The sequence below is a fragment of the Limnohabitans sp. JirII-31 genome, assembly GCF_002778315.1.
Lineage (GTDB): Bacteria > Pseudomonadota > Gammaproteobacteria > Burkholderiales > Burkholderiaceae_C > Limnohabitans.
Genome location: NZ_NESA01000014.1, coordinates 1 through 54,073, shown reverse-complemented (window position 1 = coordinate 54,073; position 54,073 = coordinate 1). Strand labels below are relative to the sequence as shown.

Sequence of the window (54,073 nt, the reverse complement as noted above, 5' to 3'; positions counted from 1 at the left end):
GCGACCAACAAGCCGTGGCCGATGCCTTTGCCCGGCTGGCGCTGATTCCCAAACCCGTCCAGGTGGCCGACCTGGTGTGGCGCTTTGCGCATTAGGGCCACAGCGACTTGGGGCTTGGTTGACAAGTTGATTTCCTGATTCACCGATTCACTGTTTTATTTTTTTGGAGTACGTCACATGGATATTTTTTGGTTCATTCCCCTGCACGGCGATGGCCGCTACCTGGGCACCTCAGAGGGCGCACGCGCGGTCGACCACCACTACATGAAGCAAATTGCCCAAGCCGCCGACAAGCTGGGCTACGGCGGTGTGTTGCTGCCCACCGGGCGTTCGTGCGAAGACCCGTGGATTGCGGCGGCCAGTTTGATTCCCGTCACCCAGCGCCTGAAGTTCTTGGTGGCTTTGCGCCCCAGCATCATGTCGCCCACCGTGGCGGCACGCCAAGCCGCCACCTTTGACCGCTTGAGCGAAGGCCGCTTGTTGGTGAACCTGGTGGCCGGTGGCGACAGCAGCGACTTGGAGGCCGATGGCACCTTCTTGAGCCACGACGAACGCTACGAGCATGCCCGTGAGTTCTTGGAGATTTGGACCCGCGTGCTCGCTGGCGAGACGGTCGACTTTGAAGGCAAGCACTTGAAGGTCAAAGGCGCACGCCAGTTGTTTCCGCCCGTGCAGCGCCCGCACCCGCCGATTTACTTTGGCGGCTCGTCCGACGCAGCGCACGACTTGGCGGCCGAAAAAACGCAGCTTTACCTCACCTGGGGTGAGCCACCGGCCGAGGTGGAGAAAAAGTTCAACGACATCCGTGCGCGCGCAGCCAAGCACGGGCGCACCGTCAAGCTCGGTGTGCGCCTGCATGTGATCCCGCGCGAAACCAACGAGGAGGCCTGGGCCGCCGCCGACGATTTGATCAAGCACCTCGACGACGCCACCATTGCCAAAGCGCAAGTGGGCCTAGCCAGCATGGACTCGGAAGGCCAGCGCCGCATGCGCGCGCTGCACGGCGGCAACCGCAGCCAACTCGAAATCAGCCCCAACCTGTGGGCGGGCGTGGGCTTGGTGCGCGGTGGTGCGGGCACCGCCTTGGTGGGCGATGGCGAGACGATTGCACGTCGCCTCAAAGAGTACGAGGCCTTGGGTGCCGACACCTTTGTGCTCTCAGGCTACCCGCATCTGGAAGAGACTTACCGTTTCGCCGAGTTGGTGTTCCCACACCTGGACCTGAACCCTCAAACCAGCCCACACAGTGCGAGCCAAGTCAACTTGGTCAGCCCGTTTGGTGAAGTCATGGCCAACCACCTCGTGCCCGCGCAGCAGCGCGTGGCGCAAAGTTGAAAGGGCGCGTGATGTCTGCCTCGCACGACCCCCAACTCGAAGCCCTGTGCCGCATGGAGTCGGGCCTGTTGCAAGCCAACTGGTACACAGGGTCTCAAGCACCCTGGCTCCCTTGGCAGCGTTTGCGCGACGTGGCCGCAGCGCTGGGGCAGCGCTTGCTGCCTTGGCTGGTGCCTGTGCTGTTGATCAGCCTGTGGCAACTCTCGTCGTTGCAGGGCTGGATCTCGGTGCGCGTGCTGCCCGCGCCGTGGGCGGTGTTGCAAGCCGCCTGGGGGCTGGCCGAGTCGGGCGAGTTGTGGACCCATGTGCAAATCAGCGCCGGGCGTGCCTTACTGGGGCTGGCGGTGGGCGGTGGTTTGGGGTTGGCCGTGGGCTTGTTCACTGGCTCGGTGCGCTGGGGCGAGACGCTGCTGGACTCGACCATCCAGATGGTGCGCAACATCCCGGCGCTGGCCCTGATCCCGCTGGTCATCTTGTGGTTTGGCATCGACGAGACCGCCAAGCTGTTCTTGATTGCGGTAGCGGTGTTTTTTCCGATCTACATCAACACCTTCCACGGCATCCGCAATGTGGACCCGGGTTTGATTGAGATGGGCCGCACCTACGGCCTGACGCGCTGGGGCCTGTACCGCCAGATCATCTTGCCCGGTGCCTTGTCGTCCATCTTGGTAGGCCTGCGTTTCTCGCTCGGGCTGATGTGGGTGATCTTGATCGTGGCCGAGACCATCTCGGCGCAAGCGGGCATTGGCTACCTGACCATGAACGCGCGCGAATTTTTACAAACCGATGTGGTGCTGGTGGGCATCTTGCTCTACGCCATCCTGGGCAAATTGGCAGACCTGTTTGCCAAAGGTCTGGAGCGCTATTGGCTGCGCTGGCACCCCGGTTACCAATGAACCCCGAGCTCAGCATGACACACACCACCTCCCTTCACACCCGCACGCACGCCAGCGGCGGCGTGCGCTTGAGCCTGCACAACGTGGGCAAGCGCTATGGCACACGCCAAGTGCTGCAACACACCGAACTCCACATTGAGCCCGGCGAGTTTGTCGCCGTGGTGGGCCGCAGCGGTTGCGGCAAGAGCACCTTGCTGCGTTTGATCGCCGGGCTCGAAGCACCCAGCCAGGGCGCGTTGCACATCGACGGCCATGCGGTGCAAGGCCTGCGTCAAGACACCCGCATCATGTTTCAAGAAGCTCGCTTGTTGCCCTGGCAGCGCGTGCAAGACAACGTGGCCTTGGGCCTGCCCGAGGCGCAGCGCGAGGCGGCCAGGCGCGTGCTGGCCCAGGTGGGCCTGGGCGAGCGCTTGCACGAGTGGCCAGCCAAGCTCTCAGGCGGGCAACGCCAGCGCGTGGCCTTGGCACGCGCCTTGGTGCACCAGCCGCACTTGCTGCTGCTGGACGAACCCCTGGGCGCGCTGGATGCGCTCACGCGCATTGAAATGCATGCCCTGATCGAGTCGCTGTGGCGCCAACACCGCTTCACCGCCTTGTTGGTGACGCACGACGTGCAAGAGGCGGTGGCCTTGGCCGACCGCGTGATCTTGATCGAAGACGGTGCCATTGCGCTGGACGAACGCATCGACTTGCCGCGTCCGCGCTCACGCGGCGACGCGCGCTTTGCGGCGTTGGAAAAACGCATCCTCGACCGTGTGCTGCAACACCCCGACACCGAAGCGGCCAACGAAGCCCACGCACCCACCCCAGCCAACGACTGGCCGGGCCTGCCTGCGCAGCATGTGCGTTGGGCGATTTAAAAATTTTTCAAAACGGACTTTCAAGGAGAAACCCATGTCCATTCAAGCCATCAACGTACGCAACCAATTCAAAGGCAAGGTGCGTGAAATCATCCGTGGGGATGTGGTCTCAGAGATCGATGTGGAGACCCCTTGGGGCATCGTCACCTCGGTCATCACCACGCGTTCGGTCGACGACCTGGCCTTGGTGGTCGGCTCAGAGGTGGTGGCCTTGGTCAAGTCGACCGAGGTGTCGATTGCCAAGCTGTAGGGCGAAGCTGCAAGGCCAAGCGGTTAGGCCAAGCGGTTAGGCCAAAGGGTCAGGCTCAGTGCCCAATCACCTTGGCCAAAAACGCCTGGGTGCGCGGGTGCTGTGGTTGGTCAAAGAACACCGCAGGCGGGGCTTGCTCGACGATCTGGCCCTGGTCCATGAAGATCACGCGGTCGGCCACGGCCCGCGCAAAACCCATCTCGTGGGTGACGCACAGCATGGTGATGCCTTGCTCGGCCAGGTTCACCATCACGTCCAGCACCTCTTGCACCATCTCGGGGTCGAGGGCCGAGGTCGGTTCGTCAAACAACATGATCTGTGGCGTCAGGCACAGCGCGCGCGCAATCGCCACGCGTTGCTGTTGGCCGCCTGAGAGTTGCAGCGGAAACTTGTGCGCTTGCTCGGCAATGCGCACACGCTCAAGTTGCTGCATGGCACGCTCACGTGCTTGGGCGGGTGAGAGTTGGCCCACCCAGATGGGCGAGAGGGTCAGGTTGTCGAGCACGCTCAGGTGCGGAAACAGGTTGAACTGCTGAAACACCATGCCCACTTGGCGGCGCACTTGCTCGATGGCTTTGACGTCATCGCGCAGTTCAATGCCTGCCACTTCCAGTCGGCCTTCTTGGTGTTCTTCCAAACGGTTGATGCAACGGATCAGGGTCGACTTGCCCGAGCCGGATGGGCCGCAGATGACCACGCGTTCGCCGCGTGCAATCTCTAGGTTGATGTCGCGCAGCACATGAAAGTCGCCAAACCATTTGTTGACCTGGTCGAAACGGATGATGGGGTCGGCCACAGGGCACTCCTTGGGGGTCAACGGTGTGACACCTGGCGTTCAACCCACAGGCTGTAGCGCGACAGGCTCAAGCAAAACACAAAGTAAATCAGCGTGATGAACAGGTAGCCTTCGATCTTGAAAGGCCGCCAGTTCGGGTCGCCTTGCACCGCCAGCCCGAGTGAACCCGACAGCTCGTACAAGCTCACGATGGTCACCAGCGATGTGTCTTTGAAGATGGCGATGAAGTTGTTCATCAGGCCCGGCACCACATGCGCCAGGGCTTGCGGCAACACCACCAAGCGTTGCGTTTGCCAATAGCCCAGGCCCAGTGTGGCAGCGGCTTCCAGCTGCCCCCGTGGAATGGCTTGCAAGCCGCCGCGCACAATTTCGGCGGTGTACGCCCCCGAGAACAAGGTGATGCCCACCAACACCCGCAGCAGCACATCGGGTGAGGTGCCTGTGGGCATGAGCAATGGAAACATGAAGCTGGCCATGAACAGCACCGAGATCAGCGGTACACCGCGTACCAACTCGATGTAGGTGATGCACACACTGCGAATGGCGGGCATCTGGCTTTGCCGCCCCAGCGCCACCAGCACCCCCAGCGGAAACGCCAGGCCGATGGACAAGCTGGCCAGCATCAAAGTCAGCGGCAGGCCGCCCCACTGGTCGGTCGACACGGCGCTCAAGCCCGTGGGCACGCCCCACCAATTGCCGCCACCCATCAAGCCAAAAAACAGCAGCCACACGCCGGCCCATGCCAGAGCCAAACCACGCTTCCAGCACGCCGGCACACAGCTGAGCACCAGCAACAACACCAAAGCCAGCGTGGCCAACACCGGGCGCCACTGTTCCTCAAACGGGTAGCGGCCCAACAGGATCAAGCGGTATTTTTCAGCCACCACGCCCCAGCAGGCGCCGCTGCCGCGCACGGCTTGGCAGCTGTCGGCATCGGGGCGAAACACCGCGTGCCACAGGCCCCACTCCATAGCGGGTGGCACGCACCACGCCAGCCAGGCGATCAGCACCACAGACACCACCGCGTTGCCGGGCGTGCCCCACAGGTGGCGCTGGCACCAGGCCCACAGGCCGCCGTGTCGGGCGGGCGGGGTGCGTGCGGCGATCAGTTCAGCAGGCTGCGCCATCACCGTTCTTTCAGCGCCACGCGGCGGTTGTAGGCGTTCATCAGCGCGGCGGTCAGCAGCGACAAGCTCAGGTACACCGCCATCACCAAGGCAATGCACTCCACCGCACGACCAGTCTGGTTGAGCGCGGTGTTGGAGATGTTCACCAAGTCGGGGTAGCCAATGGCCACGGCGAGCGACGAGTTTTTGATGAGGTTGAGGTACTGGTTGGTCATGGGCGGCACGATCAGGCGCATGGCCTGTGGCAGCACCACCAACCGCAAGGTCAGCCACGGCGACAGGCCCACACTGCGCGCGGCCTCGGTTTGCCCTTGGGGCACCGACAGCAGGCCTGCGCGCACCACCTCGGCCACGAAGGCTGAGGTGTACAAGGTCAGGCCCCAAGTCAGCGCTAAAAACTCGGGGCTCAGGCTGGCACCGCCCAGCACGTTGCCGTCTTGCCAGATGGGCAAGTCCCACAGCCAGCGGCCATCCAGGTGCACCAGCCAGGGCAGGGTCAGGCCGCTCTTGCTCAAAAACAGCAGGTCGGCCACATGCAGCGGTGTGTCACTGTCAGGCATCCATTCCACCAACAGCACGTACCACATGAAGAGTTGCAGCAACAAGGGGATGTTGCGAAACAGCTCGGTGTAGGCATAGCACAGGCCTCGCGCCAGGGCGTTGCCGGACAAGCGCCCGATACCCAACAGCGTGCCCCACAGCGTGCAAGCGACGATGCCGATCAGCGACACGCGCAAGGTGTTGAGCAAGCCCACCACAAACGCCTGCCAGTAGGGCTGGGTGGCGTCAAAGGGAATCACCGACTCGCCAATGTCAAAGCCTGCGGTGTCCCACAAAAAATCAAACCCGCTTTGAATGCCACGCGCACGCATGTTGGTGAGCGTGTTGCTGAGCAACCAGCCCACCACGCCCAGCAACACGGCGATGAGCGCGGCTTGGTAAATCAGGGCGCGGGTGCGGCGGCTGTTCCAGTGCATGGGGCGGGGTGAGAGGGGAGGTGGTTGCATGCGATGACGCTGCATGATAGTGGCGTTGCACGCCACCCTTGGCTGCCTCCCTTAGTCATGACACCCATGCCACCTTTATCCAACTTAGGCGCGGCCCAAATGTCAGGGGTTAGAGACCTCAATCAAGATCGCATTGCTTCTCACCATGGGAAGCGTCCAGGGCAGATCACGGTTGGATGTTTGAGGTGTTGCGATGACTTTGAGTGATCGTTGCGTGGCCCATTGAATGGCCTCATTCGTTTTCTTTTCAAGTTCGGCTGAGTTTTTCAAGCCAGAGTGCTTGAGGACCACAAAGTACTTGCTTGGAACTTCTCTCAGGCTGACCGCCATGTCCTTGGGCTCAGGAATCGGGGGCGATGTGTATGGGCTGGAGATCACAAATTTGATGCGCCATTTGTTCGCACTCAGCACATGGGTTGTCGTTGTGAGGGGCTCCACGATCACCGGCACGGTCAAGGCAATTTTTGCTGCACGCTCCGATTCAGGCAGCGGGTTATTTTCAAAGATGAAGTCGGCAATCAGTCGAAAGCTTCGGTTGGAGGCTTCCACAATGTCGCCGTCCACCACCGTCTCTACAATCAGGACGGGGGCGTAGCGCCGAATCTCGAAGGGGCCTTCAGCCGAAAGCACTTCGTAGCTCGGTTCTTCAATGGCTGTGGCAACTTGCCCCCATGACAGCCCGTGCAGCAGGCACAAAAGTAAAAGTATGCGTTTGTTCACAGAGGGTCCTTGTGCTGTGTTGCGCCTATCGCCGTGCGGCATCAGCGCGCCAGATAACCACCATCCACCGGGTAAAAAGCGCCGGTCACGAACGATGCCCGGTCAGAGGCCAACCAGGCTACCAGCTCAGCCACTTCCTCGGGGCGGCCTAAGCGGCCCAAAGCGTGTGCGGCCAGCAACGCTGCATAGGCGGGTGGGTCGTTCTCCAGCGCCTCCAACATCGGGGTGTGGATGTAGCCCGGCCCCACCGCATTAATGCGCAAGCCCGAAGCACCGTATTCCCACGCCGCCGTTTGGGTCAGTCCGATGACGCCATGCTTGGCCGCCACATAGGCCGGAGCGCGCGGCCCGCCCACGGCACCCAGCACCGAGGCGATGTTGATGATGGTGCCTTGGCCCCGAGGCAACATGGCGGCAATCTGCGCTTGCATGCCATAGAAGACGCCGCTGAGGTTGGTCTGAATCACCCGATCCCAGCCGTCTAGCGGATAGTCAGCCGTCAGTGCGCTCGGGCCGCCAATGCCGGCGCAATTGCAGGCAATGTCAAGTTGGCCAAAGCGCGCCAGGGTGTCACGCACCAGTTGGTGGCAGGCGTGGGCAATGCCAGCATCGCTGGTCACCGCCCATGCCTCACCGCCTTGCGCCCGAATCAGCGTGGCAGTTTCTTCTGCAAGCGGCAGGTTGAGGTCGGACACGACGATCTGGGCACCCTCGCGCGACAGCACCAAAGCAATGGCACGGCCAATGCCTGAGGACGCGCCGGTGACGAGGGCCACTTTGTTTTTGAGCATAGAAAAAGTCATGTGCTGATGATGCACGGCACAAACTTTTTCATCCGTTCGCCACCCCACAGACATGGCCATGCCGCGTCGCGATGATGTGCCCACACCCAGAAAGAGCCCCAACCTCATGCGACACGCCGATGCCAGAGTCCGCACCATCCCTGCCAGCAAAGTGGTGACGGCCGCAGAGGCGGTGCGCCTCATTCCCCACGGTGCCACCTTGGCCACCGGTGGTTTCATTGGCATTGGTTTTCCTGAAGGCTTGGCCATCGCGCTGGAGCAACGCTTTTTGGGGCAAGACCCCTTGTCGCCGCCCGGTAGTCCCCGTGGCCTGACCCTGGTGTATGCCGGTGGCCAGGGCGATGGCAAAGACCGTGGCCTGAACCACCTCGCGCATGCGGGGTTGTTGCAGTGCGTGATTGGCGGCCACTGGGGCTTGGCACCCAAGCTGCAACAGTTGGCGCTGACCAATCAGATCGAGGCCTACAACCTGCCGCAGGGTGTGATCAGCCAGTTGTTTCGCGACATCGCGGCGCACCGACCTGGGCTGATCACGCAGGTGGGCTTGGGCACTTTTGTCGACCCGCGCCAAGGCGGTGGCCGCGTCAATGCCTGTAGCCTGCGTGCGCTGGTCGATGTGCTGCACATCAATGGTTCGGAGTATTTGCACTACAAAACTTTTCCCATTCACGCCTGTTTGCTGCGTGGCACGTCTGCCGATGAAGATGGCAACACCAGCATGGAGCGAGAGGCGCTCACGCTGGACACCCTGGCGATTGCCATGGCCACACACAACGCAGGCGGCATCGTCATCATGCAGGTGGAGCGTTTGGCCAAGGCCGGCTCCTTGCCCTCACGCCAGGTGCGCATTCCCGGCATTTTGGTGGACTATGTGGTGTTGGCAGAAAAGCCCGAGCACCACATGCAGACCTTTGCCGAGCCCTACAGCCCCGTGTTTTCTGGCGAGCTGCTGGCCCCACCGATGGCCCATGTGGCAACCCCCTTGAACGTGCGCAAAATCATGGCCCGGCGCGCCGCGCTGGAGCTGCGCGCCCATGACATCGTCAATCTGGGGGTGGGCATTCCAGAGTGCCTGGCAGACATTGCGGCAGAAGAACACATGGTCGACCTGATGACCCTGACGGCAGAGCCCGGCGTGGTGGGTGGGCTGCCTGCCAGCGGTTTGAGTTTTGGTGCGGCCACCAACGCCCAGGCCGTGTTGGATCAACCCTACCAGTTTGATTTTTACGATGGCGGTGGACTCGATATTGCATTTCTCGGACTGGCACAGGTTGATGCCAAGGGCCATGTGGACGTGAGCCGATTCAATGGGCATCTGGCTGGCGCGGGTGGGTTCATCAGCATCAGCCAAAACACCCAGCGGGTGGTGTTTGTCGGCACCTTTGGCGCAGGGCACTTGGTGGCCGAGGTGGTGGGTGGCCAGTTGACGATCACGCGCGACGCTGACGTGAACAAGTTTGTCACAGCCGTCGAGCAAATCACCTTCAACGGCAGCGATGCGGTAGCGCGTCAGCAGTCGGTGTTGTATGTGACCGAGCGCTGCGTCTTTCGCTTGACGGCAGCCGGCCCCGAGTTGATGGAGATCGCGCCAGGCGTCGATTTGGAGCGCGACATCTTGGCCCGCATGGCGTTTCGACCCTGCATCTCGCCCGAACTCAAGCTCATGGACGCGCGCATTTTTAGCGAAGCCCCCATGGCTTTGCGCGAGGCCATGCTGTCATGAACATCCAAGACATCAAGGCCCATGCCTTTGCCATGCCGCTGACCAGCCCGGCCTTTCCGCGTGGCCCCTACCGCTTCACCCAACGGGAGTTTTTGGTCATCACCTACCGCACCGACATGGAGGCGCTGCGTGCGGTGGTGCCCGAACCCTTGGAAATCGAAGAGCCGCTGGTGAAGTTTGAATTCATTCGCATGCCCGATTCGACAGGCTTTGGCCATTACACCGAAGCGGGTCAAGTGATTCCTGTGCGCTGGAACGGCACGCGCGGTTCTTACGCCCATGCCATGTACCTCAACGACCACCCACCCATTGCCGGTGGGCGCGAGCTGTGGGGTTTTCCTAAAAAGCTGGCCAGTCCCAAGCTGCATACCGAGATCGACACGCTGGTTGGCACCTTGGACTACGGCTTGGTGCGCATTGCGCAAGCCACCATGGGGTTCAAGCACCAAGAGGCGGATACCGCCTCTGTGTTGGCCTCACTCGCAGCGCCTAATTTTTTGCTCAAGATCATTCCGCATGTCGACGGCACAGCGCGCATTTGTGAACTGGTGCGCTACCACACCACCGAGGTCAGGTTGCACGGGGCTTGGAGTGGCCCCGGTTCACTGGCCTTGTATCCCCATGCCCTGGCACCAGTGTCTGAGCTGCCGGTGTTGCAGGTGGTGTCGAGTTTGCATTTTGTGGCAGACCTGACCTTGGCCTTGGGTGAGGTGGTGCACGACTACTTGGCCTGAGCCGGTCAACGCACCCAAGCCCCTAAGCCCTTCGTAGCCTCAACGAATCGGAATGGCGTATTGCAAGCCACCTTTGTTCCACTGGGCGTTGAGGCCGCGCTTCAAGGCGAGTGGCGTTTTTTCACCCAGGTGACGCTCGAACATCTCACCATAGTTGCCCACAGCGGTGATGGCACGCGCCAACCAGTCGCGGTCGAGCCCCAGCAGCTTGCCGGTGTCGTCGGACTTGCCGAGCAGGCGCAGCACCACCGGGTCGGTGCTCTCGGTTTTGAGACTCTCCAGGTTGGCGGTGGTGATGCCCACTTCTTCGGCTTCGATCAAGCCGTAGACGGTCCACTTCACAATCGCCAGCCATTCATCGTCACCGCGGCGCACCAAGGGGCCCAGCGGTTCTTTGGAAATCAGCTCCGGCAAGATCACATGGTCTTTGGGAGTCTTGGCTTCTTTGGCGCGGATTGCGGCCAGGCCCGAAGCATCGGTGGTGTAGGCCTTGCAGCGCCCCGCAAAGTAGGCCGCGTTGGCCGCGTCAAATTTTTCAAACACCACGGGTTTGAGGTCGAGCTTGTTGGCGCGCGAAAAGTCGCTCAGGTTTTTTTCGGTGGTGGTGCCCGATTGCACGCACACCGTGGCCCCTTTGAGTTGCTTGGCGCTCTTGAGGTTGGCTTTAGCAGGCACCATGAAGGCTTGGCCGTCGTAAAACGTCACGGCGGTTTGGTGCAGGCCCAGCGACGCATCGCGCGTGAGTGTGAAGGTGGTGTTGCGTGACAGCACATCCACCTCGCCCGATTGCAGCGCGGTGAAGCGCTGTGGGGCGGACAGGGGCACAAACCGCACTTTGTTGGCGTCAGCCAGCACCGCAGCGGCCACAGCGCGGCACACGTCCACGTCCATGCCACTCCACTTGCCTTGGCTGTCGGCGGCCCCAAAGCCCGCCAAGCCCGTGTTCACCCCGCACACCACTTGGCCGCGTTGTTTCACCGCGTCCAGTGTTTTGCCTGCCCAGGCTTGCGACAAGCACAGGCCCAGCGCAGCCATGGCCAGCCAGGTGCGCAAAGAGGTGTGAATCAGAGGGCGTGTCATGGATGCTCCAGCGTGAGAAAAGGACTGCGCATTGTCTGTCAAACCATGTCGTGCCAGAAAGTCTCAGGGGACCACGCGCAGATCCACTTGGTCCAGGCGAACAAACACAAAGCCGCGGCGTAACAACGCCAACAAACCGCTCGACAAGCCTTCAGCGGTTTGCGAGGCAGGCTTGTTCATGTGGGCAATGATGACGTCTCCGCCTTTGACGTGTGACAGCCGCTTTTGAATGGCCGCTTGGCTGAGGGTGGCCCCTGCATCGGCATTGACAGAGAAGCCTGCAATGCCAAATCCGAGTTGTTTGATTTCTTTCAGGGCTTGGGTGTCGTATTCGGCCGTGGCGCCTCGGTACCAACGGGGCGCGATGCCCATCATGTCGGTGATGGCTTTGGCCCCTTCTTGGACTTCTCGGCGCAAATGCAACAGGTCGGGCTCACCCGGTATGCCGTAGACCCGACGGCCTTGCCCGATCACGGCGGGGATGTGGTTTTCGCCGTGGTTTTCCACGTCAAACAGATCTCGATGCGCTTTGATGATGGCCACCCCTTGGGGGTTGTTCACCAACCACCGCTTGGTGGCAAAGAGCGTGGCGGGTATGCGGTTACGAATTAGAAACTCGATCAAGTCGTCGTCAAAAGCCCCGGTGCATGCATCGAGCGTCAGGGCCACTTGTTGGGGGGCCTTGGCGCCAGCGATGGTGTCGTGTACTTCAATCAAAGGCTGTGCCCACAGCAGGCTTGGCGCGATGGCCAAAGCAAAGGTGCACAGCCGTTGGCGAATCCACGAGGTTAATTTATTTTTCAGGGGTGGGTGCTTGACGGGCCAGCCCCACGGCCACCGCGGCGACGTCGGTGGGGTTCATGCTGTCAACCATGGCGCTGGGGATCAAGATGGTGGCTCCACGCTCTTTGGTGGTTTCGTAAATGATGTTCATCGCGCGCAGTTGCATGGCACCGGGTTGTTCGGCATAAATTTTGGCGGCTTCGACAAACTTGGCGGCGATTTCTGCCTCGGACGTGCCCAAGATGATGCGTGCTTGTTTTTCGCGCTCGGCCTGGGCTTGGCGCGACATGGCGTCTTGCAAGGCCTCAGGAATCGCAACATCGCGAATTTCAACCGCGCTCACGGTGATGCCCCATTCCTGGGTTTTTTGCCCAATCGTTTCACACAGGTGTTGGTCCGCTGTTTTTCTGTCAGACAAAAGCGCGGAGAGCATAGAGCTGCCAATCATTTCACGCAGCGATGTTTGCGCGACACGGTCAATGGCTTGTTGGTAATCGGTGATGGCAAGAGCGGCGTGTTCGGCATCGTGGACATGCCAAAAAATAATGGCATCGACATTCACCGGCACGGTGTCTTTGGTCAAAGCCTGCTCTGCGTTGAAGGCCGTGGTTTGAATGCGTTCATCGATGATGGCCACGATGTCGTCGATGAACGGGATGATGAAAAACAAGCCCGGCCCTTTGACGCCATGCAACTTACCGGCCCGAAGAACCACAAACTTTTCCCAGGTGTTGGCCATCTTGAGAGAGAGAAACACCAAACCCGCCAGGCCGAAAAAGAACAGTCCGATGTTGTGTTGACCCAAGGCCGTCAGCGCCAAGCCGATGCCCGCCAACACAACAGAGACAAAGAGGGTGATGGAATTCATGGCGGACCTTAAGGGTGAAACAGATGTCTTTCATCGTATACCCAAGCCTGTTCGTACTCAATGGATGGGCGTGCGCGAACGCACAGTGCAACACGTGGTTGTTGCAGATACTTGCGACTTGCTTGATGTGACGCAAACACAGGGCCGTGAATTGGCAAGACACTCAAAACTCAACAGGAGAACTTATGTCGTTTAACCATGCCGTCGTTTGGATCGATCACCAAGAAGCCCACATCATCCATTTCAATGCAGACAGCAGCACGCGAGAGCTGGTCAAAACCAACTCGAAACAAGCGCATCTGCACCACCATCGGGGCACCTTGGGCAGCGGCAAGGCTGAAACCAGTCAGAGCTACCTGCATGAGGTGGTGACGTCTATCGCAGATGCCAAAGAGGTGTTGGTGGTGGGACCAGGTTCAGCCAAGCTGGAGTTCATCAAGCACGTGCACCACCATGACCCACATGTGGCCCAAAAAATCTTGGGCGTCGAGACGGTGGACCATCCCACCGATCCACAGCTGCTGGCCTATGCGAAAAAGTGCTTCTTGAGAATTGATGCCCTCAAAGGCGACGATTTTTGACCATCAAATCTCGATGGTTTTCAGTTGGTAGGGACGCGTGTGCTGCAAGCTAGGCAGCTTGTTGCGCGCTTGCTGGACTTGGGATAAATCGAGCGTTGCCATCAGAACGCCCGCGCCTTCGGGCTTCTCGGCCACGACCTCGCCCCACGGATTGACCACCAGCGAGTGACCATAGGTGGTGCGCCCATCTTCATGCTGGCCGTGCTGTGCCGGAGCCAGCACAAAACAACCTGTTTCGATGGCACGCGCGCGCAGCAGCGTGTGCCAATGCGCTTCTCCCGTCGGCACTGTGAAGGCGGAGGGCACGGTCAAGATGTCTGCACCCGCAAGCGCCAGGTCATGGTAGAGCTGAGGGAAGCGCAGGTCGTAGCACACCGTCATGCCCAGCGCGTACTGAGCGCCTTTGACCAGCACCGCTTCTTGGCCTGCCACAAAGCGCGCAGATTCTTGATAGCGCTCACCTTCGCCTAAGTTCACATCGAACAAGTGGATCTTGTCGTAGTGCGCCACCACGAGGCCTTCTTTGCTGATGAAAAAACTCCGATTCGCCAGTCGTTTCGCTTCGACTTGGATGGCCATGGAGCCAATCAACACATCCATCTGGTACTGACGCGCGAGGTTACAAAAAATTTTCAAAGAAGGGTCGTCTTCTTGCGTGTGAGCTTTCGCCAATAAGGCACCGGGACGGCGGTCGAGCGCCGACGTCATTTCTGGCGTGACCAACAAAGCGGCGTTGTCGCGCGCAGCTTGCTGAAAGCCCAATTGCACTGCCGCGATGTTGACCGCTACTTCTGTACTGGCGCGCATTTGCAAGAGAGCGACTTTGAGGAGATGGGGGTTCATGGTCTTGATTGGATGGGTGTGGCTGACTTTTATATACGAAGTTGGGCATAAGCAAACAACGATTGATTCGTTGTTGATTCGAGACTGGCCTCACACAATGCAGGCCATGTCTTCTTCTCCCACACTCATCATCGTGCCCGGTTGGCGCGATTCAGGCCCCGGCCACTGGCAAAGCCTGTGGGCCGACGGCTTGACGCATGCTGTTCGGGTGCAGCAAGACGATTGGATGCAACCCACCCGCAGCGCCTGGGTGCGCAGCATTGGCAACACCGTGTTGGCACAAGACGGCCCGGTGGTGTTGGTGGGCCACAGCTTGGGCTGCATTGCCATCACGCATTTGCCGCCCGAGGTGGTGACACGCGTTCAAGGCGCTTTGTTGGTGGCCCCGGCCGATCCAGAGCGGCGCGCGCCTTTGGTCGACTTTGCCCCGGTGCCTTATCAGCCTTTGCCGTACCGCAGTGTGTTGGTGGCCAGCAGCAACGACCCGTACTGCTCGGTGCGCACAGCGGGCGCGTATGCGCGTTCGTGGGGCAGTGAATTTGTGCGTTTGCAAAACGCCGGCCACATCAACGTCGAGTCGGGTTTTGGCGACTGGCCGCTGGGGCTTGCGCTGTTGCAGTCCTTGGTGGGCAAGCCTTTGGCGTTGAATGCGCCGGGCAGTGTGAGCGCTTCTGTTTCTCCTCTTCACCTTCAAACCGTATGAAAAAACTGATTCGCACCACCTGTGCGCTGGCGCTGCTGACCCTCACGTCGTGGGCCTCAGCACAAACTTTGTTGAATGCCTCGTACGACGTAGCGCGCGAGTTTTACAAAGACTACAACGCGGCCTTTGTGGCCCATTACAAAAAGACCACCGGCAAAGACGTCAAGATCGACCAAGCCCATGGTGGCTCCAGCGCGCAAGCGCGTGCCGTCAACGATGGCCTCGACGCCGATGTGGTGACCATGAACACCACCACCGACATTGAGTTTTTGGCCAACAACGGTGTGGTGGCCAAAGACTGGGCCAAGCGCTTTCCCAACAACGCGTCGCCCACCACGTCCACCATGCTGTTTTTGACGCGTAACGGCAACCCCAAAGGCATCAAGGATTGGGACGATCTGATCAAACCGGGTGTGCAGGTGATCATCGTCAACCCCAAAACCGGCGGCAACGGCCGCATGGCGTATCTGGCGGCGTGGGCCTATGCACGCAAGAAGGGCGGCACCGATGCGCAGGCAGCGGAGTTTGTTGGCAAGCTGTTCAAAAACGTGCCGGTCTTGGCCAAAGGCGGACGCGATGCCACCACCATCTTCTTGCAACGCAACATCGGCGATGTGTTGGTGACGTTTGAATCTGAGGTGATCTCGGTTGACCGCGAGTTCGGCACGGGCAAGGTCGATGCTGTGCACCCCAGCGTGAGCATCGTGGCTGAGAACCCAGTGGCGGTGGTTGAACGCACTGTGGCCAAAAAGGGCACCGGTGAATTGGCCAAAGCTTATTTGGACTACCTCTATTCCGACGAAGCGCAAGAGATTGCGGCCAAGCATGCCCTGCGCCCACGTTCTGCGGCTTTGTTGAAGAAATATGCCGCCACCTTCAAGCCCATCCAGTTGGTGCCGGTGAGTGAGTATTTCGGCTCCTTGGCTGAGGCGCAGAAAGTGCACTTCAACGACGGTGGCCAGTTCGACAAAATTTACACGGTGAAGTAAGCAGGCATGGCACTCTTTTCTTTGCCACAGCGGCACCGCCCTGCGCGCGTGCTGCCGGGGTTCAACATCACCCTAGGGTTCACGATCACCTACCTCTGCTTGATCGTGCTGATTCCTTTGTCGGCCTTGATCTTCAAAACTTTCACGCTCACGTGGGAGCAGTTTTGGGCTGCTGTCACCGGCCCGCGTGTGATGGCTTCGTACCGCTTGACCTTTGGTGCGTCGCTGGTGGCGGCTTTGGTGAATGTGGTGTTTGGCTTGCTGGTGGCGTGGGTGCTGGTGCGTTACAACTTCTTTGGCAAGAAGGTGGTGGATGCTTTGGTGGACTTGCCGTTTGCACTGCCCACCGCGGTGGCGGGTATTTCGCTGACGGCTTTGCTGGCGGGCAACGGCTGGATCGGTCAGTACCTTGAACCGCTGGGCATTCAGTTGGCGTTCAACCCCAACGGGGTGGTGATTGCCTTGATCTTCATTGGCTTGCCGTTTGTGGTGCGCACGGTGCAGCCGGTGTTGGAAGATGCCGAAAAAGAACTGGAAGAAGCCGCCACGTGCCTGGGCGCCACGCGCTGGCAAATTTTCAGTCGGGTGATTTTTCCGTCCATCGCGCCGGCCTTGTTGACGGGCTTTGCCATGGCCTTTGCGCGCGCCATTGGCGAGTACGGCTCGGTCATTTTCATTGCGGGCAACATGCCCATGGTGTCGGAAATCACGCCACTCATCATCATCGGCAAGCTGGAACAGTATGACTACGCCGGTGCCACTGCGGTGGCGGTCGTGATGCTGGTGATCTCGTTTGTGTTGTTGCTGGTCATCAACGCCTTGCAAGCGTGGCAGCGCCGCCACACCGGAGCATCCGCATGAGTGCCGTGTTGAACCCTTCTTCCACCACGGCTGTGACGGCCAAAGCCCAGCGTGCTGGCACCACCGAGCCCGCTTGGGTGCGCTGGAGTTTGATTGCCCTGGCGCTGTGCTTCATGTTTTTGTTCTTGGTCTTGCCCCTGGCGGCGGTGTTCACCGAAGCCTTGCGCAAGGGCGTAGATGTGTACTGGCAAGCGCTGCAAGAGCCCGATGCGTGGTCGGCCATCCGCTTGACCTTTCTCACCGCCTTGGTCGCCGTGCCTTTGAACTTGGTGTTTGGCGTGGCAGCGGCTTGGGCGATTGCCAAATACGAATTTCCGGGCAAGGCGTTTTTGACCACCTTGGTGGACTTGCCGTTTTCGGTGTCGCCGGTGGTGGCGGGTTTGATTTATGTCTTGATGTTTGGTGCCCAGGGTTGGTTTGGCCCTTGGTTGCAAGCGCATGACATCAAAATTATTTTTGCGGTGCCGGGCATTGTGTTGGCCACGGTGTTTGTGACTTTTCCGTTCATCGCGCGTGAGTTGATTCCGCTCATGCAAGCCCAAGGCAACGACGAAGAGCAAGCGGCCATCGTGCTCGGGGCCACTGGCTGGCAAACCTTTTGGCATGTGACGCTGCCCAACATCAAGTGGGGCCTGATTTACGGCGTCATCTTGTGCAACGCGCGGGCCATGGGCGAGTTTGGCGCGGTGTCGGTGGTGTCGGGTCACATACGGGGCCAAACCAACACCATGCCCTTGCATGTGGAAATTTTGTACAACGAATACCAGTCGGCGGCGGCGTTTGCGGTGGCCTCGCTGTTGGCGCTGCTGGCCTTGGTGACCTTGGCCATCAAGTCGACGGTGGAGTGGCGTCATGCACGTGAACTCAAAGCCTCGGCCGATTTGCCGCCTGAACGCCCCAGTGCGCTAGCCCCTTCTTCCAAGAGCACACAGCCATGAGCATTGAAATCAGAAACATCCACAAGCAGTTTGGCGACTTTCAAGCGCTGGGCGACGTCAGCCTGGACATTGGCTCGGGCGAGCTGATCGCCTTGCTCGGCCCCTCGGGCTGTGGCAAGACCACCTTGCTGCGCATCATTGCGGGTTTAGAGACGGCCGATCGCGGCACGATTTTGTTCAGTGGCGAAGACACCACCCACGTGCACGTGCGTGAGCGCCAAGTGGGGTTTGTGTTCCAGCACTACGCGCTGTTTCGCCACATGACGGTGTTTGAAAACGTGGCCTTTGGCCTGCGCGTCAAACCTCGCAGCGAGCGCCCAAGCGAAGCGCAAATCAAACAAAAAGTGCACGAGCTCTTGAGCCTGGTGCAACTCGATTGGTTGGCCGACCGCTACCCCTCACAGCTATCGGGTGGACAACGCCAACGCATTGCGCTGGCACGTGCCTTGGCGGTGGAGCCCAAGGTGTTGCTGCTCGACGAGCCCTTTGGTGCCTTGGACGCCAAGGTGCGCAAAGAGTTGCGCCGCTGGTTGCGCCGCTTGCACGACGACTTGAACGTCACCACCATCTTCGTCACCCATGACCAAGAAGAAGCGCTGGAAGTGGCCGACCGTGTGGTGGTGATGAACCGTGGCCAGGTGGAGCAGGTGGGCTCACCCCAACAGGTGTGGGAGCACCCGGCCAGCCCGTTTGTCTATGGCTTTTTGGGTGATGTGAATTTGTTTCATGGCCGTGCCCATGAAGGCGAGATGCACATTGGCATCGAAGGCCAGACGGTGCGTGTGGCCAGTCCCGAGCACCGCGATGTGCAAGACGCCAAAGCCTCGGTGTATGTGCGCCCACATGACCTGGATGTGCGCCGCTACACGCATGGTGACGAGGGCATCGTGGCGCAGCTCACACGCGCCATCGTGGTGGGGCCAACGGCTCGGCTGGAGTTGGTCGCCGTGGAAGGCGACAACCCGTCGCAAGAGCAAATCATCGAAGCGCAAATTCCTGCCGCGCAGTTTTATGACCAAGGCTTTGCCGAAGGCGACACCTTGGTGCTGACGCCGCGCAAGGCGCGGGTCTTTGTAGCGGCGTAGGCGGTTTACAGGTTCTTCGCGAACCACGCCACCGCGCGTTGCCAGCCATCGGTGGCGGGGCCTGCGCGGTAGCTGGCGCGGTAGTCGGCATGAAACGCGTGGGGGGTGTCTGGGTACACCACGAAGTCGCTGGCCTTGGCGGCGGCGTTGCCTTGTGCCCCGGCTTGGGCCAACGCGGCTTTCATGCGGTCGACCGAGGCCACGGGAATGCCCGTGTCCGCCGCGCCATACAAACCCAGCACCGGGGCTTTGAGTTGAGCGGCTTGTTCAATCGGGTGGCTGGGGTTGATGGGGCTGGTTTGGCCCTCCAAGCGACCGTACCAAGCCACACCGGCTTTGACGCTGGGGTTGCGTTGTGCGTACAACCAGGTAATGCGACCGCCCCAGCAAAACCCAGTGATGCCAATGCGTTGCGTGTTGCCGCCTTGCCCACCGGCCCAGGCCACACAGGCGTCTAAGTCGCCCATCACTTGGGCATCGGGGACTTTGGCAATGACTTCGGCTTGCAGTTTGGCAATTTCGCCGTAGCTGCTGGCGTCACCCTGGCGGATGAACAACTCGGGGGCAATGGCCAGGTAGCCTTCTTTGGCCAGACGGCGGGTCACATCGGCGATGTATTCGTGCACGCCAAAAATTTCCGAAATCACCAGCACCACCGGCAGGTTGGTTTTGCCTGCTGGCGCCGAGCGGTAGGCCGGCATCTTGAACCCGTTGACGTCTATCACCACCTCGCCAGTCACCAAGCCTTCGCTGGAGGTTTTGATGGCGGTTTGTGCCATCAGGGGCATGGCCGCTGCGGCATAGCCCAGCCCCAAGGCAGTTTGCAAGGCCAGGCGGCGTGTGGGCGCTGTGGTGCTGGCGTCGGTGCTGTTGAGCAAGGCTTGGCTGTCTTGGATCAGGTTAGTGTTCATGGTGGACTTTCTGTTGAAGAGGAGGGGGGATAGAAGCGCTGAATACTTTCGTAAGCGATCATGCCAAAGATCATGGCAATCACAAATGCCACAGCCTTTTCTTGACCCGAAACCAAGGTTACCAACGCTGGCCCAGGGCAAAAACCAGCCAAACCCCAGCCCACCCCAAAGACCAGGCTGCCCACCACAACGCGGCGGTCTATCTTTTCGGACGCAGGCCACGCGAAGTGTTGACCCAGCACCGGATGGTTGCGCCGTTTGGCCCAGGCAAAGGCAAAGACGCCCACGCCGACGGCGCCACCCATGACCAAAGCGAGTGACGGGTCCCACAAGCCAGTCACATCTAAAAAACCAATCACTTTGCCTGGGTCGGTCATGCCCGACAGCATGAGCCCCACGCCAAACAACAGGCCTATCAAAAATTCACTGATGCGATGCATGTGTTTCTCCTCACAGCCAGTGCCCGAGCACAAACACCACGGCAAACCCTGCCGCCATGAACACCCCCGTGGCCACCATGGAGCGCGGGGACAGACGTGACAAACCACACACGCCGTGTCCACTGGTGCAGCCCGATGCATAGCGGGTGCCCAGGCCCACCAACAGTCCCGCCACGATGACCATGCCTGTGCTGGCGTCAATACGCGGGCTTTTGATCCACTGCGCGGGCGCCACCCGTTGCACCACCCAGGGTGCTGCCAGCAGCCCCAGTAAAAAGCTGATGCGCCAAGAGGTGTCACCACGCGTGGGTGGCAGCAGCCCGCCCACGATGCCGCTGATGCCCAAGATGCGTCCATTGAGCACAATGAACAGGGCCGAGGCCAAGCCCAGCAGCACGCCACCGGCCAGCGAGGTCCAGGGCGTGAAATGGTTCCAGTCGAGGGTCATGGTGTGGTCTTTCAGGGGGTGCAGAAGTTGGCATACAGCACGTGCATGACGGCCAATGCTTCTTGGCTGGTGATTTGGTAATAAATGTTTTTGCCTTCACGGCGCGTGCTCACCAAGCCCTCGTTGCGCAGCACCCCGAGTTGTTGCGAGAGGGTGGGTTGCACGATGCCCAACAGCTCTTCGAGTTCGCTGACGCATTTCTCGCCCTCGGTCAGTTGGCACAGCAGCAGCAAGCGGTCGGCATTGGACAGCACCTTCATCAACCGACAGGCTTGATCAGCCGATTGATGCATGCTGGCGAGATCAAAGGTTTTTTTCTTCATGACAAATTGAGGGCGACTAATTTTTTAGTATATTAAAAAACATATACAAAAAATGTATATTGATAGAAGGCTTTCCTCTAAGATCACCCGCATGCCAGCTCCGATGTTTCAGCCCCAAGTCCAAGGTTTCTTTGACCCAGTGACATGCACCGTGACTTACGTGGTGCATGAGGGGGCAGGATCGGCATGCGCCATCATCGACTCGGTGTTGGACTACGACCCCAAGTCAGGCCGCACCCACCACACCAGCGCAGACCGGGTGATCGACTTTGTGCGGCAGCACCAGTTGCAGGTGGTTTGGGTATTGGAAACCCATGCCCATGCCGACCACCTGAGTGCTGCTGCATACCTGAAGGCGCAGTTGGGCGGTCGCACTGCGATTGGGGCCCACATCACGGCGGTCCAAAAGGTGTTCAAAAAATTGCTGCATTTGGAGCCGGGCTTGAAGGTGGATGGCTCGCAGTTTGACCACCTGCTCCAAGCCGGTGAGACGATGGCCGTGGGCCGTGTGATGGGCACTGTCTTGAGCGTGCCCGGGCATACCCCGGCCTGTGTGGCCTACCAGTTTGGCGATGCGGTGTTTGTGGGCGACACCTTGTTCATGCCCGATGTGGGCACCGCGCGTTGCGACTTTCCGGGTGGCGATGCCAAGGCGCTGTACGCCTCGGTGCAACAGCTGCTGAGCTTGCCAGCCGACACGCGCTTGTTCATGTGCCATGACTACCCGCCCAACGATCGCCCTGTGGCATTTCAAACCACGGTCGCTGAACAGCGCGCCCACAACATCCATGTGCACGACGGCGTGACTGAGACCGAGTTTGTGGCCATGCGCACACAACGCGATGCGGGTTTGGAGATGCCGGTGCTGATATGGCCCGCGGTGCAAGTCAACATCCGTGCCGGTGACATGCCGCCTGCCGAAGCCAATGGGCTGTCGTATTTGAAGATTCCTGTGAATGCTGTTTGATTTTTAAGGTTCTGACCATGAGTTCTTTTGACCACCCCACGTTGATTCAAAACATCAGCCAATCCATGGGCGCTTTGCGCAAAGCCCAACCCGAGGCCATGCAAGGCTTTGGGCAATTGGCCAAAGCGGCCATGGCGGGCGGTGCCATCAGCGAGAAGCACAAAGAGCTGATCGCTTTGGCGATTGGCATCACACAACACTGTTCGGGCTGCATTGGCTTTCATGTCAAAGCCTTGCGTCGTCTCGGCTGCACGCGCCAAGAGCTGGAGGAAATGTTGGCGGTCACGGTCTACATGGGCGGTGGCCCGGGCTTGATGTACGCGTCAGAAGCCCTGACCGCTTGGGACGCGTTTGCGCCTGCCGCCGAGGCACAGGCTTGATATGGCAACGTTCACCAACCCACTAGAGCGCTGGCAGCACCGTTTTGACATTGAGGGCTATTTGTTTGGCGAGCAGCCCAATGCCTACTTGGCGCGCCAACAGCGCCACCTCCAACCCGGCTCGGCCTTGTCGGTGGCCGATGGCGAGGGACGCAACAGCGTCTGGCTGGCCAAGCAGGGCTTGCAGGTCGATGCGTTTGACTTTTCATCCAACGCTGTGATCAAGGCCCATCAATTGGCCCAAGCGCACCAGGTGCAGGTGAACTTTCAGTGCAGCGACTGGCAGTCGTTTGCGTGGCCGCCAGCGCGTTACGACAACGTGGTGGGCATCTTCTTTCAGTTTGCCGGCCCCGATCAGCGTGCGCAGTTGTTTGCACGCATGGACAGGTGTTTGAAGCCCGGTGGCGTGTTGGTGATTCAGGGCTACAGCACCGCGCAGCTCAGGTTCAACACCGGAGGCCCGGGTGAACTCGACCACTTGTACGACGAAGCGTTGATGCGTGCCTCGTTTCCTGGCTACGAGGTGCTGGATCTGCAAACCTACGAAGCCTCTATTGCCGAGGGCAGCGCGCACAACGGCATGTCAGGCCTGTTGGGCTTTGTCGCCAAGAAGCCATTGCTGGGCGATTGAGCACCGCAACTCAGCTATAACCTAGACCATGAACCGTCACCTTTTATTGCTTGCCATCGCCCAGGGCTTGTTCCTGACCAACAACGTCACCTTCATCGCCATCAACGGCCTGGTCGGGTTGAGCTTGGCCCCGGTGGGCTGGATGGCCACCTTGCCTGTGATGGGCTATGTGGTGGGTGGGGCGCTCAGCACGGGTTTGGTGGCCAAGTCGCAGCAACGGTTTGGGCGCAAAGGTTCGTTTCAGTTGGGACTCTTGGTAGCTCTGCTGTCGGCGGGTCTGGGCGCTTGGGCGGTGTTGACCCAGTCGTTTTGGTTGCTGGTGGTGACCACTTTTGTGGCCGGTTACTACAGCGCCAATGCGCAGCTGTACCGCTTTGCCGCAGCTGAGTTGACCACGGTGGACTACCGCGAAAAAGCTGTCTCTCTGGTGATGGCGGGCGGTTTGATTGGGGCCATCGTGGGCCCCAATTTGGCGATGTACACCAAGAACTTGTTGGCGTTTCCATTCGCTGGTGCTTATGTGGCGCTGGCCTTGGTGGCCGTGGTGTCGATGGGCGTGATGGCGTTCATTGAGTTTCCACCTGCCCCTGTGGCGTCAAGCACCGATCAGCCGGGACGTCCTTTGGGTGTGATCATGCGGCAACCTGTTTTTGTGGTGTCTGCCCTGTGCGCGGCGCTGGGCTATGGCGTGATGAATTTGTTGATGGCCGCCACGCCCTTGGCCATGCAGGTGTGCAGCTTGCCGTTTTCAGACACAGCGTGGGTATTGCAGTGGCACGTGATTGGCATGTTTGCCCCAGGCTTTGTGACGGGGCATTTGATCAAGCGCTTTGGCGTGCTGCCTGTGATGGGCGTGGGCGTGCTGCTGAACTTTGCCTGCATTGCGGTGGCGTTGTCGGGCGCAGAACTGAACCAGTTCCTGGTGGCTTTGTTCTTGTTGGGCGTGGGTTGGAACTTCCTGTTCACAGGCAGCACCACTTTGTCCATGTTGTCCTACACCCCACAAGAAAAAAACCGTGCCCAGGCCGCCATCAACTTCTGTGTGTTTGCCACCATGGCCGTCACATCGTTTGCGTCGGGGGCCTTGGTCACGACCCAAGGTTGGGCGTGGTTGAACTGGGGCTCACTGCTGCCCGTCGCCCTGGCAGGCCTGGGGCTGCTGTGGTTGCGTGGGTCTGGTCACTTGAAGCCCAAGCTCGCCTCTGCCTGATGTCTGCTGGGCGTGTCTGTTAGGTGGGGTGGTTGTCTTTCATGGGGCAGGTGTTGATGCCCAGCAAGGTGTATACCCCGCAAAAACTGAACACGCCCGTGGCCAGCACGATCAGGCCCAGATAGCCCCATGCGCCGATGGTGTGGGTGAGTGCTAGGGCCACCAGCACGGCGCCCACGACGATGCGCAAAACGCGGTCAATACCGCCAACATTTGATGTCATACATTTCTCCGATGAAGCGTTGAGCCAATACAGGCATTGCATTGGATCGCTTCATCATGCGCCTTCCCTTGAGGCATATCAAGAGATGCTTATATTTGAATCAGTCGCCCGAGGGACTGGGCACTGGTGCCAACCCCATGGGCAAGCACGAGCTCTTCTGGCAAAGTCGCGCTAACTTTGTCAGACCCAGGAGACTTTTGTGGCACAGCGCTTTCATCCCCAAGACGGTTGCAACCAATGCACCCCACGCCGTGGCTTTTTGACGGGCCTGCTGGCCGCTGGTGCGGCTGCGGTGTTGCCATCGTGCGCCACCTCGTCCAAAGACGCACCCCTGCCCAGCGTGGCCAAACGCTCGCTGGTGGATGTGCACCACCACGTGTGGGCGCCCGCGTTTTTGAAAGAGCTGGAAACCCGCAAACTGGCTGAACCGCCGGCACGCAATTGGTCGCTCAACAAAACGCTCGATGACATGGCCCAAGCAGGCGTGACGTATTCGATCACCTCACCCACCACACCTGCAGCCAGCTTTGGCGATGCGGCCACCATGCGCGCCATGGCCCGCGTGAGCAACGAATACGGTGCCCAGCTGGCGCGTGACTACCCCAGTCAATTTGGTTTCTTTGCCACCCTGCCCATGCTCGACGTAGATGGCGCCTTGGCCGAGATTGCCTACAGCGTGGACGTGCTCAAGGCCAACGGCATTGCCATGCTCACCAGCTACGACGGCAAATGGTTGGGCGACAAGGCGTTTGCGCCCATCATGGACGAGATCAACCGCCGCAAGCTGGTGGTCTACACCCACCCATCCAACCCCAAGTGCTGCGGCAACTTGCAAGAAGGTGTGCCGGGCTCGACCATCGAGTTCGCCACCGACACCACCCGCACCATCACCAGCTTGTTGTTCAGCGGCACGGCCACGCGCTGCAAAGACATCAAGTTCATCTTCTCGCATGCGGGGGGCACCATGCCATTCTTGGTGGAGCGCCTGACCATGCTGCCCAAGCTCAATGCCAACTTCGGCAAGATCTTGCCCAGCGACCAAGTGCTGCCGACCCTGCGCAGCTTCTACTACGACACGGCGCAAGCCTCGCACCCTGGTGCGCTGCTGTCGCTCTTGAACCTGGTGGATGTGTCGCAGGTGGTGTTTGGCACCGACTTCCCGTACCGCACCTCACTCGACCACGTCAAAGGCCTCATGGCCATGGGCTTCAGCATGAACGACCTGACGGCCATTGAAAGCCGCAATGCCCAGCGCTTGCTGGGACGTGCCTGAACATCGCCTTTGAGGCCAGCACAAACGCCACCCTCGGGTGGCGTTTGTGTTTTCAACCCAAGCGTTTCACCACGGCCTGACCGGTGGCGTGCGTGCCCAATTTGCCGCCCACGTCGCGCGTGCATTCGCCATTGGCAATGCAGTCTTCCACGGCTTGGTCGATGGCTTGTGCGGCCTGCAAGTAAGCGGCGTTACCTGAGCGCTGGGCGTGCCAGCTCAGCAACATGGAGGCCGACAACACCAGCGAGAACGGGTTGGCAATGTCTTGGCCCGCAATGTCGGGGGCCGAGCCATGTGCCGCTTGGCCCATGGCGTTGTTCAAGCCCGCGTTCAAAGAGCCGCCGAGCCCCAAGCTGCCTGAGAGTTCTGCGGTGAGGTCCGACAAGATGTCACCAAACATGTTGGTGGTCACGATCACGTCAAAGCGTGCCGGTGCGCGCACCACGTGGGCCATCATGGCGTCGACGATGAAATCGTCCACCGTCACCTCGGGAAAATCTTTGGCCACGCGGTGACAGGCATCCAAAAACATGCCATCGGTGACTTTGAGCACATTGTGTTTGTGCACCAGGGTCAGGTGGCGCTTGCGTTGCATGGCCAGTTCAAACGCGCTGCGTGCAATGCGCTCGCAGCATTCGCGGGTGATGCGACGCAGCGAAATGGCGACGTCGGGTGTGACCAAGATTTCGCTGTTGCCCGACTCCACGTTGCGGTCGGCATAAAAGCCCTCGGTGTTTTCGCGCACCACCACCAAGTCAAAGGCTGAGGTGATGGTTTTCACGCCGGGGTAGGTGCGTGCCGGGCGGATGTTGGCAAACAGGTCCAGGCTTTTGCGGAAAAACTTGGAGGGGTTGATTTCGCCTTTGGCTTCGTCTTTGAAGTCGTAGGTGGCCATGGGGCCGAGCATCAGGCCATCGGCGTTTTTGACTTTCTCCAACAGCGCAGGGGTCACGGTGGCGCCGTGTTGCTGCAAGCTGGCGTGGCCGGCGATGTCGTGCATCAACTCCAGGCCAAGGTTGAAGCGTTTGGAGGCGGCTTGCAGCACATCGACGGTGACCGCCATGGTTTCGGGGCCAATGCCATCGCCGGGTAAAACAACAATTTTCATAAACAACTTATCGGTGGGTCAAAAGGAAAGAGGAGGATGAACAAACAAGCGAGATCGCTTATGCGGGTCACTGTTCAAGTTTCAGGTCGGCATCTTTGATGAGCTTTTCAAACTTCACCGCTTCGCTGCGCACGTAGTCGGCAAATTCAGCGGGCGTGTTTTTGGGCACCGCCACGTTGTCGCTCTCCAGACGGCTGCGAATCTCAGGCATGGCCAGCACGCTGTTGACATCGCGGTTCAAGCGCTCAATCACCTCTACAGGTGTGCCTGCTGGCGCAAACAAGCCGCCCCACAAGGTGTAGCTAAAGCCTGGCAAGCCCGCCTCGGCCACGGTGGGCACGTTGGGCAAAGAGTTCATGCGGCGGGTGGTGGTCACGCCCAGTGCTTTAAGCTTGCCGCCTTTGATTTGGGGCATGGCCGCTGAAGCGCTGCTGAAGAAGGCTTGCAAGCGACCTGCCATCAGGTCGGACATCAAGGGGCCCACGCCTTTGTAGGGCACGTGGACCATGTTGAGCTTGGCCCCGAGGGCCAAGGCCACGGCGGACAGGTGGCCTGGCGTGCCCGCACCGACCGAACCGTAGCTGAACTCGCCAGGTTTGGCGCGTGCCATTTGGATGAATTCAGCCACGGTGTTGTAAGGGGCATCGGCGGGTGCCAGCATGACCAGAGGCGCATTGCCAATCAGCACCACCGGCACCAGTTCTTTCATGGGGTCGTAGCCCAGGTCTTTCATGAGCACGCGGTTGACGGTGATCTCACCGGTCTGACCCAGGAACAAGGTGTAGCCGTCGTTTTTGGCTTTGGCCGCGATGCGTGTACCCACCGTGCCGGAGACGCCCGGTTTGTTGTCGACCACCACGGCTTGTTTGTAGATCGTGGACAGCTTGTCGCTGACCAAGCGTGCAAACACATCGCCTTGGCCGCCGGGGGCGTAGGCCACGATGACAGTGACAGGTTTGTTGGGGTAATCGTTGTCGGCCGCTTGTGCCAATGACAGGCCCAGCGTGGCCAGCAGTGCTGTGGCCCAAAGGCGCGTGAGCAGGTGGCGTTTAGGAACGTGGTTCATGTGTGTCTCTCAGGGTGTTGATAGGTGTGTTGATACGGGTTATTCGGGTTTGATGTTGCCGTCTTTGACGACGCGGCTCCACAAGGCCAATTCTTGTTTGAGCAAGGTGTCGAGTTCGCCGGCGCTGGAGCTGGCCGACTGCATGCCCAATTTGGCAAAGCGTTCGCGCACATCGGGGCGTTGCAAAATGGTTTTCAAATCAGCGTTCATTTTCTCCACCACCGCCGTGGGTGTTTTGGCCGGCAAAAAGAAGGCAATCCAGATGGTGGTCACGTAGCCGGGCACACCTTGTTCGCTGATGGTGGGCAGGTCAGGCAACTCGGGGTGACGTTTGGCGCTGGCAATGCCCAGCGCCTTGACGCGGCCTGCCTTGATGTTGGGCACTGCCGAGTTGAAGGCATCGAACATCAGCTGCAAATGGCCAGCCAACAAGTCTTGGGCTGCCGGCCCCTGGCCCTTGTAGGGCACATGCGAGAGCTGCGTCTTGGTCATGTGGGCAAACATCTCGGCACCCAGGTGGTAGGTGCTGCCAATGCCCGAGGAGCCGTAAAACAGTTTGCCGGGGTTGTCTTTGGCGTAACGGATGAACTCTTGCACATTGTTGGCAGGCACCGAGGGGTGTACCACCAAGATGTTTTCAATCGTGGCGATCAGGCTCACCGGCGCAAAGTCGCGCACGGGGTCGAACGAGAGTTTGGGCATAAGCGCTGGGTTGGCCGCCATGATGCTGCTGGTGCCAAACAAAATCGTCTGGCCATCAGCAGGCGCACGCGCCACATACTCGGCCCCAATGGCGCCGGTGGCACCCACGCGGTTGTCCACGATCACGGGCTTGCCCATGGCTTCGGACAGCAGCGGCGCAATCACCCGTGCCGCGATGTCGGTGGGGCCACCCGTGGCAAACGGCACCACCAAGCGCACGGTGTTGCTTTGTGCCCAAGCTTGGGCTGCACACAGCAACAGGCCCATCAAACTGATCTTCCAAGTCGGTTGGCGCATGACAAACTCCTGGTTGAACACGTGACAGAACTCAGCTCAGCAAACGTTGGCGAATGTCCAGCGGTGACATGACCTCCAAGGGCTCTGCGCCCCCGTTGGGAATGCCCACTTGGGTGGCGTTGAGCAACATCGACACCATCACATAGGTGCCTGAGAGCACGGTGAGGTCGACCACCGCTTGCTCGCCCAGGCTGTGGATGGCGCGTTGCCACAGGTCGTCGGGCACGCGGTGGTTCAGGCTGAGCTGGATGCAAAAGTCATACACCAAGGCCTCGTCGTCTTGCATGCCTTGCGGGCGTTGGCATTGACGCAGCTGTTCAATGATGGCGGGTGATAAACCGGCTTTTTGCGCAATCGGGTCGTGCGCCCACCACTCGTATTGCGCATTGGCAATGCGGGCCTGGATGAGGATGGCAAATTCGTTCAAGCGTTTGCTGACCGAGGTTTTGAAGCGCAGGTAATCCAGAAAGTCAAAGCAGCGCCGCGCCATGTCGGGGCTGCGCAGCAAGGCGTTGTAGGGACCACCCAGTGCCGCGCTGGAGACTTTGAGGATGTCGTCGGCCAGTGGCTGGACCTCGGGGGCGAGGTCTTCGTAGCGCAGTTGCGAGAAGCGTTCGGTCATGGGCAGTCCTCAGGCGTTGGGGTTTTCAAACATGGTGCGCAGCGTGTTCACAAAGTGTGGGCGGCATTTGTCGCTCCACGCGGTGCCACGCACAGCCAGCCACGGGGGGGAGCCCAGCGTCTCCTTGCTCGCCAGGTCGTAGCAGGCGAAAGAGTAGGGCGCGTGGTCGAGGTTGACCAGGCGGCGCGCCAAGATGCAGCCTGGCACACGGGCCAGGCCGGGCATGTGTTCTTGGTCGTACCAGTTGAAGATCTCTGCTTGCCAGCCGTCGTCGGTGTCGGTTTCGACCACATAGTGCACGCCGGGTGTGTCGCCAAAGCTGGCGCCTTCACAGCGCAGCATTTCACGTAGGCGCGACACCTCGGCACTGTGGCCTGTCAAGGCATGCCAGCGTTTTTCAAACGCCACACAGTCGCTGAGGGCTAGCTCGGTGGCTTGGGGCAGGTGCAGGTAGATGTGGTGCATGGGCTGGCCGTTCTCGGCATTGGCCGTGGCCACACTTTGCACCCTGGCTTGTGCCAAGGGGGTGTCTGCCATGGTGTCGTGCCAGCGTGCCACGGTGCCTGGCGGGTACGGGTGGCTGGTTTTCAGCAGCAAGGCGTCACACAGTTGTGTTGGCATGTCAGTGCCCAATGTGCAACGCGACCAACACACGCGAGACCATGTTGTAGGCCCCGATGGTGATGCACAAGTCGAGCAGCGCCTGGCCTTGGAAGTGTTCATGGATGCGGGCAAACAAGGGCTCGGGCACGTCGATGTCGCGGGTCATGGTGTCGGTGAGCTCGAGCACCAGTTGCTCCAGCTCGGTGAACTGTGACGAGATGGGTGTTTCTTTCACGGCCTCGACTTTGTGCGCAGCCATGCCTTCTTTCAAGGCGAAGGGCACGTGGGCATCAAACTCGTAATGCGCACGGTTGAGCACGGCCACGCGCAAGATCACCAGCTCGCGTAAATCGCCAGGCAAGCTGTTGCGCTGACGCACGGCGCGGGTGAACTCTTCCCAACCTTGGGCCATGTCGGGGCTGTTGAGCAGGTATTGGTAGAGCGGCGTGACCTTGCCGCGTTTGGCCACGATCTTGGCTTCGAGTTCAGCCAGTTCAGGGCGTGTGCCAGGCGTGATGGGGGTGATGCGTGCAGTGTGTGTCATGGTGTGTGTGCGTGTGGATGTTGGAGGTGTCAGTCCGCGGTGATTTTCTTGAGGCGAATCACACGGCCCCACTTGGCCATGTCGTTTTTCAGCAGAGTGCTCAGCTCGGTTGGGCTGGTGGCGGCAGGCTCGGCGCCCGAGGCAATCAGCTTGCTGCGCACGCTCTCGCTCGCAAGGGTGCGACGCACGGCTTGGTTGAGGCGTTCAAGCTCTGCGGGGGGGGTGTTCTTGTGCGCAAACAAGGCATACCAGTTGTCCGAGTCCACGCCGGGCACACCAATTTCCTGGAAGGTTTTGACATCGGGGAACAGGGGGTGACGGCGTGTGGCCGCAATCGCCACCGGCTTGAGCTTGCCGTTGCGCACTTGGCCCATCAGGCCGGGAATGTCGCCAAAGAAACCATCCACATGGCCAGCCATCACATCGGTGATCGCGGGTGCCGCGCCTTTGTAGGGGATGTGAACCAAGTCGGTGTGGGTGGCGTCAGCCAACAGCTCCATGGCCAAGTGCGGCACGCTGCCGGTGCCAGACGACGCCATGGTCACGCGCTTGAGCTTGGCCGCTGCAATGAACTCTTGCGGGGTGTTGACGGGGTTGTTGGGGTTGACCACCAACATTTCCACGTTGTTCACCACCAACGACACGGGGGCCAAGTCGCGCACTGGGTCGTAGGCGAGGTTGGGGTAGAGCGAGGGGTTGATGGCCACTGCGCCCACACTGGTGAGCCACAAGGTTTGACCATCGGCGGGCGCTTTGAGCATGGTGTCGGCGGCAATCGCGCCGTTGGCCCCGGCTTTGTTTTCGACCATCACTTGGTGGCCCAGTTCTTTGCTCAGTTGATCGGTCAGTGTGCGGGCCACAAAGTCCACCGGACCGCCGGGCGGAAAGGCCACCAAGATGCGAGTGATCTTGGTTTGCGCTGACGCGAAAGTGGCAAAACCTGCCAGCAAACTCAGGGCCAGTAATTTGTGCAGGCCGCGTTTGGTGAAGCGTGTCATGAGAGTCTCCTTGGGGGTTAATCGCAGCGCACGGACATGCCGCCGTCGACAATGATTTCGGTGCCAGTGATGAAGCGTGCCTCATCGCTGGCCAAAAACAGCACGGCGTTGGCCGTGTCTTGGCCGTCGCCCATGAAGGGCAAGGGGATGCGTGATTGGCGCTGGGCCAGCAAGGCCTCGACATCGCCCCCTGAGCGTTGTTTGGCCAAGCGGGTTTCCACCATCGGGGTGTGCAACTGACCCGGCACCACGGTGTTCACGCGCACGCCCTTTTTGGCGTACTGCACCGCAATCACGCGGCCCATTTGAATCACCGCCGCCTTGGTGGCGGCGTAGGCCACTTGGGCCGCGCCTGTCCAGCGGATACCCGAGGTGGACGCCATGTTGACGATGGCACCAGACCCTTGTGCTTCCATCAGCGGGAGCACATGCTTGCAGGTCAAAAACACGCTGGTGAGGTTGTGGCCAATTTGTGCGTGCCACACCTCTTCGCTCATCTCAACAGGCCCACCGGGTGCCGAGCCGCCGACGTTGTTGATGAGTACATCGATGCGGCCAAATTTTTCGACGGTGGCGCGCACCGCTTGGGCGATGGAATCGCTGCTGGTGACATCACAGGTCATGGAGGAAATTTGGCCTTGGTTGACGCCTGTCACGGCTTGGGCGCGTGAGAGGGTTTCTTCCAGTCGCGCTTGTTCACGGTCAAGCGCCATCACGCGCGCGCCTTCTTGCACCATGCGCACCGAGATGGCCCGGCCATTGCCCCAGCCCGGGCCCACCGAGCCTGCGCCAGTGACCAGCACCACTTTGTCTTGCATACGTCCTGTCATGGGGTGTCCTTGTGGTTCAGTGTTCAAAGCGGTAGAGCGCTTGCGGGTTGTCCACCAACAGCGCTTGCACCAGGGCGGGCGTGGTGGCGATGCGCTGGATGGCGTCAGTCAGCACGCCGTCATCGGGCACGTGGGTGTGGTTGGGGTGAGGCCAGTCACTGCCCCACACGCATTGGGTGGGGAAGGTGTCGACCAAATACTTGGCCAGCGCCACACCGTGTGGGTAAGGCGGCGAGGCCAGAGGAACTTTCTCGTCGATGCGGTCGATGCCGCTGACCTTGACGTGGAACATCGGCTTGTCCAGCAAATGGCACAGCGCCTGGAAGTCGGCATGCTGTGCGCCCAGCGTGGCGTCGACACGGGCCATGTGGTCAATCACCACCGGCACGGCCGACTGTTTGAAGACGTCGCCCAAGGTGTGGATCAAGCTGCTTTCAAAATGCACCTGCAAGTGCATCTGGCAATCGGCCAAGCGGTGGGTGAGGGCAATCAGGGCCTGTGGGTCGGCACCTGCGCCCAAGTGTTTCATGAAGTTAAAGCGCACGCCACGAAAGCCCAGCCCTGCCAAGCGTTGCAACTCAGGCAGACCCACGTCCACAGGTACCAGGGCTACGCCGAGGTAACGACCGCCGCCGGCTTGCAAGGTTTCTTCCACCACGCGGTTGTCCATGCCGTGCACGGCGGATTGCACCACCACGCAGCGCGCAAAGCCCAGGCGCTGGTGCCAGGCAAACAAGGCTTCTTTGGGGGCATCTGCCGGAACTTTTTGCAGCCCAGGCACGTAGGGGAAACGGGCCGTGGGGCCGAACACATGCACATGTGCGTCGCACGCGTGGGCGGGCAGTTGCCAGCCCGGCTGAGACGGGGTGGTCATGTAGGTTTGAACGGGGGTGGGGGTGGGTGTCATGGTGGGTGCAATTTTGGGTGCAATTGCCGCCCTAGAATTGACCTTTTGTAAATATCAGTTATCAGTAAAGCGGATAGTTGAGATGAATGACTGGAAGGGTTTGCGCACCGCATGAACTTGCAACGCTTGGAATACTTTGTAGCGGTCATTGATGCCGGCAGTTTGAGCCGTGCGGCAGCGATTTTGGACATGTCGCAACCGGCCTTGAGCCGACAAATTGCCTTGCTGGAAGAAGAAACCGGTCACCGCTTGTTGACCCGCCACGGCCGTGGCGTGGAGCCCACCGAAACGGGTTTGGCCTTGCTCGGTCATGCACGCGGTTTGTTTGAAGGCGTGGCGCGTGCCAAGGCCGACATGCTTGAGCGCCACAAAAGCCCACACGGTCGTTTGACGATTGGCTTGCCCCCGCGTGTGGCGCACACCATGACGACCGACCTGGTGCAGAGCTTTCGGCAGCAGTTCCCCGACGCGTCCATCAGCATTGCCGAAGGTTTGAGCGTGCCTTTGCGCGAGTGGTTGATTGCTGGGCGTATTGATTTGGCGGTGTTGTTTGACCCGCCCCACTCGCCCCAGTTGACGCTGGAGACCTTGGTGCGGGAAGACCTGGTGTTGATCTCGTCACACGCGCTGCCTGCGCGCATCAAACTGGCCGATGTGGGGCAATACGAGTTGGTGTTGCCCAGCGGCCCACACGCTTTGCGCCAGTTGCTCGAAGACGCAGTGCAACCGCGTGGTGTGATGCTGCGCGTGGTGGCTGAGGTGGACTCGATCCAAACCGTGCTGCCTCTGGTGGCCCGAGGGGTGGCCAACACCGTGTTGCCCGTGAGTGCCTTGAAGTCGTGGCCAAGTCACTTGCCACCGCATGTGGCGCAGATCACCTCACCGCAAATTCGCAACCGCTTCACGGTGGCGGTGCCCAAGGCGCGACCCGCCACCCAGCTCACGCGCTATGGCTTGGAGCTGCTGCGCCGTTTGGTGCAGCAGCATTACGGTTCCCACTAAGCCTTGGACTCGTTGGCCAGCAAGCGCTCGACCACGCGCTTGGCGCGGTTGGGACCGACGTCGACGTGGATGTCGAGTTGCGGCGGATGGCCAAAGCGTTGCTGGTTTTGCCATTGCGCTTCGATGATGACTTTGTCTTCTAGAAAGGTGGCGGCGGTTTGTTGGACCACCAGATCGACGATGTTGTCTTTGTCGGGGTGCGGGTTGGTGGCAATGGTCCAGAAGTAATGCGTGGTGGTGTCGGTCTCTGGCGTCACGCCGTGCAAGCCGCGCATGTGAAAGCCTTCACGGTTAGGGTCGTCGTAGCTGCCCGAGCCCACATCCATGGCACCGGTCCAGATCAGCTCATGTGTGACATGAAATGCCACCTCTTGCCAGCGGTCCACCCGGCCTTTGAACGGCCAGGCTGCGGTGTAGGTCGGTGGTGGTTCTGAGTTGGGCATCAAGCGCGTGACCTTGACCACATCGCCTTCTTGGCTCACGGTCAGCTTCGCGTTCATGTGGATGGCGGGATTGCCACCAATCGTTTTGGTGTGGACGTAACCCAGGTGGCTCAAGTCCAGCAGGTTTTCGTGGATCAGCATGTAGGGCGCGTCGTAGTGGTAGCAGTCGCCGCCAAATTTGTACTTGGGGTCGCTGTGCACCGGGTAGGCGGGTGGTTCATCTTGGGGGCTGGCATCGGGCGTGTCGCCTACCCACACCCACAAAATTTGGTCTTTCTCGCGCAAGGGGTAAGACACCACTTTGGCCTTGGCCGGAATTTTGTCTTGGCCCGGAATCTCTACACACGTGCCTTCGTGTGAGTACAGCAGTCCGTGGTAGCCGCAGCGCAAGCCGCGCCCCTCGACCTTGCCGCATGACAAGGGCAAGTCTTTGTGGCAGCAGCGGTCTTGCAGCGCCGCCACCTGCCCGTCGGGGGTGCGAAACAACACCATGGCCTTGCCCAGCAGGGTGCGTGCCACAGGCTGGTCTTTCAGCTCCCAAGAAAAACCAGCGATCCACCACCGGTTCAAGGGAAAGGTTCGGGTGTGTCGTGTCAGATGAACCGGTTGTATGGGGGCATTCATGGTGTGTTCTCTCAAACTCAAGGGGTCACGGCTTTGACGGTGTCGATCTCGGTGTTCCAGAGTTGTCCGTTTTTACGCTCAACTTTTCGGATGTACACGTCTTGCACGATGTCGCGTGTTTGTGCGCTGATTTGGATGGGCCCACGTGGGCTCTCAAAACTCAGGCCCTTCATGGCATCCACCAAGTCCATGCCTTTGCCCTGACCTTTGGTGGCCTTGAGCGCGGTGTAGATGGCATGCATGCCGTCGTAGCCGCCCACCGCCATGAAGTTGGGACGCATGCCGTTGTTGGCCTTGCCAAATGCAGCGACAAATTTTTTGTTCAAGGCCGAGTCATGCGATGCCGAGTAGTGGAACGAGGTCACCACACCCAGCGCGGCGTCACCCATGTCGTTCAAGGTGTCGTCGTCGGTCACCCCCCCATCGCCAATCAGCTTCACGCCTGCTTTGTCCAAGCCACGTTCCGTGAACTGCTTCATCAAACTCACCGCTGGGCCGGAGGGAATGAACACAAACAAGGCGTCGGGTTTTTCGTCGCGAATTTTTTGCAGATAGGGCGCGAAGTCGGGGTTGCGCATGGGCACGCGAATTTCGCCCACCACTTTGCCGCCATCACGTTCGACGTGTTCTTTGAAGGTTTTCTCCGCGTCAATGCCGGGGCCGTAGTCGGAGACCATGGTCATCACTCGGCCAATTTTTTGGCGTTTGACCCACTCGGCCATGGTGCCAGCGGACTGCGACAAGGTGTAACTGGTGCGCACCAGGTAGGGCGAGGTGGCCACGATGCCGGTGGTGGCGGCGGCCATGATGACGGCTGGGGTTTTGCCTTGGGTGGCAATGGGGCCCACGGCCAAGGCCGATGGCGTGATGCCAAAGCCTGCCAGCACATCGACCTTGTCGTTGACCACCAGCTCTTGGGCGATGCGCTTGGATTGGTCGGGCACACCGCCGTCGTCGCGCAAGATCACTTCAATTTTGCGTCCGGCCACGTCGCTGCCGTTGTCGGCCATGTAGAGCTTCACAGCGGCATCGATTTGTCGACCGGTGGATGCAAAGGGACCCGTCATGGGCAGGATCAAACCCACTTTGAAGGTGGGCGCTTGTGCAAATGCCAAGCTGGGCACACACGCTGCTGCACAGGCCAGTTGAACCAGGAAGGCGCGTTTGGGGAGTCGACGGTGGGTCACGGAGGGTTTCCTTCAGTATGCTGAAGGTTTCATGGTATTTCATGATTTTCTCGATCCATGCACGGAGATACCCTAATGCCTTGCCTCAAAATACAGGTCTCATGAAAAAAACCACCACCTCACGTCAATCGGTTTCCGCAGATCTTTACGATCAGCCGGGGCATTTGATGCGTCGTGCGCATCAAATCACGGTGAGCTTGTTTCAAGAAGAAGTGGGCGAGGTGGTCAGCCCCAAAGAGTTCGCGATTTTGCGCATGATCCATGAAACCCCCGACGTTGACCAAGTGCGGCTGGCCCGACTGATTGGCATTGACACTTCGTCGGCCGCTTTGACCGCAGCCAAGTTGGAAAAGCGCGGCCTGATTGCGCGCACTGTCTCGACCGTGGACCGACGCTTGCTGAGTTTGCGCCTGACGCCAGAGGGGGAGCAGTTGTTGGATGACACCGTCAGCGGTGTCTACCGCATGCGCGAAAAATTGCTTTCGCCACTGACCGAGTCCGAACAAAAGGTGTTCATGCGCTTGTTGAGAAAGTTTGTCCACCTGCACAACGACGAGAGTCGTGCGCCACTGTGGACGCAGGTGGATGCGGCCAAACCGGGCAAGCGCAAGTCAGAGACCTGAGCCTTGCGAGGCACGCGCGCAAAAGGTGTTCAGTCCAGCTTTGCGCCCGACTTTTTCACCACCTCCGACCAACGCGCCAATTCTGTGCTGAGAAATTTGGCAAAGTCGTCGGCACCCAAGAACGCCGGGTCGGCACCTTGGTCGGTCATGCGGCTGCGCACATCGGCTTGACCGAGCACAGTTTTGAAGGCATCGCTGAGCTGTTGCACCACCTCTTTGGGTGTGCCCGCTGGCGCCAAGAAACCATAAAAGCCCACCACCTCAAAGCCCGGCAAACCGCTTTCAATCACCGTGGGCACATCGGGCAAGGCCACGCTGCGTTCGCGGCTGGTCACAGCCAGGGCGCGCACCTTGCCTTGGCGGTGGTAGTTGGCCGCTTGCGGAATGCTCTCGGCCATGAACTGCACTTGACCGGCCATCAAGTCGGTAAAGGCGGGCGCACTGCCACGGTAAGGGATGTGGACCATGAACAAACCCGTGGCGTTTTTGAACATCTCGGGCACCAAGTGGCTGATGCCCCCATTGCCTGCTGAGCCGTAGTTGATTTGCCCAGGGCGCGCCTTGGCATAGGCAATGAATTGCGGCAAGGTGGTGACGGGCAACTTGGGGTTGACCAACAAGGCCAGGGGTTGCATGGCGGTGCGCGCCACGGGCACAAAGTCGCGCAGCGTGCCGTAGGGCAGTTTGGTGTAGAGCGCCGGGTTGATCACCATCACGCCGGTATTGGCCAGCATCAAGGTGTGGCCATCGGGGGGCGACTTCATGACCTCTTGTGCACCTACGGTGCCGCCTGCGCCGGATTTGTAGTCGATCAACACCGGTTGACCGAGCACCGCTTGCAGCTTGTCGGCCAGCAAACGCGCGTGTAAGTCCAGGGGGCCCCCGGCTGGAAAACCCACCACGATGCGAATGGGTTTGGTGGGGAATGTGGCGGCGCTTGCTGCGCCGCCGCCACAGGTCATCACGGTGAGCACCAGACCCAGTGAAACAAGTAATCCGTGCAGGATGCGTCGTGTCTGGGTCATGGTGGGTTCTCCTCTAAGGCAAGCTGGCAGCATAAACCGCCATGGCGTCAATCTCTTCGTCGGTCAGGCTGCGGGCGGCGCTGCCCATGGTGCCGTCCATGTCGGCGCGTGCGCCAGAGCGCAGGTTGCGCAACTGGGTGGTGAAGTACTCGCTCGACTGACCCGACAGGCGTGGCACATGCTTTTGGCCTTGCAACTTGGCGCCGTGGCATGACGAGCAGTACTGCTGTTGCGCAATGACCTGGCCTTTGGCAATTTTGGCGGCATCACCACCCGTTTGTGCTGGCGGCGCAGGCAGTGCGGCGTAATGTGCCGCAATGTCGCGCATGTCTTGCTCGCTCAGGTTGGCGGCGATGGCCTCCATGCCACCGCCTTTGCGGCGTTGGTCACGGAATTGCAACAGTTGGTAGAACACCGACAGCGGGGGTTGCGCTGCCAGATGCGGCACGCCTGGTATGGCAGACACGCCCTGCTCGCCATGACATGCGACACACAGCTGGGCTTTGGCTTTGCCAGCCACCGCATCGGGGGCAGACACCGCCAGCGTGCTGGTGAGTGCCAACGTAAAAAAGGCCATTCCTTGAATGGCCTTGGAGAGCTTTAAAAAGCTCATTTGGCGTAGGTCACGCGGAAGATCGCGCCCGCCACGTCGTCAGACACCAGCAACGAGCCGTCTTTCAAGACATGCACGTCAGCAGGGCGGCCAAAGTAGTCTTCGCCGCTGGCCCAGCCAGAGATGAAGACTTCTTTTTTGGTCACGTTGCCTTTGGCATCGAGCACCACGCGCACCACGTCGTAGCCAGTTTTCTTGGTGCGGTTCCAAGAGCCGTGCTCAGCGATGAAGATGTTGTTTTTGTACTCGGCAGGGAACTGCTTGCCGGTGTAGAAACGCATGCCCAAAGCGGCCACGTGGGGGCCAATCTTCAACACAGGCTTGTCGAACTCGTCGCAGGTACGGCCTTTGCCGTGATCGGGGTCGAGCAAGTCGCCTTGATGGCAGAAGGGGTAGCCAAAGTTCATGCCCTTGCGGGTGAGGCGGTGCAAGGTGTCGTTGGGCAGGTCATCGTTCACCCAGTCGCGGCCGTTGTTGGTGAACCAGAGTTCTTTGGTGACGGGGTGGAAGTCCATGCCCACGCTGTTACGCACGCCATGTGCCATGGTCTCTAGCTTGTTGGTCTTGAGGTTCAAGCGCACGATGGTGGCGTGCGTGACGGGCTGGACCACGATGTTGGCGGGTGTGCCGATTTGGAAATACAGGTAGTTGCCGTCTGGGCTCAACTTCATGAATTTCCAGCCGTGGGCTTCGTCGTTGGGCAGCGCGTCAAACACGACCACGGGAGCCGGTGGGTTGTCCAGGTTTGCTTCGATGTTGTCGTAGCGAATGATGCGCGACAGCTCAGCCACATACAGCGAGCCGTCTTTGAATGCCACGCCGTTGGGGCGGTGCAGGCCTTTGGCAATGGTTTTGACTTCGCGCTTGTCGCCCTTGTCGATCACGGCATACACGTTACCCGTGAAGCGGGTGCCGACAAACAAGGTGCCGCTGGGGCTTTGCACCATGGAGCGTGCATTGGGCATGCCCGTGGCCCACAACTCAACTTTGAAGCCAGCGGGGGCTTTGAGGTTTTGGGTCGGGATGTCGCTCGCGGGCAGTGCGGTCATGCCGGGTGGGTTGGGCGTCAAATTCAGCGCCGCTTGTTCGGGCGTGCGGCCTTGGGCCCAGGTGGGCGGAATGGCGGCTGCGGCGGGCGCAGCGGGCGCTGCTTGTGCGAAGGCACCAGCGCTGGCCAGGCCCAGGCCCAGGGTGAGTGCTGCGTTTTGCAGCGTGCGGATGAAGCGTCGTTGTTGCACGGAGGTCTCCTTGTGTGAGGGGGTGGATTTAAATCGAAGTCCCCCCAAGGCCGAGTCGCAAAGGCGATTCGTGGTCTCTTTGTATGGGTAATTGCCAGCTGAGCGTCAGAGAGGGAGTCGGCTTTGCACGCCCAGCACCCACGACCGCGGCAGCCCGGGTTCGAAGTACTGGCTGCTGGCTTGGTTGACGATGACCGAGCCCACCGTGCTGCGGTTGCTCAGGTTGTCGATGCCCACAAACGCTTCTATCTGCGCGGTGCCCACCGCGTAGCGCTGACGCACGCGTGCGTTGAACACACCAAACCCTGCGGCACGGGCGGTGTTGTTGTCGTCGGCCCACAGCTGTGAACGCGCCATCCAATCCAGGGTGACCTCCGTGCCCAAGGCTGGTTTGCGCGCTGTGCCACTGAAACCCAGCTGCGACCATTGCAGCGAGCTAAACAGTTGTCGTTGCGGGATGCCAGGCAGTTGGCTGCCCGCCACGACCGTGTTGAAGCCTTGCGTGTAGCTGGCATTCATGAGCGTGGCAGAAGCCAGACCGCGCCAGTGTGGGTTGATGCGTTGACGCCAAGACAGTTCAAACCCGTCGCGCAAGGTTTGACTGGCGTTGGTGTACGCAGTTTTGCCGCCAGCAGACAGCGACGACACAATTTCGTTGTCGGTGGTGATGCGAAACCACGCGGCATCTAAGCGCGTGTCCACGGAGGGGGCCCACTTGCTGCCCACTTCCAGGTGCTGGCTGCGTGCGGCCAGCAAGTTGGGGTTGAACAAACCGACCACGGTGCTGCCGCTTTTGGTGTAAGCCGCTTCTGACAGCGTGGGTGTTTCAAAGCCCTTGCCTTGGTTGATGTAGAGGTTGAGGCTGTCGCTGGCATGCCAAGTCAGGCCCAGGATCGGGTTGGTGGCGGTGTAGGTGACGGCACCCGAACCGTCGCGGCCATCGCTGAGGTAGTCGTCGCGGCTTTTGAGTTCGACATGGCTATGGCGCACACCGGTGACCACCGTCCATCGCTCGCCCAAGTGCCAATTGACTTGGCCAAAGTAGTCCTGGTTGTCGGCCTCGTTCATTTCGTTGCGCGTGGCCGATCCGGTTTGGCTGCCCAAAGCGGTGTTGCCGCCTTGGCGCTGTTCGCCGGAATGGTCTTTGTCCAAGCCCACCACCCAGTCGATGCGCGTGTCAGCCAGCACACGGCCTTTGCCATTGAGTTGTAACCCCAGCCCATCAAAGTGACGGCTCAAGCCCACCCACGTGCCCGCGTTGGGTGTGGTGCTGGAGGCTTGGTATTGCAGGTTGTCGCGCATGCCGCTGTAGACGCGGGCTTGCAAGCGCAGATCGCTGTCGATGCGGTGCTCCAGCACGCCGCCCACTTGCTCTTGTTTCACCGTTTTACGCGCACCATTGCTGACGGCGTTGGTACCTGCGATGTCGGGTGTGCTGAGCTGCGCCGCAGTGAGCCCCAGCGGGTCTTTGGCGTACGGCATGTCGAACACGTTGACGATGAGCTTGAGGCGGGTGTCTGGCTTGGCGTCGAGCGTGATCACGCTGTTGAGCTGCTGGCGCCGAGCGTCGCTGTTGGCGCGGTAGCCGCTGATGCCGAATGTGCTGTAGTCGGCCACGATGCCGACCTGACCCAGGCGGTCGCTCATTTGCCAGTCGGTGCGCGTCATGCCAAACGAGCCGAGGAAGAGCTGATTTTGCAACTCGGGCCCTGTGCCTGCTTCGCGTGTGAAGGTTTGAATCACCCCCCCTGAGGCATTGCCGTACAACTGAGCCAGTGGGCCGGTGAGCACTTCGATGCGTTCGGTCGAGGTGAGGCTGACGGTGGAGGCTTGGCCCTGACCATCGGGGATGGTGGCCGGTATGCCGTCAGTGATGAGGCGAATGCCACGCAAACCAAACGCTGCACGCGAGCCAAAGCCACGGATCGAGATTTGCACATCTTGTGCATAGTTGTTGCGGTTCAAGGCCACCACGCCGGGCACGCGGTTGAGGGCGTCTGACAGGTTGACCTGGGGACCGCTGCTGCGCAGGGTGTCGGCCTCGATGGTGTAGACCGATGCGGGGGCGTCGAACTGCTTTTGCGCCAGACGCCCGCTTTGCACCGTGACCTCGGGCAAGGTCTCGGTGGCAATTTGAGCCAGCACAGGCCCAGACACGGCGCACAAGGCGCTGGCAGCAAGCAATCGATTCAGCACACGCAACTTTCTAAATAAAACACAAGATGGTGAGCGATCTTAGGTGGCGGTTGCCCTGCATCAGTTGCATGGGCGACACCCGTCTGGCGGTAAATCAGTAGAGTGCCGCATGACCCCTGAAGCCTCAGGGTTGGAGCGTTGAGATGACATCTTTTTTGAAAACTCTGTTGGCGCTGTTCGGACTGTTGGGCGCTTGCATGGGGCATGCACAAAACTACCTTGCACCGCAGACGGGTGTGTGGGTGGCCAAAGATTTTCGCTTTCACACGGGCGAAGTGATGCCTGAGTTGCGTCTGGCGTACACCACGGTGGGCAATCCCCGTGGTGAACCGGTGGTGTTGCTGCATGGCACCACCAGCGCAGGGGGGAGTTTTCTGTCGCCCGATTTGGGCGGCGAGTTGTTTGGCCCAGGGCAAGCTTTGGACGCTCAAAAGTACTTCATCATCTTGCCCGATGCTCTGGGGGCCGGGCGTTCCGGCAAGCCCTCGGATGGTTTGCGCACCCAGTTTCCGCGCTACAACTACGACGACATGGTGGCGGCGCAACACCGCTTGCTGACCGAAGGCTTAGGCCTCACCCATGTGCGCATGATTCTGGGTAACTCCATGGGGGGCATGCACACCTGGGTGTGGGGCATCACGCACCCAGACTTCATGGACGTGTTGGTGCCCATGGCGTCTACGCCCAACCAAATGTCAGGTCGCAATTGGATGATGCGTCGCTTCATCATTGACTCCATCCGACAAGACCCGGCGTGGATGAATGGCCAATACACCAGCCAACCACCAAGCCTGCAATTTGCCAATGTGTTTTTTGCCACCGCGACCAGTGGGGGTGACCAAGGGCTGTACCGCAAAGCACCCACACGCGAACAAGCGGATCGCTTGTTGGACCAGAGCTTGAAAGCGCCGTCCACGGCCGATGCCAACAACCACCTGTACCTGTGGGAAGCCTCGCGTGACTACAACCCCAACCCCCATCTTGAAAAGATCAAGGCCACGGTGTTGGCCATCAACTCGGCTGACGACGAGCGCAACCCACCCAGTTTGGGCCTGATGGAAAAAGCTTTGCAGCGTATGCCTACGGCGCGCTTGTTTTTAATTCCAGCTTCCGAGCAAACCTCCGGCCATGGCACCACGGGTCAAGCCAAGTGGTGGAAAGAAGCGGTGTCCAATGTGCTGGCCACAGCCCCGTTTCGCGGGAAATAACAGGCGCAGTGCTAGGCTAAGTGGATGAATAAAAATTTATCGGGCGATATCTGGGGTGGCTTTGCCGCCATGTTGGTGGCCTTGCCCTCGGCGATTGCGTTTGGCGTGACCATCTTCTCGCCTTTGGGGGCTGAGTTTGGTGCCAAAGGCGCATTGGCTGGCATGTTGGGCGTGGCGGCTTTGGGGCTGGTGGCCGCCTTGTTTGGTGGTACGCAGCGTTTGATATCGGCCCCTTGCGCGCCTGCGGCAGCGGTGCTGTCGGCGCTCACCATTCAAATGACACAGCAAGGCAGTGGTGTGGCCTTGGTGGTGATGACCTTGTTTTTGGTGGCCTTGCTCAGCAGCCTGGTGCAAATTGCATTCGGCTTGTTGCGCATTGGTGAACTCATCAAGTTCATGCCGTTTCCCGTGGTCAGTGGCTACTTGAGTGGGGTGGGCTTGATCATTGTGATGAGCCAGCTGCCCAAATGGATGGCCTTGCCCAAAGGCATGAATTGGTGGCAAGGCTTGATGGCGCCTGAGCTGTGGCAAATGCCCAGCTTGGTGATTGGTGTCGCCACGGCTGGGGTGATGTTGCTCGCGCCGCGTTTGTCGACTCGGGTGCCTGCGGTCATTCAAGGCTTGCTGGCGGGCATGGCCACGTATTGGTTGTTGGCCTTGACGGCTTGGCCGGAGCTGCGTGCCTTGCACGACAACCCCTTGATCATTGGGCCCTTGGCCGTGGGCGGTGAAGGCCTGCTGGACACCCTCACGGGCCCTTGGAAGAGCTTGTCTGAATCGGGCTTGCCGCGCTGGGAGCACATTGTGTTTCCGGCCATGACGCTGGCGGTGCTGTTGTCCATCGACACGCTCAAGACCTGCGTGGTGCTGGACGCGTTGACGGGCTCGCGCCACAACTCGAACCAAGAGTTGATTGGGCAAGGTCTGGGCAACTTGGCCTCGGCTTTGATTGGTGGTGCGCCTGGTGCAGGCACCATGGGTGCCACCTTGGTGAACAAGGCCAGTGGCGGTTCGACTTATTTGTCAGGTGTGTTTCAAGGGCTGTGGTCGTTGCTGGCCATTGTGTTGCTGACCTCGTTGATTGCCTGGGTCCCGGTGGCGGCTTTGGCTGCCTTGTTGATCGTCATTGGCTTCAAGATGATCGATTGGCATTCGTTCCAATTGGTGCGTTCACAAGACACGGTGCTGGATTTCTTGGTGATTGTGTTGGTGGTGATCGTGGCCAACACCGTGAGTTTGATCGCTGCGTCCGGTGTGGGTGTTGCGCTGGCCATTTTGTTGTTCTTGCGTGAGCAGATTCACACCACCACGATTCGTCGCAAGAGTTTTGGCAACAAGGTGTTTTCGTCTCGCGTGCGCAACCAGCACGAGTTGCAAGTGTTGGCCGAGAAGGGGCAACAGACGGTGATTTTCGAATTGCAAGGCAGCTTGTTTTTTGGCACCACCGACCAGCTCTATAGCGCGATTGAGCCTGAACTCAACAGCGCTCACTTTGTATTGCTCGACTTTTTGCGCGTGCAGTCGATGGACATGACGGCGGGTCACATGATTGAGCGCATTCGCAACATGCTGGCCGAAAAGCATGCACGACTGGTCCTCACACGGGTGCCAGAGCGTTTGCCCAACGGGCGTGACTTGCGCTCGTATGTTGACCACATTGGTCTGTTGTCAGACAACACTGCCAAAATTTTTGATGAATTCGACGAGGCGCTGGAGTGGATTGAAGACGAAACCCTCAAACGGGCAGGCCACGAGCATGTGTCCGGTGAAGGTTTGCCATTGGGTAAGTTTGAAATTTTCCACGGCCTCAATGACACGGAGTTGGCTGCGTTGGAGGCTTGCCAGGTGGTGCGTACTTACGCTGCCGGCGATGTGGTGTTTGCCGCAGACACGGTGGGCCATGAGCTGATGCTGATCAGCCGTGGTGAAGTCAAAGTCAGTCTGCCGATGGCAGATGGCAAAACCATCCACTTGGCCACGTTCAGCCGGGGGCAGTTTTTTGGCGAGATGTCGTTTTTGGATGGACGTGCCCACTCAGCCGATGTGCAGGCCACCCGAGAGACGGAGTTGATTGCCATCGACCGTCGTGCCTTTGCCAAGGTGGCGGTGGGCGACCCGGTGATGAGCATCAGTGTCATGCGCGCAGTCGCACTCGCCATTGCCGACCGATTGCGACATGCCAATGCAGAATTGCGCGAAATGCGCCAAACTTAAACCACTCAAATCACAAGGAGACAAAGCATGAAACTGAATGTCAATGGAACCGTCCGCACGGTGGACGCCGAACCGCAAATGCCGCTGTTATGGGCGCTGCGCGAAGTGTTGGGACTGACCGGTACCAAATATGGCTGTGGTGTGGCGCAGTGCGGGGCCTGCACCGTGCATCTCAATGGCGAACCGGCACGTTCATGCTCGATACCCGTATCAGCTGTGACCAGCATGAAGGTCACCACCATCGAAGGCCTGTCAAAAAATGCCAGCCATGCGGTGCAGAAAGCCTGGGCCGAGTTGGATGTGCCGCAGTGCGGTTATTGCCAGTCGGGCCAGGTGATGGCGGCAGCTGCTTTGCTGGCGCGCAAACCCAAACCCACCGATGCCGACATTGACGAAGCCATGAGCAATATTTGCCGCTGCGGCACTTACCAGCGCATCCGTGATGCCATCCATGTGGCGGCGGGCCAAATGAAACTCGGCGACGTGTTGGCGTCTTACGAGTCGGTTGACATCAACGCACAAGCTTGAGGAGACACACCATGACACACACCTCAACACCCAACACCTCACGCCGCCATTTTTTGGTCAGCTCTGCCGCCGTGGGCAGTGGCTTGGCCTTGGGCCTGAGCTTTGCCCCCAGCGCCATGGCGCAAGCGGCCTACACCACGCTCACGCCCAATGAGATCAACATCTGGGTGGTGGTCAAACCCGATGACTCGGTGGTGATTCGCATTGCCCGTTCCGAGATGGGCCAAGGCACACGCACGGGCTTGGCCCAATTGGTGGCCGAAGAGCTGGATTGCGACTGGTCCAAAGTCACCACCGAAATGCCCACCCCTGGACAAAGCCTGGCACGCAAGCGTGCTTGGGGCGACATGTCGACCGGGGGCAGCCGAGGCATTCGCACCTCACACGACTACGTGCGTCGCGGCGGTGCTGCGGCACGCCTGATGCTGATGCAAGCTGCGGCCAACCGATGGAATGTGCCAGTGGCCGAAGTGATGGCCAAAGAAGGCGTGATCACCCACGCCATTTCGGGGCGCACCCTGAGCTACGGCAAAGTGGCGGACGACGCCGCGAAGTTGACCGCACCCGACCCCAAAAACATCGTCTTGAAAAAGCCCAGCCAATGGCGCATTGCGGGCAAGTCGATGCGTCGTCTGGACACTGCCGACAAGGTGGATGGGCGCAAGACTTTTAGCATTGACTTGCAATTGCCTGGCATGCTCAACGCGGCGGTGATGCAAAGCCCGGTGTTTGGTGGCAAGTTGGTGAGCTACGACGACAGCAAGATTGCCAAGATGCGTGGCGTCAAAGGGGTGGTCAAGATCAACGACAGCACCCTGGCTGTGGTGGCTGACACTTTCTGGCGTGCCAAGACAGCCTTGGCTGAATTGCCTGTGGTGTGGGATGACGGCGTGAACGGCAACACGTCAAGCGCCACCATCGACGCCATGCTGCGTGAAGGCCTGACGGCCAATGGCGACTTCTGGCAACGCAAAGAGGGCGATGCGCCAGCGGCCATTGCGCAAGCCGCCAAAAAAGTGGAAGCCACATACACCAGCCCGTTTCTGGCCCACGCCACGATGGAGCCGATGAACTGCACGGTGCGCATCACCGGTAACCGTGCCGAGGCCTGGGTGCCCACGCAAAGCGCCGAAGGCTCGTTGGCCGCGTTGGCCGAAGCCACTGGTTTTCCGCTGGCGCAGTGTGATGTGTACAAGATGGACTTGGGCGGCGGCCTAGGCCGACGTGGCGGCCACCAAGAGTATGTCGACCAAGCGGCACAGGTGGCGAAGAAGTTTCCGGGCAAACCCATCAAGCTGGTGTGGAGCCGTGAAGAAGACATGACGCACGACTTTTACCGCCCGATCTCGATGGCCAAGATGTCGGCAGGTATCGACGACAAAGGCAATATGACGGCGTTCCATGTGCGCGTGTCGGGCCAATCGCTCAACGCCTTGTTGTCGCCCATGTCGATCAAGAACAACAAAGACACGCGCCAGATGCAGGGGTTTTGGGAGGAGCCAGGCGATGCCCAGCTGGGCTACACCTTCCCCAATTTGTTGACCGAGTACGTGATGCGCAACACCCATGTGCCAGTGGGCCCATGGCGTGGTGTGAACACCAACCAAAACGGCATTTACATGGAGTGCTTCATTGAAGAGTGCGCACGCGCTGCGGGCAAGGACTCGCTGGAGTTTCGCCGTGCTTTGATGAAGAACCACCCCAAGCATTTGGGCGTTCTTAACGCAGCAGCAGAAGCGGGCGATTGGGGCAAGCCTCTGCCACCGGGCGTGTTCCGTGGCATTGCGCAATTCATGGGTTACGCCAGCTACTCGGCGGCCACGGCTGAGGTGTCGGTGTCACCCAAGGGCGAGGTCAAAATTCACCGCATGGTGTTTGCCTTGAACTCGGGCCATGTGGTCAACCCGGCGCAAGTGCGCGCCCAAATTGAGGGCTCGGTGGTCATGGGCTTGTCAGGTGTGTTTTTGGGTGAAAACACGGTGGAGAAAGGACGCATGAAAGAGCGCAACTTTGACACTTACCCCTTGATGCGCCTGAAAGAAACGCCCAAGGTGGAAACCGTGTTGGTGCCTACCGGCGACTTCTGGGGTGGTGTGGGTGAGCCCACCATCTGCGTGGTGGGCCCTGCGGTGCTCAACGCGATTTATGCCGCCACAGGCAAACCACAGCGCGACTTGCCATTGCGCAAGCACGGGTTGACCTTGGTTTAAACGCTTTGGTTCAGAAGGCCCAACCGTTTACGGTTGGGCTTTTTCTTTTGGGCTAGGCCGATCAGCGCCGTATCGACGGACCATCCAAGGGCATGCCATCGGCGCGCACCTTGAGGTAGAGCTCCAACTGCCGCAAGGCTGGGCTGCCCGATGGGGGCAGTGTGGCTTGCACACCTGAGTAACACGCACGCAAGCGGCGGTCGATGGAGCCCAGGTTTTGCCAATTCAAACGGTAGACAGGAAAGCCGCTGGGGTGGCCCGGACTCACCACCTCGGCGCGCAAGGCTGCACCCACTTTGCCATCGTGACAATGCACACATGCCAGGTTGAGCCGCCCCAAGCGTGTGGCGTAAATCTGTGCGCCTTGCGCGAGTTCGGCTTGCCAGCGTTGTTGACCCGCTGCATCGGCAGGCGCTTGTACGTGCATGGCTTGGCCTTTGCCGATGCTGTGCAACAAGGCGCTGAGCGACAGGGTGTCGTCGTCTTCCACCCCTTTGGGGCTTTGGCCTGCACGCTGGCGACACAGGTTGATTTGGTCTTCCAGGTTGACGAGACGTGTCTGGCCATTGCGTGTGACCAGGCGTGGGTGTTGTGCGGCTGAGGTGCGCAAAGTGTCTGGGTTGTTGTGGCAACTTTGACAGCCGTTGCGCCACAAGGTTTGGCCTTTTTCAACCCACAGCGTGACCGGGTTGGCATCGGCGTCTTGCTGCATGGCTTGCAGCTGTGGCGTTAAAAACTGGTTGCCGCTGAGCAGGGCTTGTGCATTCACCAGCAGAGGCAGCCCCAGAGCTGCCAACAGCCCTAGCGCACGTTGCCAGCGGGTGTGAACTTGCATATCGTGTTCAGCGGTAGACCAAGGGGCGACGCAGTTGGCCGGTGCGGCCTTTGTCGTCGTTCCAACTCACCACCATGTCGCCCGCTTGTGGGGGCAAGGTGCATGAAAAGAAAAACATCGGATTGGCCGCCATGCCGGTGCCCAACTCGGCTTCAAAAACCAGCGCATCGCCCACATGCACTTTGACGAATTGCAGAATGTCTTTGGCCACTTGCTGTCCTGAGCTGTCGTGGCGAAAACCGGTTTCCATCACGTGCCCGAGCAACAAGCGCACCTCGACTTCGGCGTTGGGGCGCACAGGGCCAGCCAGCGACAAGCGAACAGGAAGCTCAAGGGTTTGCGCCATGGGGTTCAGGTCTCGTCAAAACATGCCGTAGCGGTGACCACCGTGTGGGTGGCACGACCCAAGGTGCTGCCATCGTTGAGATGTGCCAACACCCAGACCTCTTGGCTCATGGCCAGACGAATGCGGGTGTTGAATTTGAAGCGTGTTTGGCCCTGCCCCAGCGCGAGTTGCAAGATGACGCGGTTGGGGTTTTCTGGGGCGATGATGTCAAAGCCCACCAGTTGTTTGCCTGCCGGGGCCTGCAACGTGAATTGCAACGGAATGGCGTTGCTGTTGTCGGCCAGCGGCGGCAGGGTGACTTCAATGCCCGTGGCTGACAAGCCGCGGGCTTGCAACTCGGCTTGTGAATTGGTTTCTGTGGCTGCTCGTGCATAAGGTGTGCTGAGCACACCCGCAGCAACTGCCCCCAAACTTGCCAGGCAAGTGCGGCGGGCCAGCGTTGTGTGTGTGGGCAACATGGTTGCGCACTCTAGCGCAAAGTGGCCAAGGCTGCTGTCACCTTGTCTATCTCTTCTGGCGTGAGCATCGGGCGTGCCGGGTTGGCTTGTGTGGTGCCTTCTAGGGTGCCGAACGGAGGCATGAGGGAGTTGGGTTTGAGCAGGCGCGCATCCATCACCCATTGGCGCAATTGCGTGGTGTTGTAACGGGTGGCCACACCATCGAGCGAGGGGCCAAAGTCACCTTGCTTGCCGGCAGCACCGTCAATGCCTTTGGCGTCGCGCAGCACGCTCACTTGGTGGCAAGTGACGCAGTTGCCTTGCTGGCGGTTGGCCATGATGCGCAAACCTTGTTCGGCATCGCTCAAAGTTTGTGCTGTACCTGTGCTGGTCCACAGGCACAGCAGCATGGCTAGGCGCAAGTGTGTGCCACTCATCGCTTGCGCAGCCCCAAAAAGATCACGGTGCCTACCACCACCAAACCACCCACCACCTGAACTGGCGCAATGGCCTGGCCCAGCAGCACCCAAGCCAACACCAAGGCAAAGATGGGCTCCACGTTCATGATGGCCGAATTGCCCACCACGCCCAAACGTGGCAACACGGTGAACATGATGGTGAAGGCCGTGCCATACAAAAACGTCAAGCCCGCCAAGCCCCACCAACCGGCTTCAGCCGTTGGCATGTGAAAACCACCTTGCGTACCTACCGCGCTTAAGCCCAGTACCAACACACAGCTCATGGTGCTGAGGGTGCGCACACGGCCATCCACACCAGTGGTTTCGTGTTGGGTGAGCACCAGTGCCAACCCAAATGTGGCCGCAGCGGCCAGGGCAAACGCCACGCCAATGCCGATCAATGACCATTGCGCTTGTGCGCCCAACCCTGAGGCGGCACCTAACACATCCAATGCCAAGGCCAAGCCAAGCAACATCACAGGCATGACGCGCAGCATGACCGCTTCAGGACGATGGCGGTAAATCAAAAAAGCCCACAAGGTGGTCCACAACGGGTAGGTGTTGAACGCAAGTAACGCCAGCGCCACCGGGATGCGTGCCACAGAGGAATAAATGCACAAGCTCTGTACACCCACCAACACCCCTACGCCTAACAAGGCGCGCTTGTTTTGCCGCGTGAGAGAGATCTGCACTTTTTGTTGCCAGATGAGCAGCGCCAACACCAAGGCGGTGACACCGCTGCGCATGGTGACGGCGGTGGCTACATCGACACCGTTTTGAAATGCAAAGCGTGCGGCGACGTGGTTGGAGCCCATCATGAAGGCGATGAGAAGCAGGGTGGAGAAGGCTGATAAGGACACGTGATGACTTGGTGTGGGCTGAGAGTTAAGCGGTGCAGTTTGGCGCTGAGTTTTGCATAAAAGGGAGCAGGTTCTTACTTAAAAATTAATTTACTCACACCTTTGTTTTCAACTTGTTGGGTAAATTGATTGGCGACCTACACGCACCCGTGCATTTATCTAAGTAACGCCATCTATGTCTCGAATTTTCCTTTTTGATTCTTTGCGCGCCCATCTCAAGGCAAGGGGACTCACATATCGGCAACTTGCTGATGGCCTGGGTATTTCGGAGCCCACTATCAAGCGCATCTTTGCCAGCAGCGATTGCTCGATCGAGCGGTTGGATGAAATTTGTGAGTTTTTACAAATCGAGTTGAAGGACTTGATCAAACGAACGCCCAAAAAACGGCAACTGATAGAGCAACTGACGGAGCGACAAGAGGAGGAGTTGGCAGCCAACAAAAAGCTGCTGATGGTTGCTGTGTGTGTGATGAGCTTGTGGCCGGTCAAAGACATGTTGTCGCATCTAACGCTGTCGCGATTGGAATGCACCAGCTTGTTGAACCGCCTCGATGAGATTGGTTTTATTGAGATGCAACCCAAGCATCAATACCGTTTGTTGGTGGCCAAAGATTTTTCATGGATCGTGGGCGGTCCCATCATGCGGCTGATCAAAACCGTGTCGAATGACTTCTTCGACCACCGTTTTGAAGCACCGGGCGAGGTGCTCAAAATCATCAACGTGCGTGTCTCGCCTGCTGTGCGCGAGTCGTTGAAGGCGCGCCTTGAGCGTATTGCACAAGAGTATGCCGACCAAGTTGTCGTTGACTCACACCTGCCTTTGGATGAGCGTCCACCGCTCTCTATTTGTATTGCTGTACGCACATGGGTCCCTGAATTTCTACGCGATTTGATGCGCCTTGAAGCAGACGCAAAGACCCTAGAGAGCGCTGAAAAAACATAAAAGTATCAAAAACACACTGTTTACGTTCGTATTTTGATACTTCCAACAGAGCGCTTGCAAGACATTATTTTTTTGATCAAACTTCAGTGAGGTTAATCACAAAGTAGTCAAAAAAATGGATATGAAAATTTATCTAGTCCTGAAATGCAACATAACTTGCGCTGGTCAAGCATTGTTGAAACGAGTGATTTTGAGGTGTTGCCGAGAACACGGTAGGCCATCTGAATTTCAAGGAAATGGCGAAACTGGAATTTCAATGCGTGGACATCTCAACGCATTGCCAGCTTGAAAGTCAGAAATCATGCACAAACTTATTTTTATGCATCATTTGGAGGCCGTGCAAGCTTGGGCACATACGTCAGGCGTACATGTGCATCTGGCCTCTGGCAATTTGACTTTGACTTTGTCACGAGGAGGTCAGCATTGGCTATTGGTGCCTCGTTTCGTACAGCAAACGGCCGGAAAACTTAGCTATACACACCTGCGCCAAAAAGATACCACCTTCGTCGGTTGGGTCATGCCCGACACACCCAAAATCAATTTGGCACAAGACAGAAAGATTTTTAAAAAATTTGCAACCGATGCCGGGTTGCTTGTGCCATCAGATTGGAGTTCGGGAACAAACATAGGCGCAGATTTCGTCATTAAAAACAGAAAGAGTTCTTTGGGGGGCTCAATCAAAGGGCCATTCAAGACAAGCACTCCACCCCTCCCCTTGGCCGATGGGGAGTTTTATGAGCAGTTTGTGGTGGGACAACCTATGAGAGCCTGGTTTTGGTCTGACCAGGTGGTTGCGCTAGAGGTTGTTGATCAGCCTTACCTCTTGGGCGATGGCGTACGTACGGTGGCAGCACTTCTTCAACCCCGTGGATCGATAGATGTCTCCCTTCCGATCAAACAAGCCGAAGCCTATTTGAATTGGCAAGGGTTAGGCGTGAACACTGTATTGGCTGATCAGCAAAAAGCTTATTTGAGTTTTTCACACAGCAGCTCTTTCCACACCCCAAAAGTTGTTGATGTCAACGTTTTGGGTAAGACGCATGAGAGTGTGCGCGCTCAGCTCACAAGAGCAGCTAAGCAAGTGATGCATCGGCTTTCATCTGTACATCAAAAAGATGTTTTGTACACCCTGGATGGTGTCTTAGATGCCAGAGCACGCATTTGGTTTTTGGAAATCAGCAACCACCCCATGGTGCATCCCAGTGTTTATCCACACATGTTGAATTCATTGATTCTCAAATGAAGTGACCTTTTAATTTTCTTATTGAAGGATAGCCGTGTGATACATGAACTTGAACTCCTACAGTTGTATGCAAATTTGCACCAGCAGCATGTAGAGATAGAACAGCTAAAGCATCAATTTGCCAGTTATGACGAAGAGGGCAAGTTCAAGGCGTTTGGCATGGGTGAAATTTTGCAAGCATTACACGCTATGGGTTTTCAAGCTCATTTAAAGCGTGGTTCGCGCAAAAAGTTCCAAACAAACACATGGTGTTGAATTGCATCCAAATCTGACCCGGGATTTGCATCGAATATTGACCCACCCGATTTGTGCTTTTTAGAGCTCCTGTTTTGATTTTCTCTGTTTTCCCTCCTTATTTCCCTGAGTCGAACTGTT

At 59.3% G+C, this 54,073-nt stretch carries 61 protein-coding genes (1 of these 61 cut by a window edge); 27 read left to right on the top strand and 34 right to left on the bottom strand.

Going from position 1 to position 54,073, the window contains the following annotated elements:
- The 5 genes from B9Z41_RS15080 to B9Z41_RS15060 all read left to right on the top strand — a co-directional run.
- Nucleotides 1-95: the 3' portion of an aliphatic sulfonate ABC transporter substrate-binding protein gene (locus tag B9Z41_RS15080; protein WP_100147906.1), read on the top strand. Its footprint begins 913 nt before the window's first position; only the last 95 of its 1,008 coding nucleotides appear in the window; the start codon falls outside the window, past its left edge; its stop codon occupies nt 93-95.
- Between the two features lie 82 nt (nt 96-177).
- Nucleotides 178-1,335, top strand: a complete 1,158-nt coding sequence (gene ssuD / locus B9Z41_RS15075; RefSeq protein WP_100147905.1) for an FMNH2-dependent alkanesulfonate monooxygenase — start codon at nt 178-180, stop codon at nt 1,333-1,335.
- Between the two features lie 11 nt (nt 1,336-1,346).
- The gene (gene ssuC / locus B9Z41_RS15070) at nt 1,347-2,231 is read left to right on the top strand and encodes an aliphatic sulfonate ABC transporter permease SsuC (protein ID WP_233202721.1); all 885 of its coding nucleotides are present in this window, start codon (nt 1,347-1,349) and stop codon (nt 2,229-2,231) included.
- A 14-nt stretch (nt 2,232-2,245) separates the two neighbouring features.
- Entirely contained in the window at nt 2,246-3,091 is an 846-nt protein-coding gene (locus B9Z41_RS15065) for an ATP-binding cassette domain-containing protein (protein WP_100147918.1), read from the top strand.
- Between the two features lie 34 nt (nt 3,092-3,125).
- A complete protein-coding gene (locus tag B9Z41_RS15060; RefSeq protein ID WP_100147904.1) occupies nt 3,126-3,341 on the top strand; it encodes a molybdopterin-binding protein in 216 nt (71 codons plus the stop codon).
- A 55-nt stretch (nt 3,342-3,396) separates the two neighbouring features.
- Here B9Z41_RS15060 and B9Z41_RS15055 read toward each other — a convergent pair whose 3' ends face one another.
- The 5 genes from B9Z41_RS15055 to B9Z41_RS15035 all read right to left on the bottom strand — a co-directional run bounded on the left by B9Z41_RS15055 (nt 3,397) and on the right by B9Z41_RS15035 (nt 7,782).
- Entirely contained in the window at nt 3,397-4,137 is a 741-nt protein-coding gene (locus B9Z41_RS15055; RefSeq protein ID WP_100147917.1) for an amino acid ABC transporter ATP-binding protein, read from the bottom strand.
- 17 nt (nt 4,138-4,154) lie between these two features.
- Nucleotides 4,155-5,264, bottom strand: a complete 1,110-nt coding sequence (locus tag B9Z41_RS15050; protein WP_100147903.1) for an amino acid ABC transporter permease — start codon at nt 5,262-5,264, stop codon at nt 4,155-4,157.
- Nucleotides 5,264-6,289: an amino acid ABC transporter permease gene (locus B9Z41_RS15045; RefSeq protein ID WP_369823349.1), complete on the bottom strand. Its 1,026-nt coding sequence runs from the start codon at nt 6,287-6,289 to the stop codon at nt 5,264-5,266. Before B9Z41_RS15045 ends, B9Z41_RS15050 begins: the two co-directional genes overlap by 1 nt.
- Before the next feature lie 84 nt (nt 6,290-6,373).
- Nucleotides 6,374-6,991, bottom strand: coding sequence for a heme-binding protein (locus B9Z41_RS15040; protein ID WP_158236201.1), 618 nt, complete (start codon nt 6,989-6,991; stop codon nt 6,374-6,376).
- A 41-nt stretch (nt 6,992-7,032) separates the two neighbouring features.
- Nucleotides 7,033-7,782: an SDR family NAD(P)-dependent oxidoreductase gene (locus tag B9Z41_RS15035; RefSeq protein WP_100147900.1), complete on the bottom strand. Its 750-nt coding sequence runs from the start codon at nt 7,780-7,782 to the stop codon at nt 7,033-7,035.
- A gap of 64 nt (nt 7,783-7,846) precedes the next feature.
- On the opposite strand from B9Z41_RS15035, the gene B9Z41_RS15030 reads away from it, so the two are divergent.
- Nucleotides 7,847-9,517, top strand: coding sequence for an acyl CoA:acetate/3-ketoacid CoA transferase (locus B9Z41_RS15030; protein WP_369823348.1), 1,671 nt, complete (start codon nt 7,847-7,849; stop codon nt 9,515-9,517).
- Nucleotides 9,514-10,251, top strand: a complete 738-nt coding sequence (locus B9Z41_RS15025) for an acetoacetate decarboxylase (protein WP_100147899.1) — start codon at nt 9,514-9,516, stop codon at nt 10,249-10,251. Before B9Z41_RS15030 ends, B9Z41_RS15025 begins: the two co-directional genes overlap by 4 nt.
- A 39-nt stretch (nt 10,252-10,290) precedes the next feature.
- On the opposite strand, the gene B9Z41_RS15020 is transcribed toward B9Z41_RS15025, so the two are convergent.
- The 3 genes from B9Z41_RS15020 to B9Z41_RS15010 all read right to left on the bottom strand — a co-directional run bounded on the left by B9Z41_RS15020 (nt 10,291) and on the right by B9Z41_RS15010 (nt 12,982).
- Nucleotides 10,291-11,331 (bottom strand): amino acid ABC transporter substrate-binding protein, encoded by a 1,041-nt coding sequence (locus tag B9Z41_RS15020; protein WP_100147898.1) that lies wholly within the window; start codon nt 11,329-11,331, stop codon nt 10,291-10,293.
- A 63-nt stretch (nt 11,332-11,394) separates the two neighbouring features.
- Nucleotides 11,395-12,084 (bottom strand): polysaccharide deacetylase family protein, encoded by a 690-nt coding sequence (locus B9Z41_RS15015; protein WP_158236200.1) that lies wholly within the window; start codon nt 12,082-12,084, stop codon nt 11,395-11,397.
- A 40-nt stretch (nt 12,085-12,124) separates the two neighbouring features.
- Nucleotides 12,125-12,982, bottom strand: coding sequence for a slipin family protein (locus B9Z41_RS15010; protein ID WP_100147896.1), 858 nt, complete (start codon nt 12,980-12,982; stop codon nt 12,125-12,127).
- Nucleotides 12,983-13,167: 185 nt separating this feature from the next.
- Here B9Z41_RS15010 and B9Z41_RS15005 point away from each other — a divergent pair, with 185 nt between their 5' ends.
- Complete coding sequence (locus B9Z41_RS15005) at nt 13,168-13,563, top strand: translational machinery protein (protein WP_100147895.1); 396 nt, start codon at nt 13,168-13,170, stop codon at nt 13,561-13,563.
- Nucleotides 13,564-13,566: 3 nt separating this feature from the next.
- Here B9Z41_RS15005 and B9Z41_RS15000 read toward each other — a convergent pair whose 3' ends face one another.
- Nucleotides 13,567-14,406, bottom strand: a complete 840-nt coding sequence (locus B9Z41_RS15000; RefSeq protein WP_100147894.1) for a carbon-nitrogen hydrolase family protein — start codon at nt 14,404-14,406, stop codon at nt 13,567-13,569.
- 106 nt (nt 14,407-14,512) lie between these two features.
- Here B9Z41_RS15000 and B9Z41_RS14995 point away from each other — a divergent pair, with 106 nt between their 5' ends.
- The 5 genes from B9Z41_RS14995 to B9Z41_RS14975 are packed head-to-tail and all read left to right on the top strand — an operon-like array spanning nt 14,513 to nt 18,982.
- The gene (locus tag B9Z41_RS14995) at nt 14,513-15,109 is read left to right on the top strand and encodes an alpha/beta hydrolase (protein WP_100147915.1); all 597 of its coding nucleotides are present in this window, start codon (nt 14,513-14,515) and stop codon (nt 15,107-15,109) included.
- A complete protein-coding gene (locus B9Z41_RS14990; RefSeq protein ID WP_100147893.1) occupies nt 15,106-16,098 on the top strand; it encodes a sulfate ABC transporter substrate-binding protein in 993 nt (330 codons plus the stop codon). The genes B9Z41_RS14995 and B9Z41_RS14990 overlap by 4 nt, the downstream gene beginning before the upstream one ends.
- A 6-nt stretch (nt 16,099-16,104) precedes the next feature.
- Complete coding sequence (gene cysT, locus B9Z41_RS14985) at nt 16,105-16,959, top strand: sulfate ABC transporter permease subunit CysT (protein ID WP_100147892.1); 855 nt, start codon at nt 16,105-16,107, stop codon at nt 16,957-16,959.
- Nucleotides 16,956-17,897: a sulfate ABC transporter permease subunit CysW gene (gene cysW / locus B9Z41_RS14980; RefSeq protein ID WP_100147891.1), complete on the top strand. Its 942-nt coding sequence runs from the start codon at nt 16,956-16,958 to the stop codon at nt 17,895-17,897. The genes cysT and cysW overlap by 4 nt, the downstream gene beginning before the upstream one ends.
- The gene (locus B9Z41_RS14975) at nt 17,894-18,982 is read left to right on the top strand and encodes a sulfate/molybdate ABC transporter ATP-binding protein (RefSeq protein ID WP_100147890.1); all 1,089 of its coding nucleotides are present in this window, start codon (nt 17,894-17,896) and stop codon (nt 18,980-18,982) included. Before cysW ends, B9Z41_RS14975 begins: the two co-directional genes overlap by 4 nt.
- 5 nt (nt 18,983-18,987) lie before the next feature.
- On the opposite strand, the gene B9Z41_RS14970 is transcribed toward B9Z41_RS14975, so the two are convergent.
- Genes B9Z41_RS14970 through B9Z41_RS14955 form a run of 4 tightly spaced genes read right to left on the bottom strand, consistent with a single transcriptional unit; the run spans nt 18,988 to nt 21,104 of the window.
- Nucleotides 18,988-19,893 (bottom strand): dienelactone hydrolase family protein, encoded by a 906-nt coding sequence (locus B9Z41_RS14970; RefSeq protein ID WP_100147889.1) that lies wholly within the window; start codon nt 19,891-19,893, stop codon nt 18,988-18,990.
- A complete protein-coding gene (locus B9Z41_RS14965) occupies nt 19,890-20,333 on the bottom strand; it encodes a YeeE/YedE family protein (RefSeq protein WP_100147888.1) in 444 nt (147 codons plus the stop codon). The genes B9Z41_RS14970 and B9Z41_RS14965 overlap by 4 nt, the downstream gene beginning before the upstream one ends.
- A gap of 10 nt (nt 20,334-20,343) precedes the next feature.
- Nucleotides 20,344-20,781, bottom strand: a complete 438-nt coding sequence (locus tag B9Z41_RS14960) for a YeeE/YedE family protein (RefSeq protein ID WP_100147887.1) — start codon at nt 20,779-20,781, stop codon at nt 20,344-20,346.
- Between the two features lie 11 nt (nt 20,782-20,792).
- Nucleotides 20,793-21,104 carry a helix-turn-helix transcriptional regulator gene (locus B9Z41_RS14955; protein WP_100147886.1) on the bottom strand — a complete coding sequence of 104 codons (312 nt, stop codon included), beginning with the start codon at nt 21,102-21,104 and terminating at the stop codon, nt 20,793-20,795.
- Nucleotides 21,105-21,195: 91 nt separating this feature from the next.
- On the opposite strand from B9Z41_RS14955, the gene B9Z41_RS14950 reads away from it, so the two are divergent.
- Genes B9Z41_RS14950 through B9Z41_RS14935 form a run of 4 tightly spaced genes read left to right on the top strand, consistent with a single transcriptional unit; the run spans nt 21,196 to nt 24,292 of the window.
- Nucleotides 21,196-22,071, top strand: a complete 876-nt coding sequence (locus tag B9Z41_RS14950; RefSeq protein ID WP_233202720.1) for an MBL fold metallo-hydrolase — start codon at nt 21,196-21,198, stop codon at nt 22,069-22,071.
- Nucleotides 22,072-22,088: 17 nt separating this feature from the next.
- Nucleotides 22,089-22,451 (top strand): carboxymuconolactone decarboxylase family protein, encoded by a 363-nt coding sequence (locus tag B9Z41_RS14945; RefSeq protein ID WP_100147884.1) that lies wholly within the window; start codon nt 22,089-22,091, stop codon nt 22,449-22,451.
- A gap of 1 nt (nt 22,452) precedes the next feature.
- Entirely contained in the window at nt 22,453-23,082 is a 630-nt protein-coding gene (locus tag B9Z41_RS14940) for a cyclopropane-fatty-acyl-phospholipid synthase family protein (protein ID WP_100147883.1), read from the top strand.
- A gap of 28 nt (nt 23,083-23,110) precedes the next feature.
- On the top strand, nt 23,111-24,292 hold the full coding sequence (locus tag B9Z41_RS14935) for an MFS transporter (RefSeq protein ID WP_100147882.1): 1,182 nt from the start codon (nt 23,111-23,113) through the stop codon (nt 24,290-24,292).
- A gap of 19 nt (nt 24,293-24,311) precedes the next feature.
- On the opposite strand, the gene B9Z41_RS14930 is transcribed toward B9Z41_RS14935, so the two are convergent.
- On the bottom strand, nt 24,312-24,515 hold the full coding sequence (locus tag B9Z41_RS14930; protein WP_100147881.1) for a DUF2892 domain-containing protein: 204 nt from the start codon (nt 24,513-24,515) through the stop codon (nt 24,312-24,314).
- 199 nt (nt 24,516-24,714) lie between these two features.
- Here B9Z41_RS14930 and B9Z41_RS14925 point away from each other — a divergent pair, with 199 nt between their 5' ends.
- Nucleotides 24,715-25,788, top strand: a complete 1,074-nt coding sequence (locus tag B9Z41_RS14925; RefSeq protein WP_100147880.1) for an amidohydrolase family protein — start codon at nt 24,715-24,717, stop codon at nt 25,786-25,788.
- A gap of 52 nt (nt 25,789-25,840) precedes the next feature.
- Here B9Z41_RS14925 and B9Z41_RS14920 read toward each other — a convergent pair whose 3' ends face one another.
- From B9Z41_RS14920 to B9Z41_RS14880, 9 genes are all read right to left on the bottom strand, one after another.
- Complete coding sequence (locus tag B9Z41_RS14920; RefSeq protein ID WP_100147879.1) at nt 25,841-26,896, bottom strand: isocitrate/isopropylmalate dehydrogenase family protein; 1,056 nt, start codon at nt 26,894-26,896, stop codon at nt 25,841-25,843.
- Nucleotides 26,897-26,963: 67 nt separating this feature from the next.
- Nucleotides 26,964-27,962 carry a tripartite tricarboxylate transporter substrate binding protein gene (locus B9Z41_RS14915; RefSeq protein ID WP_100147878.1) on the bottom strand — a complete coding sequence of 333 codons (999 nt, stop codon included), beginning with the start codon at nt 27,960-27,962 and terminating at the stop codon, nt 26,964-26,966.
- Nucleotides 27,963-28,001: 39 nt separating this feature from the next.
- Nucleotides 28,002-28,961, bottom strand: a complete 960-nt coding sequence (locus B9Z41_RS14910) for a tripartite tricarboxylate transporter substrate binding protein (RefSeq protein WP_143474214.1) — start codon at nt 28,959-28,961, stop codon at nt 28,002-28,004.
- 31 nt (nt 28,962-28,992) lie between these two features.
- On the bottom strand, nt 28,993-29,583 hold the full coding sequence (locus tag B9Z41_RS14905) for a carboxymuconolactone decarboxylase family protein (protein ID WP_100147876.1): 591 nt from the start codon (nt 29,581-29,583) through the stop codon (nt 28,993-28,995).
- Between the two features lie 9 nt (nt 29,584-29,592).
- On the bottom strand, nt 29,593-30,204 hold the full coding sequence (locus B9Z41_RS14900) for a hypothetical protein (RefSeq protein WP_100147875.1): 612 nt from the start codon (nt 30,202-30,204) through the stop codon (nt 29,593-29,595).
- Nucleotide 30,205: 1 nt separating this feature from the next.
- Entirely contained in the window at nt 30,206-30,730 is a 525-nt protein-coding gene (locus B9Z41_RS14895; RefSeq protein WP_100147874.1) for a carboxymuconolactone decarboxylase family protein, read from the bottom strand.
- Between the two features lie 29 nt (nt 30,731-30,759).
- The gene (locus B9Z41_RS14890; protein WP_100147873.1) at nt 30,760-31,728 is read right to left on the bottom strand and encodes a tripartite tricarboxylate transporter substrate binding protein; all 969 of its coding nucleotides are present in this window, start codon (nt 31,726-31,728) and stop codon (nt 30,760-30,762) included.
- 17 nt (nt 31,729-31,745) lie between these two features.
- The gene (locus tag B9Z41_RS14885) at nt 31,746-32,558 is read right to left on the bottom strand and encodes an SDR family NAD(P)-dependent oxidoreductase (protein ID WP_100147872.1); all 813 of its coding nucleotides are present in this window, start codon (nt 32,556-32,558) and stop codon (nt 31,746-31,748) included.
- A gap of 16 nt (nt 32,559-32,574) precedes the next feature.
- Nucleotides 32,575-33,465 carry an amidohydrolase gene (locus B9Z41_RS14880; RefSeq protein ID WP_100147871.1) on the bottom strand — a complete coding sequence of 297 codons (891 nt, stop codon included), beginning with the start codon at nt 33,463-33,465 and terminating at the stop codon, nt 32,575-32,577.
- Between the two features lie 111 nt (nt 33,466-33,576).
- On the opposite strand from B9Z41_RS14880, the gene B9Z41_RS14875 reads away from it, so the two are divergent.
- Nucleotides 33,577-34,467 (top strand): LysR substrate-binding domain-containing protein, encoded by an 891-nt coding sequence (locus tag B9Z41_RS14875; protein WP_100147870.1) that lies wholly within the window; start codon nt 33,577-33,579, stop codon nt 34,465-34,467.
- On the opposite strand, the gene B9Z41_RS14870 is transcribed toward B9Z41_RS14875, so the two are convergent.
- Nucleotides 34,464-35,534: an aromatic ring-hydroxylating dioxygenase subunit alpha gene (locus B9Z41_RS14870; RefSeq protein WP_100147869.1), complete on the bottom strand. Its 1,071-nt coding sequence runs from the start codon at nt 35,532-35,534 to the stop codon at nt 34,464-34,466. The genes B9Z41_RS14875 and B9Z41_RS14870 overlap by 4 nt on opposite strands.
- A gap of 17 nt (nt 35,535-35,551) precedes the next feature.
- Entirely contained in the window at nt 35,552-36,721 is a 1,170-nt protein-coding gene (locus tag B9Z41_RS14865; RefSeq protein ID WP_100147868.1) for an ABC transporter substrate-binding protein, read from the bottom strand.
- A 101-nt stretch (nt 36,722-36,822) separates the two neighbouring features.
- On the opposite strand from B9Z41_RS14865, the gene B9Z41_RS14860 reads away from it, so the two are divergent.
- The gene (locus B9Z41_RS14860) at nt 36,823-37,344 is read left to right on the top strand and encodes a MarR family winged helix-turn-helix transcriptional regulator (RefSeq protein ID WP_100147867.1); all 522 of its coding nucleotides are present in this window, start codon (nt 36,823-36,825) and stop codon (nt 37,342-37,344) included.
- 29 nt (nt 37,345-37,373) lie between these two features.
- Here B9Z41_RS14860 and B9Z41_RS14855 read toward each other — a convergent pair whose 3' ends face one another.
- The 4 genes from B9Z41_RS14855 to B9Z41_RS14840 all read right to left on the bottom strand — a co-directional run bounded on the left by B9Z41_RS14855 (nt 37,374) and on the right by B9Z41_RS14840 (nt 42,416).
- Nucleotides 37,374-38,306 carry a tripartite tricarboxylate transporter substrate binding protein gene (locus B9Z41_RS14855; protein ID WP_100147866.1) on the bottom strand — a complete coding sequence of 311 codons (933 nt, stop codon included), beginning with the start codon at nt 38,304-38,306 and terminating at the stop codon, nt 37,374-37,376.
- A gap of 76 nt (nt 38,307-38,382) precedes the next feature.
- Nucleotides 38,383-38,946, bottom strand: a complete 564-nt coding sequence (locus B9Z41_RS14850; RefSeq protein ID WP_158236199.1) for a cytochrome c — start codon at nt 38,944-38,946, stop codon at nt 38,383-38,385.
- Nucleotides 38,947-38,978: 32 nt separating this feature from the next.
- Nucleotides 38,979-40,220, bottom strand: coding sequence for a sorbosone dehydrogenase family protein (locus B9Z41_RS14845; RefSeq protein ID WP_233202719.1), 1,242 nt, complete (start codon nt 40,218-40,220; stop codon nt 38,979-38,981).
- A 105-nt stretch (nt 40,221-40,325) separates the two neighbouring features.
- On the bottom strand, nt 40,326-42,416 hold the full coding sequence (locus B9Z41_RS14840; protein ID WP_158236198.1) for a TonB-dependent receptor: 2,091 nt from the start codon (nt 42,414-42,416) through the stop codon (nt 40,326-40,328).
- A gap of 143 nt (nt 42,417-42,559) precedes the next feature.
- On the opposite strand from B9Z41_RS14840, the gene B9Z41_RS14835 reads away from it, so the two are divergent.
- The 4 genes from B9Z41_RS14835 to B9Z41_RS14820 are packed head-to-tail and all read left to right on the top strand — an operon-like array spanning nt 42,560 to nt 48,576.
- A complete protein-coding gene (locus B9Z41_RS14835) occupies nt 42,560-43,624 on the top strand; it encodes an alpha/beta fold hydrolase (protein ID WP_100147863.1) in 1,065 nt (354 codons plus the stop codon).
- Between the two features lie 24 nt (nt 43,625-43,648).
- Nucleotides 43,649-45,838 (top strand): SulP family inorganic anion transporter, encoded by a 2,190-nt coding sequence (locus tag B9Z41_RS14830; RefSeq protein WP_100147862.1) that lies wholly within the window; start codon nt 43,649-43,651, stop codon nt 45,836-45,838.
- A gap of 27 nt (nt 45,839-45,865) precedes the next feature.
- A complete protein-coding gene (locus tag B9Z41_RS14825; RefSeq protein ID WP_100147861.1) occupies nt 45,866-46,366 on the top strand; it encodes a (2Fe-2S)-binding protein in 501 nt (166 codons plus the stop codon).
- Nucleotides 46,367-46,377: 11 nt separating this feature from the next.
- Nucleotides 46,378-48,576 (top strand): molybdopterin cofactor-binding domain-containing protein, encoded by a 2,199-nt coding sequence (locus tag B9Z41_RS14820; protein ID WP_100147860.1) that lies wholly within the window; start codon nt 46,378-46,380, stop codon nt 48,574-48,576.
- Nucleotides 48,577-48,637: 61 nt separating this feature from the next.
- Here B9Z41_RS14820 and soxA read toward each other — a convergent pair whose 3' ends face one another.
- From soxA to B9Z41_RS14795, 5 genes are read right to left on the bottom strand one after another with little or no spacing between them, the layout of a single operon-like run.
- A complete protein-coding gene (gene soxA, locus B9Z41_RS14815; protein ID WP_100147859.1) occupies nt 48,638-49,411 on the bottom strand; it encodes a sulfur oxidation c-type cytochrome SoxA in 774 nt (257 codons plus the stop codon).
- Between the two features lie 7 nt (nt 49,412-49,418).
- On the bottom strand, nt 49,419-49,757 hold the full coding sequence (locus B9Z41_RS14810; RefSeq protein WP_100147858.1) for a thiosulfate oxidation carrier complex protein SoxZ: 339 nt from the start codon (nt 49,755-49,757) through the stop codon (nt 49,419-49,421).
- A 5-nt stretch (nt 49,758-49,762) separates the two neighbouring features.
- Entirely contained in the window at nt 49,763-50,215 is a 453-nt protein-coding gene (locus B9Z41_RS14805) for a thiosulfate oxidation carrier protein SoxY (protein ID WP_100147857.1), read from the bottom strand.
- 11 nt (nt 50,216-50,226) lie between these two features.
- Nucleotides 50,227-50,631: a sulfur oxidation c-type cytochrome SoxX gene (soxX, locus tag B9Z41_RS14800; RefSeq protein WP_100147856.1), complete on the bottom strand. Its 405-nt coding sequence runs from the start codon at nt 50,629-50,631 to the stop codon at nt 50,227-50,229.
- On the bottom strand, nt 50,628-51,512 hold the full coding sequence (locus B9Z41_RS14795; protein WP_100147855.1) for a DMT family transporter: 885 nt from the start codon (nt 51,510-51,512) through the stop codon (nt 50,628-50,630). The genes soxX and B9Z41_RS14795 overlap by 4 nt, the downstream gene beginning before the upstream one ends.
- Nucleotides 51,513-51,687: 175 nt before the next feature.
- On the opposite strand from B9Z41_RS14795, the gene B9Z41_RS14790 reads away from it, so the two are divergent.
- The 3 genes from B9Z41_RS14790 (at nt 51,688) to B9Z41_RS14780 (ending at nt 53,953) form a co-directional block, all read left to right on the top strand.
- Complete coding sequence (locus tag B9Z41_RS14790) at nt 51,688-52,455, top strand: helix-turn-helix transcriptional regulator (protein WP_100147854.1); 768 nt, start codon at nt 51,688-51,690, stop codon at nt 52,453-52,455.
- A 301-nt stretch (nt 52,456-52,756) separates the two neighbouring features.
- Nucleotides 52,757-53,698 (top strand): hypothetical protein, encoded by a 942-nt coding sequence (locus tag B9Z41_RS14785; protein ID WP_100147853.1) that lies wholly within the window; start codon nt 52,757-52,759, stop codon nt 53,696-53,698.
- A 36-nt stretch (nt 53,699-53,734) separates the two neighbouring features.
- On the top strand, nt 53,735-53,953 hold the full coding sequence (locus B9Z41_RS14780) for a hypothetical protein (RefSeq protein WP_143474213.1): 219 nt from the start codon (nt 53,735-53,737) through the stop codon (nt 53,951-53,953).
- Nucleotides 53,954-54,073 lie beyond the last annotated feature (120 nt).

Excerpts from the sequence above, each read along its gene's own strand:
- ssuD (WP_100147905.1), top strand. The coding sequence starts at position 178 with ATGGATATTTTTTGGTTCATTCCCCTGCACGGCGATGGCCGCTACCTG.
- ssuC (WP_233202721.1), top strand. The coding sequence starts at position 1,347 with ATGTCTGCCTCGCACGACCCCCAACTCGAAGCCCTGTGCCGCATGGAG.
- B9Z41_RS15065 (WP_100147918.1), top strand. The coding sequence starts at position 2,246 with ATGACACACACCACCTCCCTTCACACCCGCACGCACGCCAGCGGCGGC.
- B9Z41_RS15060 (WP_100147904.1), top strand. The coding sequence starts at position 3,126 with ATGTCCATTCAAGCCATCAACGTACGCAACCAATTCAAAGGCAAGGTG.
- B9Z41_RS15050 (WP_100147903.1), bottom strand. The coding sequence starts at position 5,264 with ATGGCGCAGCCTGCTGAACTGATCGCCGCACGCACCCCGCCCGCCCGA.
- B9Z41_RS15035 (WP_100147900.1), bottom strand. The coding sequence starts at position 7,782 with ATGCTCAAAAACAAAGTGGCCCTCGTCACCGGCGCGTCCTCAGGCATT.
- B9Z41_RS15030 (WP_369823348.1), top strand. The coding sequence starts at position 7,847 with ATGGCCATGCCGCGTCGCGATGATGTGCCCACACCCAGAAAGAGCCCC.
- B9Z41_RS15025 (WP_100147899.1), top strand. The coding sequence starts at position 9,514 with ATGAACATCCAAGACATCAAGGCCCATGCCTTTGCCATGCCGCTGACC.
- B9Z41_RS15020 (WP_100147898.1), bottom strand. The coding sequence starts at position 11,331 with ATGACACGCCCTCTGATTCACACCTCTTTGCGCACCTGGCTGGCCATG.
- B9Z41_RS15010 (WP_100147896.1), bottom strand. The coding sequence starts at position 12,982 with ATGAATTCCATCACCCTCTTTGTCTCTGTTGTGTTGGCGGGCATCGGC.
- B9Z41_RS15005 (WP_100147895.1), top strand. The coding sequence starts at position 13,168 with ATGTCGTTTAACCATGCCGTCGTTTGGATCGATCACCAAGAAGCCCAC.
- B9Z41_RS15000 (WP_100147894.1), bottom strand. The coding sequence starts at position 14,406 with ATGAACCCCCATCTCCTCAAAGTCGCTCTCTTGCAAATGCGCGCCAGT.
- B9Z41_RS14995 (WP_100147915.1), top strand. The coding sequence starts at position 14,513 with ATGTCTTCTTCTCCCACACTCATCATCGTGCCCGGTTGGCGCGATTCA.
- B9Z41_RS14990 (WP_100147893.1), top strand. The coding sequence starts at position 15,106 with ATGAAAAAACTGATTCGCACCACCTGTGCGCTGGCGCTGCTGACCCTC.
- cysT (WP_100147892.1), top strand. The coding sequence starts at position 16,105 with ATGGCACTCTTTTCTTTGCCACAGCGGCACCGCCCTGCGCGCGTGCTG.
- cysW (WP_100147891.1), top strand. The coding sequence starts at position 16,956 with ATGAGTGCCGTGTTGAACCCTTCTTCCACCACGGCTGTGACGGCCAAA.
- B9Z41_RS14975 (WP_100147890.1), top strand. The coding sequence starts at position 17,894 with ATGAGCATTGAAATCAGAAACATCCACAAGCAGTTTGGCGACTTTCAA.
- B9Z41_RS14970 (WP_100147889.1), bottom strand. The coding sequence starts at position 19,893 with ATGAACACTAACCTGATCCAAGACAGCCAAGCCTTGCTCAACAGCACC.
- B9Z41_RS14965 (WP_100147888.1), bottom strand. The coding sequence starts at position 20,333 with ATGCATCGCATCAGTGAATTTTTGATAGGCCTGTTGTTTGGCGTGGGG.
- B9Z41_RS14960 (WP_100147887.1), bottom strand. The coding sequence starts at position 20,781 with ATGACCCTCGACTGGAACCATTTCACGCCCTGGACCTCGCTGGCCGGT.
- B9Z41_RS14955 (WP_100147886.1), bottom strand. The coding sequence starts at position 21,104 with ATGAAGAAAAAAACCTTTGATCTCGCCAGCATGCATCAATCGGCTGAT.
- B9Z41_RS14950 (WP_233202720.1), top strand. The coding sequence starts at position 21,196 with ATGCCAGCTCCGATGTTTCAGCCCCAAGTCCAAGGTTTCTTTGACCCA.
- B9Z41_RS14945 (WP_100147884.1), top strand. The coding sequence starts at position 22,089 with ATGAGTTCTTTTGACCACCCCACGTTGATTCAAAACATCAGCCAATCC.
- B9Z41_RS14940 (WP_100147883.1), top strand. The coding sequence starts at position 22,453 with ATGGCAACGTTCACCAACCCACTAGAGCGCTGGCAGCACCGTTTTGAC.
- B9Z41_RS14935 (WP_100147882.1), top strand. The coding sequence starts at position 23,111 with ATGAACCGTCACCTTTTATTGCTTGCCATCGCCCAGGGCTTGTTCCTG.
- B9Z41_RS14930 (WP_100147881.1), bottom strand. The coding sequence starts at position 24,515 with ATGACATCAAATGTTGGCGGTATTGACCGCGTTTTGCGCATCGTCGTG.
- B9Z41_RS14920 (WP_100147879.1), bottom strand. The coding sequence starts at position 26,896 with ATGAAAATTGTTGTTTTACCCGGCGATGGCATTGGCCCCGAAACCATG.
- B9Z41_RS14915 (WP_100147878.1), bottom strand. The coding sequence starts at position 27,962 with ATGAACCACGTTCCTAAACGCCACCTGCTCACGCGCCTTTGGGCCACA.
- B9Z41_RS14910 (WP_143474214.1), bottom strand. The coding sequence starts at position 28,961 with ATGCGCCAACCGACTTGGAAGATCAGTTTGATGGGCCTGTTGCTGTGT.
- B9Z41_RS14905 (WP_100147876.1), bottom strand. The coding sequence starts at position 29,583 with ATGACCGAACGCTTCTCGCAACTGCGCTACGAAGACCTCGCCCCCGAG.
- B9Z41_RS14900 (WP_100147875.1), bottom strand. The coding sequence starts at position 30,204 with ATGCCAACACAACTGTGTGACGCCTTGCTGCTGAAAACCAGCCACCCG.
- B9Z41_RS14895 (WP_100147874.1), bottom strand. The coding sequence starts at position 30,730 with ATGACACACACTGCACGCATCACCCCCATCACGCCTGGCACACGCCCT.
- B9Z41_RS14890 (WP_100147873.1), bottom strand. The coding sequence starts at position 31,728 with ATGACACGCTTCACCAAACGCGGCCTGCACAAATTACTGGCCCTGAGT.
- B9Z41_RS14885 (WP_100147872.1), bottom strand. The coding sequence starts at position 32,558 with ATGACAGGACGTATGCAAGACAAAGTGGTGCTGGTCACTGGCGCAGGC.
- B9Z41_RS14880 (WP_100147871.1), bottom strand. The coding sequence starts at position 33,465 with ATGACACCCACCCCCACCCCCGTTCAAACCTACATGACCACCCCGTCT.
- B9Z41_RS14875 (WP_100147870.1), top strand. The coding sequence starts at position 33,577 with ATGAACTTGCAACGCTTGGAATACTTTGTAGCGGTCATTGATGCCGGC.
- B9Z41_RS14870 (WP_100147869.1), bottom strand. The coding sequence starts at position 35,534 with ATGAATGCCCCCATACAACCGGTTCATCTGACACGACACACCCGAACC.
- B9Z41_RS14860 (WP_100147867.1), top strand. The coding sequence starts at position 36,823 with ATGAAAAAAACCACCACCTCACGTCAATCGGTTTCCGCAGATCTTTAC.
- B9Z41_RS14855 (WP_100147866.1), bottom strand. The coding sequence starts at position 38,306 with ATGACCTGTGGCGGCGGCGCAGCAAGCGCCGCCACATTCCCCACCAAA.
- B9Z41_RS14850 (WP_158236199.1), bottom strand. The coding sequence starts at position 38,946 with ATGGCCTTTTTTACGTTGGCACTCACCAGCACGCTGGCGGTGTCTGCC.
- B9Z41_RS14835 (WP_100147863.1), top strand. The coding sequence starts at position 42,560 with ATGACATCTTTTTTGAAAACTCTGTTGGCGCTGTTCGGACTGTTGGGC.
- B9Z41_RS14830 (WP_100147862.1), top strand. The coding sequence starts at position 43,649 with ATGAATAAAAATTTATCGGGCGATATCTGGGGTGGCTTTGCCGCCATG.
- B9Z41_RS14825 (WP_100147861.1), top strand. The coding sequence starts at position 45,866 with ATGAAACTGAATGTCAATGGAACCGTCCGCACGGTGGACGCCGAACCG.
- B9Z41_RS14820 (WP_100147860.1), top strand. The coding sequence starts at position 46,378 with ATGACACACACCTCAACACCCAACACCTCACGCCGCCATTTTTTGGTC.
- soxA (WP_100147859.1), bottom strand. The coding sequence starts at position 49,411 with ATGCAAGTTCACACCCGCTGGCAACGTGCGCTAGGGCTGTTGGCAGCT.
- B9Z41_RS14810 (WP_100147858.1), bottom strand. The coding sequence starts at position 49,757 with ATGGCGCAAACCCTTGAGCTTCCTGTTCGCTTGTCGCTGGCTGGCCCT.
- B9Z41_RS14805 (WP_100147857.1), bottom strand. The coding sequence starts at position 50,215 with ATGTTGCCCACACACACAACGCTGGCCCGCCGCACTTGCCTGGCAAGT.
- soxX (WP_100147856.1), bottom strand. The coding sequence starts at position 50,631 with ATGAGTGGCACACACTTGCGCCTAGCCATGCTGCTGTGCCTGTGGACC.
- B9Z41_RS14790 (WP_100147854.1), top strand. The coding sequence starts at position 51,688 with ATGTCTCGAATTTTCCTTTTTGATTCTTTGCGCGCCCATCTCAAGGCA.
- B9Z41_RS14785 (WP_100147853.1), top strand. The coding sequence starts at position 52,757 with ATGCACAAACTTATTTTTATGCATCATTTGGAGGCCGTGCAAGCTTGG.